Source organism: Rhodococcus sp. NPDC057135 (genome assembly GCF_042670865.1).
Classification (GTDB): domain Bacteria; phylum Actinomycetota; class Actinomycetes; order Mycobacteriales; family Mycobacteriaceae; genus Rhodococcus_F.
In genome coordinates this window covers 112,137-167,186 of the sequence record NZ_JBHUUU010000004.1, presented here as the reverse complement: position 1 = coordinate 167,186, position 55,050 = coordinate 112,137, and the positions used below count along the sequence as shown (strand labels likewise).

Here is a 55,050-nt window from a genome sequence, read left to right as displayed (position 1 = left end):
GCGACGTGATCAGCGTCGACAACGACCAAGGCGTGCGCATCACCCACCGCGTGGTCGAACTCGAACCGGCCGGCGCGGACACCGTGCTCGCCACGCTCAAGGGCGATGCCAACAATGTGGCTGATCGACTGCCCTACACCATTACCGAGGCAGACCGCGTGTTCATCAGCGTCGGTGGGCTCGGTTACGTCGTTGCTTGGCTTTCCAGCCCGCTCGCAACTTTCCTCGGCGGCGGATTGGTAGGCGCGGTGCTGGTCATCGCATTTGGACGAACTAAAGACCGGCGTCTGGAGAATGCCCGCGCCGCCACTACAAATGACGCCCGCGTCGATGCTGACGAAACCTGCGGGGAGCTTCAGGAGGCTCATAATGATTGAAATGCGACGGGCTAGCACCCGCATGAAGTCGCTGCGGTCGTTGATCGCCGTCGGCGGCGCTGCTGCAATGGCTTTCGGTCTGGCTCAGGCCACTGGGACGTTGGCCAATCCAACTGATGTGGTCAATTCGACTGGCGCACAGGTGGCGACGGGCAACTTCTATCCGACGCCGCTGACCGCAAGTATCGGGTGCTCGACCTCGGGTTCTGTCACGAGCCAACGTGGAAACCCTTATTGGAGCGCTGTACCCGGGGCAACGGGTTACAAGGTCGAACTGATGAACAGAAGTAACAACACCGTCAAGGACACAAGGACCTTCACCGCTACGCAACTTCAGTGGTCGAGCGTATCTGACTCGGATCGCTCGGGACTTTACATCAGGGTCTACACCATAAATGGCCCGATGACCTCGTCGGGATATACAACCGGCGCCGGCATGTCTTTCAAAGACTGGGTTAGTGGTCGCACCGCGTGCGAGGGTAGTTCGAGCACAAGCAAGCCAAACCAGGCTTGGGAGAACGTCTCCACCTGGGATCCGAGCACCCCGGCGCCGAATGGGGGGAACCCCCTGAGCAGGATGCAGGCCGAAGCGATGGTTGCGACCGAGCCGGATGCTGTCGAGTCGGAATCGACCACCTCACAAGCTCCGTCGACGAGCGAGACCGCCTCTCCGACAACGCCTACCGAGCCGACCAGCACAACCGAGGCCCCGACCACCACGACGACACCGAACACGACAACCCCGGCACCGACTACGCCGGGAACCACGTCGCCGGAGACTTCTCCGACGGAGGACCCGAAGCCGGTGTTTACTGACACAGTCGAGAATGGTGGTCTCACCGGAGGCTGGACCGCGGGTGGAAACAAGGTTGCGGTCGTCGACGCCGACGGCAACGAACTCGCAAGCGGCCGTGTCGAATCGGGTTCCACCCTGCACTGGTACAACGGCCAGTTGTGGATTGTGGGGGCAACCGAGGTCTTCCGCATCATGGAGTCGCCGCAGGACGGCACGTGGAAGTTCTACAAGGACAGCGGGCAGAACATGCCTGACTTCGGGTAGCGGCTAATCACTCGACCTCTCGACTGTGCCCCCGGGTCTCCGGACCCGGGGGCACGGCCAACAGTTTGTTGATCGGTGCGAGATCGAAATAGTCGCGCCAGGCCACAATTTTCGAGTCCGCGATCTCGAAGATTCCCATGACCGGCAGGACTACGTGTTTGTCGCCGAGGTCGAAACGATCGGTCCGTTCGTTGAGTACGGTCGCACCGTTGGCGGACTGGTGATGAATCGTGAATTCGATCCCACCGAAGGTCGAGATGAAGCCTTCCAGGAAAGTCAGGATTTCGGTGCGCCCGACGATCGGCGCCATCGGAATATTGTGGTAGACAGCATCTTCACTGAAGTACGACGCGATTGTCTCGGCACTACCGAGCTTCCACTCGGCGCAGAAGGCGGTGACCAGTTCTTCGGGGCTCATGGTGTGACCTCTCGACAGGGTGAGACGTTCAGGTGCAAACTTTGATGGCGGCGCACGAACATGCTCGGGACCCAACGTGGTGGGGATTCGGAATCGATTGTGACGTGCGAACTGTTTTCGAGAAGGACTGCGATCGAGGTCTTTGCTTCCAGACGAGCCAGCGCGGCCCCGACACAGAAATGTGCTCCTTTGCCGAAGGCGAAATGCGCTCGGGGATTGACCCTGTCGAGGTTCATGGCCTGTGGTTCGGTGAATGACTCAGGATCGCGGTTCGCCGAGCCCCACAGCAGTATGAGATGACTGCCGGCAGGTAGCGGCACGCCGCCGAGTGTTGTGTCCGCGTTGACATGTCGGTGATGTCCGCGAAAGGGGGACTCGAGCCTGAGCGTTTCTTCCAGGAACGCGCCCACGAGTAGAGGGTCCTCGCGTAGTTGCGCCTGTATCGCGGGGCGCTCGGCGAGTAACCGTGCAGAGTTGGCGATCAGCCCGGCGGTCGATTCGCCACCCGCGCCGACGAGTTGCACCAGCATCAGCACGGCCACGTCTTCGCTGAGTTCGCCTGCGTCACAGCAACGAACGAGATCGCCGAGTAGATCATCGACCGGGTGAGTCCGTGCCTCGCGAAACTTGCCGTAAAGATATCCGGTGAGTTCGGCAGCGGAGGTGACGACGTCTGTCAACCGCTCCGCCGTCACGACACCACTGAGAAGTTCGGTGCTGTCGTACGACCACGTCAGCAATTGGGGGACGTCGAGTGCCGGCAGGCCGATCAGTGTGGCAACCATCTGTAGCGGCAGCGTGTCCGCTACCGACGCGACCCATTCGATACGTCGACCGTCGAAGCCGTTGTCCCACAACTGCTGCGTGTACTCGAGCATCGTCGGCTCGAGTGCTCGGATACGTTTGGCGACCAGCGTCGGTAAGACAAGTTTGCGCTGGTGCTGATGGTCGGGTTCATCGGCAGTGGCGAGAACGTGAACAGCTTGCCCGCCTCCGTTCATGTCGAATGTCACGGCCGAACCGCCTGGTGTACGAACCAGTACTCCCGTGAGGTTGGAGGAGAAGTCCTCGGTACGGGAGACGGCTTCGGTGACCAATTCCCACGTCGACACCAGATAGAAGTCGGTATCGGGTATTCGGTACACGGGGTGCTCGCGCCGGAGTACCTCGTAGAGCGGGTAAGGGTCGTCGATGTTCGACGGGAGGAAGGGGTTGATGTCGAGCGTCGATGGTGTCACGAAGGGAAGATTTCACGGCTAGGAAGGAGAAGTCAACAGGTGGAAAGTGCTTCTGAACTGGCATTTTGAGAAAATCTCACGCCCTTTGAGCCGTCCGTTCTTCTCCCAGGTCAGAGGCTCACTGCCTTCCCCATCGCAGAGATTTCTGATTGAATCTGTCTCAACGTGAGACGAGGTGACGGAGAGTGACCGGTGCGAACGAGCGGCGTACCGCCGACTGGTTGGCCGGCGGTGACCGCAGTGAACTCGCTACCGAGCGCATCTTCGCGGCTGCGGCAGAGCTGATTCGAGAACAGGGATTCGATCGGTTCAATGCCGACGACGTCGCTGCCCGCGCAGGCTGTTCGAGGGCAACGCTCTACCGCTACGTGGGTGGCAAGTCCGCGATCCGCGAGGGGTTGTTGTCACGAGGCGCGGCATCCGTGGCGAGCCAGGTTGCGACTGCCGTCGCATCGCTGCGCGGCGACGAGCGGATCGTAGAGTCGATCCTCGTCGCCGTCGACGCGATCAGATCCGACGCCGCCATGAGCCACGGGCTTGCGGCGGCGCGGGCCAACGGAATTGACGAGTATCTCGTGTCCTCGCCGTTGCTGCCGCGTACTGCGCTGGAACTTGCAGGATTGGATCCTGAAGGTCAAGAGTCGCAGTGGGTGGTTCGGATCGTGTTGATGTTGTTGGCATGGCCTCTCGCAGACGGGGCCGCCGAACGACGGATGGTCGAGTCGTTCGTCAGCTCCTGAGGCTCCCGCGTCAGCGAGTGCCCACGGGCCTGTCGCCGACGATCGAGATTCGATCCATCACTCTGCGAGCGGGAAAGTAGTCGCTGGCGGCGTAGTGCTGACAAGTTCGGTTGTCCCAGAACGCAATCGTATTTTTGCGCCACTTGAGTCGTACTTGGAATTCGGGGCGATGCACGTGCCGGTAGAGCAGGGTGAGTAGCTCGTTGGACTCGGCTTCGGACACCCCGACGATTCTCTGGGTGAAGCTGAGATTGACGAAGAGCACCTTCCTTCCGGTCTCGGGGATCACCCGCACCACGGGATGTCGAACCGCAGGGAACTGTGGGCGCAACTTCGCCACTGTCGACGGATCCATGTGCTTGCCGAACGAATTGATCCAATCGTGCTCGGCAACAAGGTGATCGATGCGTTCTTTGATGCGCTCCGGGAGTAGTTCGTATGCCGCTCCGGTATCGGCCCACAAGGTATCGCCGCCGACTGGCGGAACCTCGACTGCACGCAAGACCGCTGCGAACGAGGGGAATTCGTGCCAGCTGACGTCGTTGTGCCAGTTGTTCTCCACACCGCCGGTCATCGCATCTTTGGCGAGAGTGACGATGTCGGCCTCGCTCTGGCCTGGTTGGGTGTACTTGAAAAACGGGTGCTGCTCCAGTGAGCCCCATCGGCTCGCGAAATCTCGGTGTTCGCTGCGGTCGATGGTTTGATCGCGGAAGAAGAGTACTTTCCATTCGAGTAGTGCTCGGCGAAGTTCCGACATCGTCTCGTCCGAGAGTTGGCCGCTCAGGCTGATTCCCGAGATTTCCGCACCGATGGTAGGCGTCGTCGGAGTGAGTGTGAAACGCGTGTACGGCAATACGTCGAATCCCTCGGCGGTGCGTGAGGCCACGAGTGGCCCGTAAGCAGCGAGTGGATCGGTTGCTACCGGGTAGATCTGTCCGCTCACGAATGCCGTCATGTCCGTCGTCCTTACTCGTTCGGGTGGGGGTCTTCCGCTACGGTAAGGCTCAATCCTTAACTGTGTCAAGGGTCAGCAAGACGCTTGGTTGCGTTATTGCAAATTAACTTTATGATCTGAATCAGATGGTCTACGGAAGATTCACGTGATCTGAGTACTGATCGACTGAACACTAAACCTGAGGAGTGGGCGAGCATGGAAGCATGTGTCGAGTACACGGAACTATTCATCGGCGGAGAATGGGTGACACCGTCCGGTAGCGGCGTCATCGAGGTGATATCCCCGCATACGGAGAGCGTGATCGGTTCGGTCCCAGCCGCGTCGACGGCAGATGTCGACCGCGCAGTGGAGATCGCGAGGGCGGCATTCGATTCCGGGGTGTGGGCGCAGACGCCCCTCGCTGACCGCATTGCGGTGGTCACTCGCATCAAGGACGCGATCCTCGCCAGGAGTGAGGAATTCGCAACGCTGATCTCGCGGCAGAACGGTGCTCCGGCCAGTTCGGCGATGCGCACGCAGGTGTTGGGAGCCGTTGCAGCATACGGCACGGCGTGCGCCGTTGCGGCGCAGTTTCCGTTCGAAGAGTCGCGTGCGGGCGTCGGTGGCCCGATGTTGATCCGTCACGAACCGGTGGGTGTCGTGGCAGCAATCGTTCCGTGGAACGTGCCGCAGTTGGTGATCGCTGCGAAACTTGCTCCGGCACTTCTGAGCGGATGTGCGGTGATCTTGAAACCGGCTCCGGAGACGCCGCTCGATTCGAACTTGCTGGCCGAAATCTGTTCACAGGCAGGACTTCCGAAGGGAGTGCTCAGTGTCTTGCCTGCCGACCGGGACGTGAGCGCACATTTGGTGTCCCACCCCGGAATCGACAAGGTGGCCTTCACCGGGTCGGTGGCAGCAGGTAAGGCGATCATGGCTGCTGCAGCCGCGAATCTCACACGAGTGACCCTCGAACTCGGTGGCAAGTCGGCTGCGATAGTTCTCGAAGACGCAGATATCGATCAGGCGCTGCCCAACATCCTGGCGGGATCCTTTGCCAACAGTGGTCAAGCTTGCGTCGCGTTGACGCGTATTCTGTTGCCGGTCAGTAGGTATGACGAGATTGCGGAGAAGTTTGCGGCTGCGGTCGCGGTGATGAAAGTTGGCGATCCGACCGATCCGGCGACTGTGATCGGTCCGATGACCAGTGCGGCCCAGCAGCGACGAGTGCTCGACTACGTCGGAATCGGTGAGGCAGAAGGCGCGAAGATCTTGACGGGAGGGTCTGTTCCGGAGGGGCTTTCGACGGGTTGGTACGTCGAACCCACGGTCTTCGGTCACGTCGACAACTCCATGCGGATTGCTCGTGAGGAAATCTTCGGACCGGTCGTCTGCCTGATTCCGTTCGAAGACGAAGCCCATGCCGTCGCGATTGCCAACGATTCCGATCTCGGGCTCTCCGGAGCGGTCTGGACCGCGGACACTGCACACGGCGTCGAGGTGGCACGGCAGATCCGGACGGGGACCTTCTCGGTGAACTGCCAACGATTCGACGTCGTTGGTCCCTTCGGCGGTTACAAGAATTCCGGGCTTGGGCGCGAATTCGGTCCTGAAGGTCTGGCGGCGTACCTCGAAGCCAAGAGCATCTTCCTTCCCGCCTGACCCGGCGAAAGTCAGAAAAGGTTCAGCCCCACTTCGATATTCGAGGTGGGGCCGAATCAGCTTGTGTCAAATGCCAATGTCCTTGGCTTGTGTCAAATGCCAATGTCCTTGGCGATAATCGTCTTCATCACTTCACTCGAACCCGCATAGATTCGGTTGACCCGTGTGTCCGCATACAGACGAGAGATCGGGTACTCACGCATGTAGCCGTATCCGCCGTGTAGTTGCAGGCACTTGTCGATGACGCGGCCGGCCATCTCAGTGCAGAAGAGCTTGATCCTCGCGGCGTCCGCGACGGTCAGCTCACGGATCTCGTCCAGATCGAGTGCTCGGTCGACCGCAGCTTGCGCGGCCGCGACTTCTGCCGAGCATTCTGCCAAGACGAATTTCGTGTTCTGGAACTGAGCCACGGGGGTGCCGAAGACCTCGCGCTCCTTGACGTATTCGGTCGTGAACTCGATTGCTGCGCTGGCATTCGCGTAAGACCCCACGGCGGCGCCGAGCCGTTCCCGGACGAGATTTCGGGTGAGGTAGCCGAAAGCGGCACCCTCCTCACCGAGGAGGTTCTCGATCGGCACGCGGACGTCGGTGAACGAGAGTTCTGCGGTGTCCTGCGCTCGCAACCCCAACTTCTCGAGCTTGCGACCGACGCTGAAGCCTTCCGACGTGGTGTCGACGCAGAGAATCGACAGACCGGCGCGGCGATTCACTTCGCTCGGCGGACTGGTGCGGGCGACCACGAGAATCAAGTCGGCTTGTACTCCGCCGGTGATGAACGTCTTGGATCCGTTGACGACGTAGTGGCTGCCGTCGGCGGACAGGCGGGCCGTTGTTTTGATCCCGGCAAGGTCGGAGCCGGCGCCAGGCTCGGTCATCGCGATGGCGGTCATCAGTTCGCCGGAGAGGAAACCGGGAAGCCATCGCGCTTTCTGTTCGTCGTTGCCGTACTCCACCAGATAAGGCAGGACCAGGCACGTATGGACGACGTCGGCGCCGAACGTGACCCCTGCCCGTGCGGTCTCCTCGCGGATCACGGCCTGATACTTGAAGCTCGTCTCGCCGCCGCCGCCATACTCCTCGGGCAGTTCGATTCCGAATATTCCGAGGTCACCCAACTGTCGATACAGTGATCGAGGAACCATGCCGGCTTCCTCCCATTCTGGAAAGTGTGGGACGACCTCACGGGCGATGAACGTCCGAATCATGTGACGGAACGTATCGTGATCGCTGTTGTAGACGGTTCGTTGCACGCGATTCTCCTTGGGGTCGGTACCCTGAAGTCAGGTGTCCGGTTCTGCGGCGAGGTAAGGTTCTCTAACCAGATGTTGAGAGAAAATTGCGGAATGAGCTGTTGTTTTCCAGCAATAAGTGAATAATAACTCATAGATGTGTGTTTGACGATGCAGCCGAGGTTGTTCGAATTTTGGTTGTCGCGAAGGAGAGAGTCACGATGGTCGTACGTCGGCCCCACGACCGTAAGCAGCAGATTCTTGCTGCTGCAGGCGAGCTTTTTCGTGAGCACGGGTATCACAACGTGTCCGTTGCGCAGGTGGCTGCGGCAGTCGGAATCACGGCGCCGGCCCTCTATCGGCACTTCAAGAACAAGCCGGATCTGCTTTACGCCGCGGTCAACGCAGGCATCGAATCGCTCTACGATCGAGTCGCCGGGTCCGAGGATCTGAAATCGCTGATCGCCGAGCTTGCGGCGTCGGTATCTCGTCGTCGAGGGCTCTCGCTCCTGTGGCAACGCGAAGCTCGCTACCTACCTGACGAGCAACGGGAGGAAATGCGCGCGACGCTCAAGAGCGCTGCCGCACGCGATGCTGCGCTGATCCGAACGGAACGTCCCGAGCTCGACGAGGAAGACAGCTATCTGCTCGCCTGGGCTCTCATTGCCGTCTTCAACAGCGTGTCCTCGCATCGGGTGTCCCTGCCGAGACGTCAGATGGAACTGCTGCTGGCAGAGTTGGCGGAGCGGGCGGTGCATACGGAACTCGGCCACTCCGAGGTGAAGGTGGAGACGCCGACCGGTCACGTTCCGGTGGCGATGCCGAGGCGTGAACTCTTGTTGACCGAAGCCATTCGTTTGTTCGACGAGCGTGGGTATCAGGCGGTCAACACCGAGGATATCGGTGAGGCTGCCGGAACCACGGGCCCCAATGTGTACAACCACTTCGATGCCAAGATCGATCTTCTGATCGCGGCGGTCTCGAGAGGCGGCGAGAGGCGACGGATCGGTGTCGCGCAGGCGCTCGCCGCGGCAACCGGGCCGGAGGACGCGTTGTCCGGATTGCTTGCGGCACATATTGATTTCGCAATCAACGAGCGTCACCTGATCGGGTTGTTGATCAGTGAACTCGACCAATTGCCGGACAAGTTCCGCCGCACGTGTGAACAGAATCAGCGTGAGTACATCGCGTTGTGGGTCAAGATGCTCGACGACGTTCGTCCGGGACTCGAACCCGCGACGGCCAGAATCACCGTCAACGCCGCTCTGACGGTCGTGGAGAACGCCGTGCGTATCGGTCGACTACGTCGTCGTGACGACCTGCCTGAGCGCCTGTTCGAGATCGGCTCCGCCGTCCTGCTGGGCAGTTAGCCGCGCAATCAGCCGGGTGCTGTTGGCGGACAGTCACATTCAAGATGGTATACATTTTTGTATACGTTCTTCTCGAACCTAGTCGATGAATTCAACTGATCGGAGACGTCCATGCGTTTCGACGCAACAGAACTGACGATCGAGGAACTCGATCTTCAGGCAGAAGTACGGGAGTACCTGGACCAGCGGCTCACCCCCGGTAGCTATCCACTCGGACTCGGGATGTCCGGGGCGGTGGATCCGGTGTTCTCGCGAGATCTCGGTAGCCGTGGGTGGCTCGGCATGTCGCTGCCGAAGGAATACGGCGGGGGCGGACGGTCAGCAGTGGATCGATTGGTCGTCGTGGAAGAACTTCTCGCGCGGGGAGCGCCGGTCGGTTATCACTGGATCGGAGACAGACAGTCGGGTCCGAGCATCGCCGCCAACGGCACGGAAGAACAGAAGCGGTACTTCCTTCCCGGCATCGCGAGCGGTGAGTTCTCGTTCTCGATCGGGATGAGTGAGCCCGACTCTGGTTCGGACCTGGCATCGGTACGCACTCGCGCCGAACGTGTCGATGGTGGCTGGAAAGTCAACGGCACCAAGATCTGGACCACCGGCGCCTTCCACGCCACACACATACTCGCCCTGCTTCGAACCTCGGCAGACAAACACAACGGACTCACTCAGCTGATCGTCGATCGCGACAGCGAGGGCCTGACCGTCTCACCCATTCCGTTCATCGACGGAAGCGAGGACTTCTGCGAGGTGTCGTTCCAGGACGTTTTTGTGTCGGACTCGCGTCGCCTCGGAGACGTCGGAGCGGGCTGGGGACAAAACACCGGTGAACTCGCACTCGAGCGAGGTGGCGTCGACCGTTGGATGTCACTGATGCCGGTCCTCGAGAACTGGGCAGCCAACCAAGCGGTGCGGGGCGGTCCCGCTGCCCTCGCCGATCTGGGCTCGATTGCCGCACGCTGCTGGGCTTTTCGCGGGATGTCGCTGTCCATTGCGCGGATGGTCGACGCCGGTCGCTCGCCGGTCACGGAGGCCGCGCTGATCAAGGAGATGGCAACACGCTTCGAACAGGACTGTGTTGCGACCGTCGCGCGGCACCTCGGCCGGGCGCCAGACCTTGCGTCCGACGATCCGTACGAATCACTGCTCGCCCGGGCCGTGCTGGTGGCGCCGTCGTGGTCGATTCGCGGCGGCACCAACGAAATTCTCCGCACCGTGATCGTGAAAGGGTTGAACCGATGAATTCGGGGTCAGAGATCAACGCTCACACATTCGACGCCGATCTCGAAGCGATGGTCGAGCAATTTTTCGCCGAGAAGTCCGGCACCGAGGTGGTAGCGCAGGCCGAGATCGACGGTCTGCCCACCGGTTTATGGGACGCGGCAGTGGAACTGGGGTTGCCGCTGGTCGGTCTTCCCGAATCTGCAGGTGGTTCCGGTGGCTCGCTCCTCGACGCCGTGACTGTGCAGCGCGCTGCCGCGAGGCACGCTGCGCCGTTGCCCCTCGCCGAGACGTACCTTGCCGGCAGACTGGCAGCAGCGGCCGGGCTACCGGTGCCCTCCGGAATCGCAACCGTCGCCCCGAGATCGCAGCGCGACGATGCGCGTCGGACCAGCGACGGCCTGGTATCGGGAACCTTTCACGATGTGCCGTGGGGGAGCGCCGCGTCAGTGCTGGCGGCAGTTCTCGGTGATCGAGTTGTCCTCCTCAACATCTCTGACGCCGAGATCGGTTCCGGGACGGACTTTGCGGGGCAACCGCGTCAGAGCCTGACGTTCTCCGAAGCGCGGACCGTCGAGGGTGACAACCCGGTCGATCCCCGGATACTCGGTAGACTCGGCGCCTTCCTGCGTTCGGCGCAGATGGCGGGAGCCATGGAGGCGGTGTCGACGCTGACCCGGCGCTACGTGTCGGAGCGGGTGCAGTTCGGCAGGCCCATCGCGCAATTCCAAGCCGTCCAGCAGCACATCGTCACCCTCGCTCAGATGGCATCGATGTCCACGCTGGCAGTGGATCGCACTGCGTATGCGCTCACCAGTCGCAACGCCGACTTCGAAGTGTGTGCAACCAAATTGGTGGTTTCGCAAAATGCGCTCGCGAGCGTGCGCGCCGCCCACCAGGCGCACGGTGCAATCGGGATGACTCGCGAATACCGCTTGCAACAACTCACCCGTCGACTGCATGCCTGGCGATCGGAGTTCGGCGACGAAATCGCGCTTGCGACGCAGCTCGGAACGGCCATCGCGGCAACGCCCTCCCTGCCCCGCTTGATCACCGACCCGCAACCGACCTTGGAGCTGAAATCATGACCGACGCCGTGCACGTGGAAATCGACGGACACGTAGGAACCATCGAGTTCTCACGCCCACCCGCCAACTATTTCGATCAGGCACTGTTGCGGCAAATCGCCGATGCGGCAGCCGATCTCGTGAACGGCGGAGATGTTCGAGCGATCGTTCTCGCATCGGCAGGCAAACACTTCTGCGCCGGCGCGAACTTCGGTGAAGGGGGACTGGGGCCCGATCGTGCCGACACGGTACGAGCGATCTACACCGAGGCGTTGCGGTTGTTCGAGATTCCGGTTCCCGTGATTGCGGCAGTGCAGGGATCCGCGGTGGGCGGTGGGCTCGGCCTTGCCTGCGCCGCGGACTTTCGCGTTGCCGGGCCGTCGACACGGTTGCACGCGAACTTCGCTGCGTTGGGGTTCCATCAGGGATTCGGGCTCAGCGTCACCTTGCCCCGAATCGTCTCGGCACAGTCTGCCGCCGATCTGCTGTATACGGCGCGGCGGCTGACCGGCACACAGGCACACGAACTCGGCTTGGTGGACCGTCTGGTTGAGGATGCGAACATTCGGCAGGAGGCGCTCGCGTACGCACACGAAATTGCTTCGAGTGCACCGTTGGCCGTCCGCTCCATGAAGGCGACGTTGCGCGCAGGGCTGCGGGACGAGGTCGCCACTGTGCTCGAGCGGGAGTTGGCGGAGCAGGTTGTTCTGTGGGGGACCGAAGACTGCGTCGCCGGCATCGAGGCCAACCTCGCACGAGTGCAACCGCAGTTCAACGCGAGGTGAGGTCGACGCGACCACTATCGTGTCCACCGTGAAGGAACCAACCGGTGCACAACGCTGCCTGCAACAGATCCGGCAGATGATCGTCTCGGGTGAGCTGCTGCCTGGACAGAAAGTCCACCAAAGCGAGCTTGCCGAGCGATTGAACGTCAGCAGAATTCCGGTCCGCGAGGCACTTTCGACCTTGCAGGCAGAGGGCGTCCTCGAACACAAGTCGAACACCGGGTACACCGTCGCCAGATTCAGTAGTGAAGACCTTTCCGAGCTCTACCTGATGCGGCGTCTGCTCGAAACGGAGATCCTGGCGTCCATAGACCTCGGTAGCGTCGACGTCGCCGAATTGGAACGAATGCAGGAGCGGGTGGACCAGGCCGAACCGAGCGAGGAGGGGCCAGAGTTTCAGGAAGCCAACCGTCAGTTCCACTTTCGCCTGTTCTCCTACTCGCCCCTGCAGCGCGTGCTGCAGGAAGTGGATCGGCTCTGGTACATGTCGGACTTCTACCGTGCCCTGTACATCCACGAACCGTCGTCGCGTCGGCAGGTTTCCGAGGACCACGGCAGGATTCTCCAGGCCGTCCGGGATCTGGATCCCGCCGAACTGATCCGCGCCAGCGACGAACACCGATCTGCTACCGAAGCTCTGGTCGTGAGACGGCTCGGCCGTGGACAACCTCACTGAACGCTGACGAGAGAGCGAACAGCTGCGCGGTATCCGTAGAGCTCTCGGATACCGCGCAGGTGTAGTCGTGGGAAGGACGAACGCTCAGGGCGCCAGACTGTCACGAAGCTCGTTCTTACGGATCTTCCCGGTCTGGGTCGACGGCAACTCGTCGAGTACGTAAACCTCACGTATCTTCTGGTACGGAGCAACCTGCGTGGCAACGTGATCCACGATCTCGGTGGCAATCTGCTCGACGCGATCGACCGACTCCGGGTTGATCACGACGAAGGCCACCGGAATCTCACCTGCCAGTTGGTCGGGGGCACCGACCACAGCCGCCTGCAGTACGTCGGGGTGCGAGCACACCAACTCTTCGAGCGGCTGCGGATAGACGTTGTACCCCTTGTAGATGATCAAGTCCTTGGAGCGCCCACCGATGAACAGGTTGCCCTGCTCGTCACGCCAACCCATGTCCCCGGTATGAAGCCAACCGTCGATGAACTGACCGGCGCTGAGTTCTGGTTCGTCGTGATATCCGCCGGCGATCTGCGGACCCCGGGCCCAGATCTGTCCGGTCTCACCCGTCGCCAGTACAGCTTCGGTGACTTCGTCGCGGATCTGAATCTCGGTGTCGGGGAAGGGGAGGCCGACGCTCCCCAACGGGGTGGGGCGTTCTTCGCACGGTGAACCCATCGTCAGACCCATTGTTGCTTCGCTGAGCCCGTAGCCTTCGGTGACGAGTGCGTTCGGAAAGACCTCTCGCAGTGTACGGATCGCCGTCGTGTCGAGTGGGGCTGCTCCGGATCCGAGAATCCGAACAGAACCCAGATCGTGCCCACGCAGGGTTCGTGCGCGTAGCAACGCGTAGTACATGGTGGGAGACCCGCCGATGTACGTCACCTGATATTTGTCGACGTCGGCGAGAAATCGATCCGGATCGAAGCGCGTCCCGAGTACCACCGTGCCACCGAGCAAGGTGGTGAAGTTGTGACTGACCAGACCGAGGCCGTGGAACAGCGGCGCGATCGAGATCGACGCGCCCTCACCCGGAACGATGGAGTAACGCGTCACTGCGCCGTCGATCGGCCGAACGAGAAGTGCCCCGTCGACGAGTTCGGTTCGATGCCCGGAGCGCCAACAGGCGGATTGGAGCACGTTGGCCACGAGATTCCGGTGCAGTACTCGTACGGCCTTGGACTTTCCGGTTGTGCCGCCGGTCAATTGCAGGTGAGCAACAAGTTCGGGATCCACCCGGTAATCGGCCAGTGGTTTCGACGAGGCGAGGTCCGTGATGGAGGAGAGACCTTCGCAATGGCCGGACTGCGCGCCGGCTCCCGGAACCAGTACCAGGATGCGAGGCGGAGCGGACAGTGCGTTGACCTCGATTGCCGTTGCAGCACAAGATGGATGGGTGAATACGACCTTGGCGTCGACGTCGTCGAGTTGGCGCTTCAATTCGGCCACGGGCTGCGCCGGATTTATCGGAGCCACTGCTGCTCCGGCGCACAGTGCGCCGTAGTACGCGACGATGAACCAGATCGAGTTCGGCATGTGCAGTCCCACGGCGTCACCCGGCTGGACACCGCGCTCCCGCAGACCCTGCGCTACGCGCAGCGCTCGATCATGCAATTGCGAGTAGGTCAGTGACGTGTCGCCGTCGACGAGCGCGAGGCGGTCCGGGTACGAGCGGGCCGCACCCGCCAGGATCGCATCGGCACCACAGTCGGGATATTCCAAGCTTCGGGGTACTCCGAGTGGCCAACTCGAACTCATGTCAGGGCTCTGGATCGCTGTAGCTGTCATCTCAGATCAGCTCGAGAATCGTGGCATTGGCCATTCCGCCGCCTTCGCACATGGACTGCAACCCGTAGCGGATGCCGTTCTCTCGCATGTGATGTACCAGAGTGGTCATCAGACGTGCGCCGGAACCGCCGATCGGATGACCCAGTGCCATCGCGCCACCGTTTGGGTTCATGCGTTCGTAGTCGGCGCCGGTCTCACGGAGCCACGCGAGCGACACCGAGGCAAAAGCCTCGTTGATCTCGAACGCGCCGATGTCACCGATCGAGAGACCGGACTTTGCAAGAGCTTTCGCCGTAGCCGGAATCGGACCCTCGAGCATGGTGACCGGATCCGTACCGGTGACCACCGCGGTGTGAATACGCGCGATGGGTGTCCAACCTTGGGACTTCGCGAACTCGCTGGTGGTCACGAGCAGCGCGCCCGAACCGTCGGAGATCTGCGACGAATTACCGGCGGTGATCGAACCATTTTCGGAGAAAGCAGGTTTGAGCGATCCAAGCTTTTCGAGGGTGCCACCGCGGCGCACACCCTCGTCCTTCTCGAAGACACTGCTGCGGCCGTCGGCATCGGTCACTGTCACAGCAGTGATCTGATCCTTGAAGCGACCTTCGTCGACGGCCGCGGCAGCGCGCTCGTGCGAATCCAGCGCATGCTGATCCAGTTCAGCTCGCGAGATGCCGTACTTTTCGGCAATCATCTGGGCGCCCATGCCCTGGTTGAATCGAATACCGTTGTAGCGCTCCCAGACTAGCGGCCCGTGCGGCTCACCGAAACGTGCGTCCGCACGCGCGGAGCCCATCGGGACAGCGCTCATCATCTCGACGCCGCCCGCGATTGCGACGTCGTACTGGCCGGAGATCACGCCGGCGGCCGCCTGGTGAACTGCCTGCTGAGACGACCCGCACTGGCGATCGACGGTAACCCCGGGCACATTTTCGGGCCAACCGGCCGCCAGGACCGAAGACCGGGCGATGCAACCGGACTGCATCCCGAGCGTGCCGACGCAGCCCCAGATCACGTCGTCCACGAGCGCCGGATCGAGATCTACTCGATCGGCCAAGGCCTCGAGAACATGTGCAGACAGCGAGACTGCATGCATTCGGGAAAGTGCACCGTTTCGTTTACCGACTGCGGTCCGGACGGCGTCGACGATGACTGCGTCACGCATGGGAACTCCTTCGATCGTTCGTGTGACTGGGAAGATCTGGCTCTGGTCTCTACAGACCCATGTCCTTGGCGATGATCGTCTTCATGACTTCGCTTGTACCGCCGTAGATACGGCTCACACGAGTGTCCGCGTACAGGCGTGCGATCGGGTACTCGAGCATGTAGCCGTAGCCGCCGTGCAATTGCAGGCACTTGTCGATGACACGCGCGGCGACCTCGGTACCGAACAGCTTGATGCGCGCCGCGTCGGCGGCAGTGAGTTCGCCTGAATCGTCGAGTTCGATGCCGCGATCGGCGAGTGCCTGCGCGGCCTCGACCTCGGCAGAGCACTCTGCGAGAACGAACTTGGTGTTCTGGAACGCTGCGACGGGCTTGCCGAACACCTGGCGTTCCTGGACGTAAGCCTTCGCGAACTCGATTGCAGCACGGGCAGATGCCACGCCACGACTACCGATCGAGAGGCGCTCACGCGGCAGGTTCTGCCCCAGGTACGAGAATCCCTTGTCCTGCTCGCCGAGGAGATCGGCAACCGGAACCTTGACGTCGGTGAATGAAAGCTCGCTGGTGTCACTGGCGCGTAGGCCGAGTTTCTCGAGTTTGCGACCGTACTCGAAGCCGGGTGCGTCGGTGGGAACCACCATCAGGCTCAGCCCGAAGCGGCGGTCGTCCTCTGCAGGCGCGGACGTGCGTGCAACCACCACGCACAGTTCGGAATTGACCGCGCCCGTGATGAAAGTCTTCGCTCCGTTGAGGACGTAGTGCGTGCCGTCTGCGGAGAGCTTGGCGGTGGTACGGATGCCGGCCAGATCGGAACCGGTACCGGGTTCGGTCATGGCGATGCACAGCGTCTTCTCACCGGTGGCGATCGACGGGAGCCAACGCTGCTTCTGTTCCTCGTTCGCCAGACGCAAGAGGTACGGCAGGACGATTCCGGTACTGACCGTGTAGTGGCCGAAGCTCACCGCCGCGCGCGAGGTTTCCTCGTCCATGACCGCCTGGAACTTGTAGCTGATCGTGCCGGTTCCGCCGTACTCCTCGGGGATGTCGAAACCCATGACACCGAGATCGCCGAGCTTGTCGAACAACTCACGTGGCACACGGTTGTCACGCTCCCAGTCTGCGTAGAACGGCGTGACCTCCTTCGCGATGAACGTACGGATCGTTTCACGGAAATCCTCGTGCTCTTGGGTGAAGAGGTTGCGCTTCATCTCGTCCTGCTTTCTCGTGGAGGGTTAGTTGACCGCGACGACTGCGGAACCGCGCAAAGTCACGGTGCCGTCGGGCAGCGTCATGGTGAGATCGAGGTGACCGAGGCCGTCTTCGACCTTGACGACCGTGCCGGTGCACTGCGGCGTCGAGTTCACCGGAGTGATCGCGGAGAACCGGACGGAGAAGGAATGGATGCGCTCCTGCTCGTAGTGATCGGTGAGAAGTCGTCCGAGGTATGCCATGGACAACATGCCGTGGGCGAAGACGTCGGGAATGCCAACTGCCGCACAGGCATCCATGTCGATGTGGACAGGGTTGTGGTCGCCCGAAGCCCCGGCGTACAGAGCAAGTGTGGTGCGAGTGATCTTCGGGACGGTCAGGTCGAGGGAGTCTCCGGTATTCATCTCAGCTCACCTTTTCGTAGAGCGTGACGACTCCGGCACCGCCGAGGCCGAGGTTGTGCTGCAGAGCGAGGGTTGCACCGTCCACCTGACGTGGACCGGCGTCGCCACGAAGCTGCCAAACCAACTCCGTGCATTGGGCGAGGCCGGTGGCACCGAGTGGGTGACCCTTGGACAGAAGGCCGCCGGACGGGTTGACCACCACTCGTCCGCCGTAGGTGTTGTCGCCGCTCAGGATGAACTGCTCGGCGCCGCCCTCTTCGACGAGCCCGAGGGCCTCGTAGCAGAGCACCTCGTTCACCGTGAAGCAGTCGTGAAGCTCGACGACACTGATATCGCGGGGGTCGACGCCCGAGGCCTCGTAGACGTTGCGAGCGGCCGAGGCGGTGACGTCGTAGCCGACTGCCTTGATCATGCTTCCTTCGTCGAAGGTGCTGGGCAGATCGGACGTCATCGACTGCGCCTTGATCGCGACGTCTGTGCGAAGTCCGTTGGCGCGGGCGAAATCTTCGGTGCAGATGATCGCTGCCGCGGCGCCACAGGTTGGTGGGCACGCCTGGTATCGGGTGACCGGGCCGAAGAGTGTCGGCGCAGCCATCACTTCTTCTTCGGTCAGTTGTGTGCGGAACACCGCGTACGGGTTGTCGGCCGAGTGCTTGCGTGCCTTGACCTGAACCTTGGCGAACGTTTCGGCCTTCATGCCGAACTTCTCCATGTATTCGATACCCGCCACACCGAAGTACTGCGCAGCCCGCGGAACTGATGTGTCGATCCCGGCGGCAGCCTCGAGTACCTCGTCGAAGCGACCGAGCGGACGCGGACGATCAGTCCAGGCGCCTTTGAGGGCTCCGGGCTGCATCTGCTCGAAGCCAAGCGCCAGAGCACATTCCACTGCGCCACTCTCGACTGCCTGACGGGCCAGCCAGAGTGCAGTCGAACCGGTGGCGCAGTTGTTGTTGACATTGATCACCGGGATGCCGGTCTCGCCGAGGTTGTACAACGCTCGCTGACCACTCGTGGAATCGCCGTACACATATCCGACATAGGCCTGCTGAACCTTCGAGTACTCGAGGCCCGCGTCCTTCAACGCCGCGGTGGCCGCTCTTGCGCCCATGACGTCGTAGTCGTCACTCTTACCTGGTTTGGTGAACGGGATCATGCCGACCCCGGCTACAAATGCTCTGCGGCTCATAGTTTCTCCGAATGATCGAGGGGTCGGTGTCAGACTCGTCCGCCGTCGACAACCAGGCACTGGCTGTTGACGTAGTCGGATTCCGGTGTGCAGAGCAGGTATACGGCGCCCGCGGCTTCCGCCGGGGTTGCTCCACGGCCGAAGGGGATAGTGGTTGCCATGGCTGCCATGCGGTCGGGATTGACTCCGACACGGATGTCGCGGCCGTCGATCGTGATCTTGGTGTCGGAATCGGCAGTCACCTCGGTCATTCGGGTGACAACGAAGCCGAAGGCGACAGCGTTGACGTTGACCTTGTAACGGCCCCACTCCTTGGCCAGGGTTTTGGTGAGACCGACGACGGCGGCTTTTGCGCTGCCGTAATTGGATTGTCCTGCATTGCCGAAGACACCCGAGGTGGACGAGATGTTGACGACCTTGCGGTGGTAGTCGGTGGGATTGGCTTTGACGAACGGCTGAGCGGCGCGAAGGATTCGGAACGGTGCCTTCAGATTGACGTCGAGGATGGTGTCCCACTGCTCGTCGGTCATCTTCTGGATCACACTGTCCCAGGTGTATCCCGCGTTGTTGACGATGATGTCGAGTCCACCGAACGATTCGACGGCAGTGTCCACGAAGCGTTCGGCAAATCCGTCCTCGGCAACGGAGCCGATGCACGAGACGGCCTGTCCGCCTGCGGCCTTGATGTCATGTTCAGTCTGAGAGGCGGGCTCGGGATCGAGGTCGTTGACCACTACCGAGGCGCCTTCGGAGGCGAGCTTGAGAGCGATTTCGCGGCCGATACCGCGGCCCGAGCCCGAGACGATGGCAACCTTGCCGTCGAGTGTTCCCATGATGCGATCCTTTTCGGTTTCAGCGTGTGGCGGTGACTACGCCGATTTCGGCGAGCACTTCGTCGGTGTGTTGACCGATGACGGGTGCGGGACGCGGGTCATCGGCCGGTGTATCGGAGTAACGCGGAGCTGGATTCGGTTGGATGTGCCCGTCGCCGAACGTGCCGAACGTGGCGCGGAAGGCGTTGTGCGGGTGTGCCACTGCTTCGTCGAAATTCAACACCGGGGAGACGCAGGCGCCCTGCATGTCGAATGCAGAGTCCCATTCGTCGCGGGTACGGGTCGCGAACAATTCGGCAAGTCGGTCAGCCATCGCCGGCCACACATCTCTGTTGTGCTGCTGTGCGAACAGTGGATCCTCGGTCAGGCCGAGCACTCTCATGGTTGCGGCGTAGAACTGTGGCTCAACGCAACCCACAGCCATGAATCCGCCGTCGGCGCAACGATAGTTCCGGTAGAAGGGAGCGCCCCCGTCGAACATGTTGGATGCCCGCTCGTCCACCCAGCGATCACGCGCGAGTAGTCCGTGGATCAAGGCCAACTGGACGGCGGTGCCGTCGGTCATCGCCGCGTCGACCACTTGTCCGCGGCCGTCGATTCGTGCTCGCAGCATGGCGGTCGTGATGCCGAGTGCGAGCAGCATTCCGCCACCGCCCATGTCTCCGACCAGATTGAGCGGAACCGGAGGGACATCCCCGGGGGCTCCCATGGCTCCGAGTGCGCCGGTAAGGGCGATGTAGTTGAGATCGTGGCCGGGTTCTGACGCCAGCGGCCCATCCTGGCCCCACCCGGTCATGCGGCCGTACACGAGCTTCGGGTTCCTGGCCAGGCAGGTGTCCGGGCCGAGCCCCAGACGCTCGGTGACTCCCGGCCGGAAGCCCTCGATGACCGCGTCGGCGGTGTCGATGATCTTCAAGACGGTGTCGACGTCGTGCGGATCCTTGAGGTCCAGGGCTACCGAACGCCGGTTGCGATGCAGCACAGGATGTCCGGACTGGTTTCCGGCCTCGGTGCTACGGTCGATCCGGATCACGTCGGCGCCTTGATCGGCAAGTAGCATTCCGCAGAACGGGCCGGGACCGATACCGCCGAGTTCGACGATGCGAAGGCCCGCGAGCGGACCGCTTGGACTGGCGTCAGTCGTCATGGAAATAGGCATCTTTCGCTGGTAGGGAGACTAGCGCGAGCCGGCATCGACGGTCAGGCACTGTCCGCTGACGTAGTCGGTGTCCTGCGTGCAGAGCACGTACACAGCGCCGGCAGCTTCTGTGGGAGTACCTGGACGACCGAGCGGGTTGGACGTCTTGACTCGTTCCATGACAGCGGCGCTGACACCGGCCTTGATCTTGCGGCCACCGATCTCGACGAACGAATCGTCGCCGGCAACCGCTTCGGTCATGCGAGTCAGGATGAACCCGTAGGCAACCGCGTTGACGTTGACCTTGTAGCGACCCCACTCTTTGGCGAGAGTCTTTGTCAGTCCGACGATTCCGGCCTTTGCAGCTGCGTAGTTGGACTGTCCGGGGTTTCCGTAGAGACCGGCCACCGAGGAGATGTTGACGACCTTGCGGTGGTAGTCGGTGGGGTTGGCCTTGATGTACGGCTGGGCGGCTCGAAGGATGCGGAAAGGCGCCTTCAAATGGACGTCGAGAATGGTGTCCCACTGCTCGTCGGTCATCTTCTGGATGACGGTGTCCCAGGTGTATCCGGCGTTGTTGACGATGATGTCGAGTCCGTCGAACGCATCGATCGCGGTGCCGACAAATCGTTCGGCGAAATCGTCGTCCGTCACGGATCCGACGCAAGCGATTGCGTGTCCGCCGGCGGCCTTGATGTCTTCGACCGTTTCGTGGGCTGGTTCGGGATCGAGGTCGTTGACCACTACGGATGCGCCTTCGGAAGCAAGGCGGAGTGCGATGTCGCGGCCGATTCCGCGGCCGGAACCGGAGACGATGGCGACCTTGCCGTCGAGAGTGCCCATGTTCAATGTCCTTGCAGTCTAGGTTGAATGAGTGTTTTCAAGCTCGGGGATCACGGATGACCGTGGTGGAGCGAAGGGTTGCTATCGCTTCTCCCTCACGTGTCACCTCGGTGGTGCGAACCAGGAACTGCAGTGCACCAGCCTTTTTCGCGTAGCAATCCGTGACCGCAGTGGAGAAATGGAGGGTGTCGCCTGCATAAGCGGTTTGGAGATAGGTGAACTCCTGCTCGCCGTGCAGGATCGTCCGTATGTCGATTCCGAGATCTGCGTAGAACGTGGACGGATTCGGCCGCTCCATGTCGAGGCAGAACAAGAACGTCGGCGGGACGGGAATGTCGCGGTGTCCGGCCTGCTCGGCGGCGTTCCGGTCGGTGTAGATCGGGTCGTCCTGACCGGTGGCGCGCGCGAAGAAGGCGAGCCGTCCGCGCTCGACCTCCACCGAGTGTTCGGGAATTCGGGTGCCGATGACTCCGGCGTCGAGGCTGGTCATGACAAACTCCTCGGAATCTGGGCGAAAGTGTCCGCCAGCTGATGAATGAGTTTCGAATCGCGGTTAGCGCATATTCACTTTGACCGAGATAGGTGCAGTTGTCAAGGAATTTGAAAACTCCCTGCAAGTGATGGTCGGTTCCGCGCCTGGCTCGGAGATTGGCTACTCCGGCGCTGCGACCGATGCACGCAGATCGCGTTTGAGTACCTTGCCGGCACCGTTGACCGGCAACGCGTCGACAAACTGGAAGGTGCGAGGAACTTTGTACCCGGCGATGAGGGTCTTCACATGCGCGCGCAGTGCGTCGGCGTCGACGGTCGATTCCGCTCGAAGAACTACTACGGCATGCACGCGTTCGCCCCACCGGGAATCGGGTAGTCCGATCACAGAGCACGCTGCCACGGATTCGTGTCGAGCCAAGGCGTTTTCGACCTCGGTGGAGTAGACGTTCTCGCCGCCGGTGACGATCATGTCCTTGATGCGATCGACGATGAACAGGTAACCACGCTCGTCGAGGTATCCCGCATCGCCCGTGTGCATCCATCCGTCGCGTAGTACCTCGGCGGTCTCGGTCGGTTTGTTCCAGTATCCGAGCATGATGTGACTGCCGAACGTGGCGATTTCGCCAATCTCTCCCGGAGGCAGTTCCGTTCCGGCCGGATCTACGATCCGGACTTCGCAGTGCGGAAGAATGCGACCGGCGCTCCGGAGCAACTCGCCGCCTTCCAGGTGGTCGGCGGGGCTGAGAACACTGATGTGGGCGGTTTCCGTCATCCCGTAGCCCTGCGCGAAGGCACTGTTGGGGAACATGTGCATGACTTGACCCAGGAGCGTCGGAGAAATGGGGGATGCACCGTATCTCAGGACCCGCACACTGGTCAGATCGTAGGAAGTCTTGTCCTCGTGCGAGATCAACATCTGAAGCATCGTCGGGACCAGGCCGACAGTCGTCGGCCGATGGCGGTCGACTGCTTCGAGAAATACGCCCGGACTGAATCTCGACAGGAAGACCTGAGTCCCGCCCATCAACGACTGCGCCAACCATCCGACTATCCCCGCGATGTGGAACAGAGGGTTGACCGCGAGGTTCACTCCGCCGCTGACGGCGACATTTCCCGCGGCGAGCGTGCCCAAAGCCGAAGTGATCAGAGATTGATGGCTGACCATCACACCCTTCGGCACGCCCGTCGTGCCGCCGGTGTAGAGAAGAAGCGCCAAGGTCTCGCCACCGACGCGTAGATCGGCAACGGGAGTCGATTCCGAGATCACCAGTTCGTAGTCGAGCATTCCTTCGGGAACCTGTCCTTCGCCGCAGTAGATCACGGTTGCCAGACTTGGGCACGATTCGCGAAGTGCGATCGCGATGGAAGCGAAGTTGTCGTCTACCAGTAGGAAGGTCGAGCCGGAATCCTCGAGCGCGTACGTGATTTCCGCTGGGCTCCAACGAGTATTGACGGGACTGGCCACTGCTCCCGACCACCAACAGGCGATCAGCGCCTCGTGGTACCAGTCCGAATTCAATGCCAGAATCGCGACGCGATCGCCGGGTTGCAAACCCATCGCCTGCATTCCACCCGCCAGCTTCGTGATTCGCTCGACCGATTCCCGGCAGCTTCGGACCCGATCTCCGAACACCGTCATCGGGGTTTCCGGGGCCTGCCGCAATGATCGGTGAACGAATTGAGTCAGTTGCATGTGCTTCCTCCAAGGGTCCGGGCGCGTGGCCTGATTCAGATCAGTTCCAGGATCATGGCATTGGCCTGACCGCCAGCCTCGCACATCGCCTGCAATCCGTACCGAATACCGTTGTCGCGCATGTGGTGTACGAGAGTCGTCGTCAAGCGTGCGCCGGAACCGCCGAGGGGATGGCCAAGTGCCATCGCTCCGCCGAGGGGATTGAGCTTGGTGTAGTCGGCTCCGGTCGATTGCAACCAAGCCAGAGTGACCGATGCGAATGCCTCGTTGATCTCGAATGCCCCGATGTCGGACAGTGACAGTCCCGAACGCTCGAGCGCCTTGGCGGTGGCCGGAATGGGGCCGGTAGCCATGGTTATCGGGTCGACGCCTGCCAACGCCACGGTGTGGACTCGGGCGATCGGCTTCCACCCTCTGCGTGCCGCCAACGCGCTACTGGTGACCAGCAGCGCAGCGGCGCCGTCGGAGATCTGTGACGAGTTTGCAGCGGTGATACGTCCGTCGTCCTTGAACGGGGTCGGGAGCGCGCCCAATCGCTCGAGAGTCGACCCGCGCCGGACGCCCTCGTCGGTGTCGACGACGGACACGGTGCCGTCCTCGGACGTCGTCTTGACCGGGCTGATCTGATTCTCGAAGGCGCCCGAGTCGATGGCCGCGGCGGCTCGCTCGTGAGAGTCGAGTGCATGCTGATCCAGTTGGGTTCGGGTCAGCCCGAAGTTCGCGGCGATCATTTCTGCGCCCACACCCTGGTTGAACTCCACTCCGTTGTATCGCTGGCGGACCAGCGGGCCGAACGGCTTGCCGAATTGGGTGGCGCTGCGTGCGGAGCCGATGGGGACGCGGCTCATGCTTTCGACGCCACCGGCGACGGCGATGTCGTAGTGGCCACTGATGATTCCGGCCGCGGCGAAATGCAAGGACTGCTGCGAGGATCCGCATGCTCGGTCCACGGTCACACCGGTGACCGATTCTGGCCAGCCCGCGGCGAGCACGGCGTATCGGCCGACGCCGCCGGCTTGCTCACCGACCTGGCTGACGCAGCCCCACAAGACGTCGTCGACTGTGCTCGGGTCGAGATCGTTGCGTTCGCTCAGGGCGCGAAGGACATGCGCGGACAGGTCGACCGGGTGGACCCCGGACAGCCCTCCGTTCCGCTTTCCGATCGGTGTGCGAACTGCGTCGACGATGACAGCGTCGTTCATGGCGTGCTCCTTCGTTACTGACTTTGAGGTTGGCGTCTTCGTGTGCAATGGGAGTAAGTGAATATGCGCTAACTATTGAATCGATAGTGGCCAGATTCGATACTTGGTGTTCCCTCAAGTTATGACAAATTCACATTATCTGCCGAATTGCTTGCTGGGAAGCTATTTTAGTGGTTGAATTCTGCTCAGTTCACGATGTGATGCCCATCACCGTCTCGGTCATGTCGGGCGTCGATGGCGAAGCCGTGGCGAATCTTCCCTTACCAGTTCAAGGAGATTTAGTGGTACTCGAACAGCAGGTGAACCGGCCTCGGGCCAAGTTCGGAGAAGCAGGCGAATCCAGGACAGTGGCCTGGGGGATGACCAGCGTGCTGGTCGCCATGTACGTCATCAACTTTGCCGACAAAGCAGTTCTCGGCATCATCGCTCAGCCCTTGGCCAAGGAGTTGGGACTCTCCGCTTCCGACATCGGTCTGACCGGTAGTGCCTTTTTTCTGATGCTCTCGCTCGGTGGCTTGTTCTCGGGCGCCCTCGACAAGTGGCTCGGACTGCGCTGGGCGCTCGTCCTGCTGGTGGTCCTGTGGTCCGTGGCGATGTTGCCCCTCATTCTCTCGGCCAGCTTCGTGACCCTGCTGGTGAGTCGGATGATTCTCGGCTTCGCCGAAGGGCCGAACTCGCCCCTGCTGTTCTCCGCCGCGTACTCCTGGCATGCGCCGGCGCGGCGCGGACTACCAGGAGCCGTCCTGACCTGCTCGGCGTCGATCGCGAAGATTGCGATCGCGCCCATCCTCGCCTACGTCGCCGTCACCTGGGGCTGGCGTTCTGCACTGGTCGCATTGGCGATCGCGGGTCTGTTGTGGGCTGTGCTGTGGCTGGCAGTGTGGAAGGAAGGCCCGTACGGCCGCAGTGGCGGCTCGGGTAAGGCCGATGTTGCCGACTCGGGCCAAGACTCGGATCCGGCAACGGCAACGGCATCGTCGCCCGCGACTGACTCTGAGCCGGCTGTGCCCTGGCTGCACATCTTCCGTACCCGCACCTTCATCGGCGGAGTTCTGCTCATTGCCGCTGCCTATGCACTGGCAGCTGTGGTCCTCACCTGGTTGCCGTCGTACTTCGAACTGGGCCTTGGTTATTCGCGACTACAGGCCGGTTCGATGTTCTCCATCCCCAGTCTCATCGGCCTTGCGATCATGTTGAGTAGTACTTGGTTCAGTGACAGGCTCATCACCAAAGGCGTCAGCATGCGGGCTGCTCGGGTGGTCTTTCCTGCGGTCGGCATGCTGATCGGCGGCACGATGTTGGTCTTCCTGCCGTTCGTCAGTACGCCTGTCATGGCTGTGTTCATGGTGTCCTTGGGCTATGCGATATGCACTCCGGTGCTGCCGCTTCTCAATGCCTGTGTGAGCGAATTGTGCCCGCCCAAACAAATTTCCGGGGTACTCGGGGTGTTCTTGTCGCTCATGGCGTTCGGTGGTTTCATCGCGCCGTACATGATGGGACGCATCGTCGACGCGGCCGGCGACGGTGGCGACGGCTACGCGACCGCCTTCCAGATCCTCGGTGGGGTTGCGCTCATCGTGGCCGTTGTCGGCATCGTCATCATCGACCCTGCCCGTGACAAGAACTTGGTGCGCCCCAACGCTCCCGTTGTTGCTGCCCGATAGGCCGATCGCGATGACCTTCGTACTCGATCATCATGTTTCGCCTGACTTCGAGAGCCTACTCACTTTGGAGAAGCTGAGCAGCAACGAGTTTCGCGGCTACTGCCATGCTGGGCATCCGATGAGGGCGTTCGGCGGGCAGGTGGCGGCTCAGGCTCTGACCGCCGCGGGCAGTACCGTTCCAGCAGAAAATCTTGCGCACTCGCTGCACGGTTATTTCCTCAGTGCGGGCGATCCCACGAAACCGATCGTCTACGAGGTGGAACGACTCCGAGACGGGCGGTCGTATCGCTCCCGCCGAGTCACTGCGAGACAAGATGGCGAACCGATATTCACGTTGTCGGCCTCCTTCAAACTGCCCGAAGGTGGCGCGGACCGGCAGTTGGAGATGCCCGAAGTGCCGCCACCCGAGGAACTTCCGGATCCGTACGAGCACTGGGCGAAAGAACGGCCGGAGGAGTACCAGGCCGCGACAACAGTCCGAGTGATGTCCCTGCGCTTCGTTCCGCAGGATCGGGTATCGGACCACCGTGCAGTACCGGGACTTTCAGAGCAGACGGTGTGGCTCAAACCCGCTCAGGCCTTGCCTGACAATCCGTTGCTTCACGTCTGTGCCCTCACGTACGGCTCCGACATGACATTGGCGTCGACAGCGTCACTGGACATCCAACCGCATCGCTCGATGCTCAAGGGTCAATCCAGGGCGATCGTGACTTCCCTCGATCACGCTGTGTGGTTCCATCGACCCTTTCGTGCTGACGACTGGATGCTCTTCTCGCAGAGCAGCCCATCGTCCTGTGACGGTCGGGGTCTGTCGAGTGGGCACTTCTGGAGTAGGCGAGGAGATTTGGTAGCCACTGTCGTTCAAGAGTCGCTGGTCCGCCGGATCGACTAGAAGATTCATTCCATCCATACCGAACAGCTGGAGGTTCTACTCATGACGCTCGCCTGGCCGACCGATATGCCTCGATGCCTCGACTATCCGACGGCGGGAATCGACGTAGTTCTGACAGGAGCTGCTCGCGCCTACCCTGACCGAATTGCGCTGCAAGACGGCGATCTTGCACTCACCTTCGCCGAGTTGCACGCCCATGCACGACGAGCGGCCGGGGGATTGCGTGCACTGGGAGTACAACCGGGAGACGTCGTGGCGCTCCATATGCCGAACAACCTGTGGTACGTCGTGGCGTACTACGGGGCACTGTGCGCGGGTGCTGCTGTGGCGCCGGTCAATCCGACTCTCCCGCCCGCCGGTCTCCACGATCAGCTGGACGATGTGAAGGCGCGGGTGGTCATCTCGCATCCCGAATCCGTCGGCATCGTTCTGGAGGCGGATGCACAATGTGTCGATGAAGTGGTGTGTGTATCCACGACACCCTCATCGCCGGCGACTGAAACGGCTCTGCCGGAGCGAGTCCGTGCATTCGACGATTTACTGCAAGCGCAACCGTTGGCGTCGTATCGCATTGATCCGGAACTCGTTGCTCATCTGCAGCTGACCGGCGGTACGACCGGACGCTCCAAAGCTGTTCGCGTACTACATCGTAACCTCGTTTCGAACGTGATCCAGATGGCGTCCTGGCGATCCGGGCTACTCACCGAACTCGACGAACTCGGGGGGCTTCGAATGCGGTCGGCCGCGGATCGCGGTCCGCATGCGCTGGTCCCGGGCGAAGGCGTCAACATCGCAGTGGCGCCACTCTTTCACGGTCTGGGCTTGGTCGGACAGAACGTCAGCACACTGCTCGGTTCGACCGTTGTCTTCACCGGGCGCTTCGATCCGGACCGGATGTTGGCAGACATCGAGCGCCTCGGCGTCACGCACATCACCGGCTCGCCCGCGATGTACTACGCGTTGTTGGCGAGCAGCAAGATCGGAGCGCACGATTTGTCCTCCGTGCGTGCGATCAATTCCGGTGCAGCCCCGTTCGACACGACTTCGCTGCGGAGCCTGCAATCGTTTTTCGGCAACGCCTGGGTCACAGAGGGATACGGCTTGAGCGAAGCGACGATGGGCCTGACCGGTGCGCCTTTGAACAGTCGTGTCGCGACGCCGCCGGACAGCGTCGGCGTCGCGATCTTCGACACCGAACTCGAGATCCGAGACGAGAATTCGGCAATCCTCGAGCCCGGCGAGGTCGGTGAGGTCTGGGCTCGCGGGCCGCAGATCACCGACGGGTACCAGAATCAGCCGGAACTGACTGCGGTTCAGTTCCGCGGTGGTTGGCTCGCGACCGGCGACATGGGGCGACTGGACGAAGCGGGGCACCTTTTCCTGGTGGGGCGGTCGAAGGACATGATCATCTACAAGGGCTACAACGTCTATCCGCAGCCGCTCGAAGAGATTCTGTGTTCGCACCCTGCTGTTGCGCAGGCGGCCGTCGTCGGTGAGAAGGCGCCAATGGTCGGTGAGCGTGTGACGGCCTTCGTTCAGTTGAACCACGACTTTGCGTCCAAGTCTGCGTCGGACCCGCAATTGCTCGAACGGGAGTTGACGGACTACGTGGCCGCAAAGGTGGCTCCGTATCAGAAGGTGCGTTCGATCAGGTTCGTAGAGCGGCTACCCGTCACCGCAACGGGAAAGATACAGAAGAACGAACTGCGCAACAGTCTCGCCGCAGACGCGGTCTAGGACGATCGTCCAGTTAACTCTGGCGATTCCGTCCTGCCGCGGCGAACTTTCTGCGAGAGTGTCGAACATGCGTGGAATCCTGGCAGTCGGCCTGAGTGCGTTCGCGGTGATTGTCTCGGCGCCCTCTGCCGGCGCCGAGACGACCGAGAACCAAGCTCGCTCGTTCTCCGAGACGACGTCCGTCGGGGTCCACAATTCCTACGAGAAGGCGACGTTTCCGTACTTCGCCGATGCTTTGGATTCCGGGGCGTCGTTGCTCGAGCTGGACCTGTGGACTAACGGCGGCGGTTCGGACTGGCGTGTGTCGCACATGAATCCGGTGGTGAGCGAGAGTAACTGCGTCGGAGCGTCGAACGCCTCCGAGTTGCGAAGTGGCCCGCGAGATCAGGGACTCCGCGGATGTCTGGCAGATATGCGGGCGTGGCACGAAGCCAATCCCGAGCATCCGCCGGTGATGATCAAGTTGGAACTCAAGGACGGTTTCACCGCCGGGTACGGACGTGGGCCCGCGGATCTCGACGCCCTGATTCTCGGGACACTCGGAGACGCGGTTTTCACGCCGGCCGATCTGATGGGTGAGTCTTACTCGACCCCGGATGCCGCCGTCACCGAGCGTGGATGGCCGAGCACCTCCGAAATGACCGGGAAATTTCTGTTCGAGCTGATACCGGGAACGATCGAGGAGGGAAACCCTCTCGATACGGAGTGGACGGACCGGCAGTATGCGACGCACCTGCGAGATCTGTCCTCCGCCGGGCTCGTCGAACTCGGCGCCGCCTTTCCCGCTGTTCACCGGGCATCACCGGGAGACCCACGTCTCGACCGCTACGCCGACCCGGGGATCCGTCCGTGGTTCGTGATTTTCGACGGTGACGCCCTCGAGTACACCGCGGGAGTTGTGGATCCGAGTTGGTACCACGAACGGGGTTACCTCCTCGTCATGACCGACGCGCACAAGGTCGCCCCGCAGATCGACGGAACCCATGCCTCGGAAGCCGAGGCGAGCGAGCGACTCGAGCTGTTGGCCGGTGAGCATGCAAGTTACATCACCGCGGACTGGTCGAGGTTGCCGAACGTACTGTCCGCGGTCTTGCCGCGTCGGTGATTTTCGAATGGCAGGAACGTGAAGAGCGAGATCTGACGGGCGGCAAATCTCAGGAACAGGGTGCAGGATGGGTTCATGCGCACTGTCACGTGGAATCCCGAAGTCTACGGCCGCTATTCGGGGGAGCGGTCACGCCCGTTCGTCGACCTGGTGTCCCGGGTGGCCACCGAAGACCCGACTCGCGTAGCCGACCTGGGCTGCGGATCAGGCATTCTGACCGCGATGCTGGGGGAAAGATGGCCGGACGCGTCGGTATCCGGATTCGACTCGTCGCCCGAAATGGTGGCGCAGGCCCCGACAGACCTACCGGGAAACGTCACCGTCGAGTTGGGGGACATCATGTCGTTCGACGCCACAGGCTACGACGTCGTTGTCAGTAACGCTGCACTGCAGTGGGTTCCGAGCCATCGTGAGCTGATCGATCAGTGGGCGGACACCCTGGCATCCGGGTCGTGGTTGGCGTGGCAGGTGCCGGGGAACTTCGATGCACCGTCACACTCGCTTATGCGGAACCTCGCGGAGTCCGCGGAGTGGAGTGAGCGACTGGGCGGCGTCCTACGCGGTCCGGAAGGCGTCGACAGTCCGGTTGCGTACGCGCAGCGTCTCCAGGAACACGGATTCGACGTCGACGCTTGGGAAACAACGTACGTACACGTGCTGGCAGGTGCCGACCCGGTGCTCGGGTGGGTACGGGGGACAGGATTACGGCCGGTACTCGACGTTCTCGGCGAAGCCGACGCGCCGGAGTTCGAGCGCCAGTATTCCGATCTGCTGCGTGAGGCGTATCCCGCAACAGCCGCCGGAACGCTGTTTCCGTTCCGGCGGGTGTTCTGCGTGGGACGCAAGCGGTAGATACTCGGCCGGCTTGCGGTCAGCCGATCACTGCGCGGTGACAAACCCTTCCGAGACCAGCCAGTCGCGAGCCACGTCTGCCGGCTCCTTGCCGTCGACGTCGACCTGGCGATTGAGTTCGGTCATCACTTCGTTGGTCAGTCGCTCCGAGATCGGTGCCATGACTTCTGCTACCTGCGGATGTGCTTCCGCGAAGTCCTTCTTCATCACCAGTGCCGGATTGTATTTCGGGAAGAACTGGAGATCGTCGTCGAGCAGAACCAGGTCGAGAGCGATGATGCGGCCGTCGGTAGTGAACACTTCACCGAACTTGCACTGGTCGCTGTCGGCTGTCGCTTGGTAGATGATGCCCGTCTGCAGAATCTGTCGCTGGGCGCGCGACGCATCGAAGCCGTACTTGGCTGCCAGACCGGGATATCCGTCCTGACGGACGTTGAACTCGGTCTCGACGCACGTCACCGCAGCGCCGGGATCGGACTCGACCAACTTCGCGTAGTCGGAAACCGTCTTGACGCCGGTCTTCTCGGCTGTCTCCTTGCTCATCGCCAATGCATACGTATTGTTCATCGGCGCCGGATCCGTCCACACCATGTCGTTCGCGGCCAGATCAGCGTCACGGACCGCCTCGAACTGCGCCTGCGAGTCCGGGAGAGGAGTCTCGTTTCCGAGATAGTTGATCCACCCGGTTCCGGTGTATTCGTACGCAAGATCGATCTGCCCGTTCAACTGTGCGTCTCGGGTGCTGTTGGAGCCCTGGATGTTCGTGAGATCGCGAACATCCGCGCCTGCAGCGGACATCGCGAATTCGATGACGTATCCGAGCACGATCTGCTCGGTGAAGTCCTTGGAGCCGACGGTCATCTTCACGCCCTCGAGCTCGGGAACGGGCTCGATGCTGCCGGGGCCGACGGCCAGGGGCAGTGCGCCACCGGATTCCAAACCACAGGAAGCGACAAGTGTGAGGCCGAGCGTGGCAACGGCGAGTTTCCAGCCCCGCGTTCTGGTGATCGAAGTCTTGGTCATCGTAATCCCTTGGGCCCGAGATAAGTTTCGGCGAGCGCGCCGAGCCAGTCGATCAGTAGGGCCAGCGACACTGCCAGTACGGCACCGACCACGAGCGTGACGTTGTCGCGGAGCTTGTATCCGGTGTCGATCAGAATGCCCAGACCGCCGGCACTGACCAGGAAGCACAGCGTCGCCGTGCCGACCGCCAGAACGAGCGAAGTGCGAAGGCCCGCAAGAATGTACGGGACAGCCATCGGGAATTCGAGCTGACGTAGCACGGTCAGAGAAGACATTCCCTGACCACGCCCGGCGTCGATGAGGGTCTTGTCAACCTGCTGATAGCCCAGAATCGTGTTGCGCAGCACGGGAAGCAGCGAATAGAACGCGATCGGAAATACGCCGATCCAGAAACCCGTTGTTCTGGTCGCGAGATAGAACAGCACGAGGAGGCCGATGGCCGGCGCCGCGGCTCCGATGTTGGCGATGCCGACGAAGAACGGTGCCAAGCGGGTGAATCTAGGCCTGGTCAACAAGGTTCCGAGCGGAACAGCGATAGCGACGACGATGATGACCACTGCTGCGGTGATCAGCACGTGTTGCCACGTCAGCGTGACGATGTTGTCGAGATTGATGCTGGCCTTCTGTGTCGCGTTGAGATCGCGAGTGAACGCCCAGATCAGCACGCCCGCAACCAGGATCAGAACGATGACCGGCTGAACGTACAGGCGCATCCGTTCCGCTCGGCGGGTGGCCGCATTCTCGGCGGCACCGAGATCGGGAGCATCAGGTTCCATCTCGGGAGCGGCGACGCGGTCTTCGGTCGGGGCACTCATATTCGACCCTCGACGTTCTCGGCGTCGGACTCCTCGTCGTGATCGTGGGCATGCTCCTCGCGCATCTCGGAGAGATGGCTGACGAGAGTATCGATCGTGATGAGGCCGACGTACTCGCCGCGCAGTCCGGTGACCACAGTGGACGCATTGCTCTCGGCGAGAAGAGCTTCCAACGCATCCTGAAGGGTGGACTGGATGGACACGGCCTCACCGATCTCGTTGCCGACACCTCGGAGGGTCGACGCATGAGCGAGGTGGCCGGGTGAGACCCAGCGAAGCGGTCGCCCACGCTGATCGAGAATCAAGGCCCACTTCCACTTGCGCGCTGCGAGTGCGGTTCTCAAATCGTCGACCGAATCTGTTTCGCGCGCGGTGAGGCATTGCTTGAGCTTGATCTGCCGCACCCGGGTCAATGTCAACTGTTTGAGCGATGCGTCGGCGCCGACGAAACCCGCGACCATGTCGTTGGCGGGATTGGCGAGAATCGCTTCGGGGGTGTCGTACTGCATGATGCTGGACTGGTTGCCCAGCACGGCAATTCGATCCCCGAGCTTGACTGCCTCGTTGAAATCGTGGGTGACGAAGACGATGGTCTTACCCAACTCCGACTGCAGACGCATCAGTTCGTCCTGGAGCAGGCCACGGGTGATGGGGTCGACGGCGCCGAAGGGCTCGTCCATCAACAGAACCGGGGGATCGGCAGCGAGTGCTCGCGCTACGCCTACACGCTGTTGCTGGCCACCCGAAAGTTGGCGCGGATACCGGTCGCGATAGGTGTCCGGATCGAGGCCGACGAGGTCGAGCATCTCGTCGGTCCGTGCCGCGATGCGTTTCTTGTCCCAACCGATGAGGCCGGGCACCGTCGCGACGTTCTTCGCAATGGTGAAGTGCGGGAACAAACCTGCCTGCTGAATCGAGTATCCGATGCCGCGGCGAAGCTTGTCCGGGTCGATGGACAGCGCGTCCTTGCCGTCGATGGTGATCTTGCCCGAGGTGGGTTCGATCAGACGGTTGATCATGCGCATCGTCGTCGTCTTGCCGCAACCCGAAGGTCCGACGAACACCACGATCTCACCGGCCGGAACAGTCAGTGAAACATTGTCCACCGCTGCAGCTTTCTGCCCGGGGTAACGCTTGGTCACGGATTCGAGAACGATCTCGACTCCGGATACCTTTTGGTCTGCGGATACGTCGGACGGAATGGTTTCGGTCATTGCAGCCCCTTCGAAGTAGTGAGACGGCCGATGACGACGTAGATTCCGTCGAGGATCAGGGCCAGAATGACGATGAGTACAGTGCCGACCAGCGCTTGCGGAACAGCATTGGGGCTACCGACCCGCGAGAGCCCGGAGAAGATCAGGTTTCCCAGACCTGGGCCCTTGGCGTACGCCGCGATGGCGAGGATGCCCATGAGCATCTGCGTACTGACCCGCATACCGGTGAGGATCGACGGCCACGCAATCGGCAGTTCGATTCGACTGAGCACGTGTAGGCGATTCATCCCCACACCGCGTGCTGCGTCCGTGATCGCCGGATTGACCGCGTCCAGGCCGATGATCGTGTTCCGAATGATCGGGAGCAGGGCATACAAGATCAATGCGGTGATCGTGGGGGCGACGCCGAGACCGAGAATCGGAATGAGCAGTCCGAGAAGGGCGAACGAGGGAACTGTCAAGATCGTGCTGGCCAAAGCTGTTGCCACGGACGAACCGACCGGGCTTCTGTAGACGAGAATTCCGATGATCACGGCGGCAATCGTCGCGATGATCACGGACTGGATAACTGCTGAAACATGAAGGTACGAGTCGGTCATCAATTGTTGTCGTCGTGCAACGACAAAATCCCATAGCGCGCCCATATTTCCGAACCCACTTTCTTCGGACTTCTGCTCGCAAGAACGTCTTCCCTCGACACCGACCGGCGCACAAGGGCTTTCCCCGCAGCCGTCGTCGGCCGAGGGGTTTGTCTCGACTGTCGTCCAAAAACTCGGATACTGCAACTAATTACGATTGCAGCGTGTCGGATGTTGTTCTGGACGTGCGATTTTGCGAGACGCGGGTATGTACCCGCTGCGTGAGACGTTGAAACGTCCTGGAGACGACAAAACGGGAGAGCTCCGAAGGACTCTCCCGCATTGCTTCATTTGTCCGAATTGGCCTCAGGCCCAGGTGAGCGCATCCTCATTGGAGAGCCGCGGCAGACGATCGAACCACGGGTTCTCGCCGGGATGGCCGATGTTGACTACCAGGATGGTCTTGAAGCGTCCGTCCGCGAAGAACTCGCCGTCGATGGCGTCGGCGTCGAACCCGGCCATCGGGCCGGCGACCAAGCCCTGGGCCCGTATCGCGAGGATGAGGTAACCGGCCTGCAGTGCGGCGTTGAACCTACTGCTCGATGTGGCGGCGGCGTCGTCGGACTCGAAGTAGTCCTTCATCTCCGGACGGATGGGGAACAGCGCGGGGATGTGCTCGTAGAACTTGGTGTCAACAGCAAGAACGGCGACGGCGGGAGCGGCCTCGGTCTTGGCCTTGTTTCCGTCTGCCATGTGCTCGACGAGGCGCGCTTTGCCTTCCTCGGTACGGACGAACAGCACTCGCAGTGGGTTGGTGTTGGCCGCGGTGGGTGCCCACTTCGCGAGCTCCCAGATCGCGGTGAGCTCGTCGTCGGTCACAGGTTCGTTCGAGAAGGAGTTGGCGGTGCGTGCCGCGGTGAAGAGGAGCTCGCGACCGGCTTGATCGAGTTGCTGGTCGGTGAATGGGGTGGCTGCGTCGAGAGACATCGGGGGCTTCCGTTCGGTGATAGCTCCACCGAACAATGCCCGGTAAAGCTAGTTGCTAGTAAAAAAATAGTGCCTACGGATACGTTAGCACTATGACTAGGATGGTGGGGTGGCAAGCAAGAGCGAAGCGGAGCACGAGCCCCGCGCATGTGACGGGGCGTTGGCCCGTGCGTTCGGCTTTCTGGGCAAACGATGGAACGGCGTCATTCTCGCCACGCTGCTGAACGGACCGGCGGGATTCTCCGAACTCAAGCGAGCGGTTGGCGGGATCAGTGATTCGGTGCTCTCGGACCGATTGACCGAACTGGCTGGTGCGGGCCTGGTCACGCGGACCGTCGACGCCGGCCCGCCCATCGCTGTGGAGTACGAACTCACGGCGTCGGGGCAGGCGCTGCTCCCCGCTCTCAGCGAACTGACTACATGGGCCGCCGAAAACCTGCCACCCGAGAGTTGCCCGAACTGACCTATTGCGTGTGAACAGTCTTGTGAGATTCGTACCAGGTGTCACCTGCCGGTTCTCCCGCCAAGTTCCAACTCCACGAGACTGTCGGCGTGATGCGTGAATAGATTCCGGGGCCGACCAGGCCCACTCGCTCGATCGGCCGTTCGGCGATTCCGTAAATTCTGATCCCGCGCGCGACGAACGGCTCGAAAGACGGCATGTCGTCGATGACGAGGGCGACTTCGAGTTGCCCCGAACCGATATTGCGGAACTTCTTGGTGTTCAGGACGGCTTCGCCGACCCCGCCGATCCACAAATGGACCCCGTCGTACTCGAAAGCCAACGGCACGACGTCGGGTTGCCCGTCCGGTGAGATGGTGGCCACGCGTGCCAGTGGCTGCGACTGCAGGTAGGCGATCTCTTCGTCCGTGAATGACATCTATTTCTCCTTCGGCGCGACGAAACATGGACGCAACGTAGATGCAACGTATCCAAAACTAGTGTTCTGGATCACACAGCATTTGTGGGGTCGAGAGGTATTCGGTCACGAATCTGTGGGCAGAACGGGTCCTGTTCGCTACCGGTGGTGGATGAGGACAAGGTTCCGCGGGTTGAGCACACAGCCCGCGGAACCGCCCCCATCAGGGCACCGGCTGACAGGAGTCCAGGTGTCCGTAGTTGCGGAAGTCTCTGCGATCGATTTCGCGGAAACTGAATTCGAATGGGCGCAGCGATCGACGCTGATTCGTGAAGTCGGCCCACTCGTTCCAGGCCCCCCTTCCTTGGCGATGTGTCTGAGCGAGCCGACGCGCGGACTGGTCGACATTGCTTCACTGCTTCTCGCGGCTCCTTGGTTACTCCGATCACCGCGTGGAGACGGGCATCCAGTCCTCGTTCTCCCCGGGTTGCTGACATCGGACGTGTCGACTCTTGCCTTGAGGGCGTACCTGAGTTTCCTCGGATACCGCGTCCATGGCTGGAATCTGGGCGTCAACACCGGCCCGACAGCGATGGTGGTCGACGGATTGCCCGCCGCATTGGCCCAGGTGGCGGATCGATACGAGCAGAAGGTGTCGGTCATCGGCTGGAGCTTGGGCGGTATCTACGCTCGTAAGTTGGCGAGGGACCTGCCGGATTCGGTGCGACAGGTTGTGACACTCGGAAGTCCTTTCGCTCTCGCCAGTTTGGAGCAGACGAGAGTCGGATCGCTCTACGCTCGTTTGTCCGGTAACCACGCCGTACTGCCTCCGGTCGACGGCATCGAATCCGAACAGGGACCACCCATTTCGGTTCCTGCCACGTCGGTCTACTCCAGGCACGACGGTATCGTTCCATGGCAAGCGTGCTGTGAAACCACGTCCGGACTATCGGAAAGCGTTGCGGTGCAGGGCAGTCACATGGGGTTGACCCACAACCCGTCGGCGTTGTGGACCGTTGCCGATCGTCTGGCGCAGGACATCGACAACTGGCAACCTTTTGCGGCACCGAAACGACTTGGGCGACTGTTCCCCGCTGAGGTGTGACTGTGGTGTGGGGCCGAGGTGTGGGGGAGAACCCTGAGTCCGACGCGGGGACAGACTGGTACCTGGGTATGTACTGCGGCCGGAAAAGATGGGTCCGTGGCCTGATGCGCGTGAGTGACCCGGCGGCGGATAGTGGAAGTCGACGCGGACAGTCCGCGAGATCCGACGCGGGTAGTCCGCGAGATCTACTGAAGGGACACGAAACATGACTTCGCCGATGAAGACCCGCAAACTCACTCGAGCTCGCTCCGGCGCGATGTTCGGCGGGGTCTGCGCCGGGATCGCACGATACTTCGGTTGGAAGTCGTCGACTGTCCGCTTGCTGTTCGTGCTCTCGTGCCTGCTGCCCGGCCCGCAGTTTCTGATCTACATCGTGATGTGGATTTTCATTCCTCGTGAGCAGATCTGACCGAACCGCTCAACGGCGGCGGTCTTTCAGGCATTGCTTGGCCTCGTGCAATTCTTCCGAACTCAGTGGAGGAAGGGGCAGTGCGTCACGGTGCAAGCCCTCCGTGCGTAGACCGTCGAGCATCACCGAGAGGTATCGACGCCACACGGTCGGGTTGACGGGCTGAGCAAATTCGGTGACTGCGCCCACCATGAAGATGAGGCCGAACAGGTCCGTCGGTACGGCGTCGGGGCGCAGCATCCCGGCCTCCTGGGCCCGGTAGAAGATCCTCTCGACCGACGGTTCGATGATGGATCGTTGGCATGCGACTTGCTCGCATCCCTCGTCGGTTCCGTTCAGGACGTCTTTGAGCCCGCGGTTGACCGACATACGGCTGCAGGCGAATTCGGCAAAGGTGACAAGGCCGTCCCACGGATCCGGATTGGCGAGTGACGCGTCCGCGGCCGCCGCCATGTCGGCGAAGTTCTGTTGGAAGACTCCGTCGATCAATTCTTCCTTGCTGGCGAACCGCCGATAAACCGTTCCGACGCCGACACCCGCGCGCCGGGCGACGTCGTCGAGTGTGACGTCGATCCCTTCTTCGGCGAACAATTCACGTGCGGCGTCGATGATCAACTGCCGATTACGTGCAGCATCGGCGCGAAGGGGGCGCTCCATTGCGGTACTCATGTCCCCACTCTACCCGCCAAGTGGAGACAGCCTCTCCGTTTTGGTGTAGCGTTTTTGCTAACCGGAGAAGCCATCTCCGCATAGGTGGGGCGAGGGACTATGTCAGACATTGCTGAACGGACTGAATTCGAGCAGTCCTCAGCGCCTTCAGGGGACAACCACGCAAAGCGGTGGCTGGTTCTCGCGGTTCTGGGAATTGCGCAGCTGATGGTGGTCTTGGATGCCACCATCGTCAACATCGCGCTGCCGGCTGCGCAGCGCTCACTGGAGTTCGGTGATTCCGACCGCCAGTGGATCATCACGGCATACGCATTGGCGTTCGGCAGCTTGCTGCTGTTGGGTGGTCGATTGAGCGACTTGTTCGGGCGCAGGCGAACTTTCATCGTCGGCCTGATCGGCTTCGCAGTCGCCTCCGCCATCGGCGGCGCAGCCGTCAACTTCGAAATGCTCGTTGCCGCTCGTGCGGGCCAGGGCGTCTTCGGTGCACTCCTTGCTCCGGCAGCGCTGTCTCTGCTGTCCGTGACATTCACGGATCCGGGTGAGCGCGCAAAGGCTTTCGGTATCTTCGGTGCCGTTGCCGGCGGTGGCGGCGCTATCGGACTGTTGCTCGGCGGAGCGCTCACCGAGTGGGTCGACTGGCGCTGGTGCCTCTTCGTGAACCTCTTCTTTGCGGCAATCGCCCTGGTCGGAGCGGTCCTGTTGCTCGCTCCGCACACCAGTGACTCGCGACCCAAACTCGACATCCCCGGAACGATCCTGGTGTCGATCAGCTTGTTCAGCATCGTCTTCGGATTCTCGAAGGCTGAATCGGACGGCTGGAGTGCAACTCCTACCATCTCGTGGCTCGTTGCCGGCGTTGTATTCATGGCGGCATTCATCTACTGGCAGACCAAGTCCGAGCATCCGCTCCTGCCGTTGCGGGTGGTCCTCGACCGGATTCGTGCGGGCTCGTACCTGGCGATCTTCCTTTCCGGCGCAGGCATGTTCGCAGTCTTCCTGTTCCTGACGTACTACATGCAGCTGATCCTCGGGTACAGCCCGATCATGACCGGTCTCGCATTCATGCCGATGGTGTTCGGAATCGTGACAGCGGCAACGCTTTCGACAGCGGTTTTGCTACCGCGCGTCGGTCCACGAGTGCTGATCGTGAGCGGAATGGTCATCGCGGCGATCGGAATGACGCTGCTGGCCCAGATTTCCGTGGACAGCACCTATGCAGTCCACATTCTGCCGGGGCTCGTCGTCACCGGACTCGGCATGGGCAGCATTTTCGCCCCGTCGATGCAGGGAGCAACTTCAGGCGTGCATCACGAGGATGCCGGCGTCGCATCTGCCACCGTCAACACCATGCAGCAGGTGGGCGGCTCGATCGGTACCGCACTGCTCAGCACGATTGCGGCTTCGGCGTCCACCAACTACCTGGTGGGCCGCGAGATGAATCCGCTCACGCAGGCACAGGCTGCCGTCGAGAGTTACACCACGACATTCTATTGGGCCGCAGGCATATTCGCGGTCGGTGCGGTCTTGACCGGACTGGTTCTTCGAAGCGGACTGCTTCCGGATTCGCCGGAAGGTGAACCGGTAATCGCGCACTGACAGCAAATTTCGGGGTCGACGCCATTGCGGCGTCGACCCCGAAACTGAGTCAGCAGTTCTTATCGGGCGATGCCTGAAACCGATGAAGGACGTGATCGAGTTGTTCGGAGGACAGCGCCGGGACGGGGAGTTCTCGATGGCCACTGCGGGAAGCGCAAAGGCCGTCGATCATGAACCCGAGGGCGCGGCGGTATGCCTGAGGGGCCTCGTCGCCGCCGAACTTCTGGGCCATCTTGACGACCTGCATGAGAAGCGGAATGTCGTTGACTTCGAAGTCACTCCGCAGGGTGCCCTGTTCCTTGGCGTGATTGACCAGCGCTGCGGTGTGCTGAGCGATCCCGGCGCGCGCGCGAGCGAAAGTGTCGGACGCGAAGCGCCCGTCCATCAGGAGATCGCCGAATCCGCGGTTGTCCGCCATGCGCAGGGAGATCACGTCGAGAAAGTAGACAAGACCTTCCCAGGCGTCGGGCATCTCGCGAGCGGTGGCCGCGATCGTTTCGATCTCGGAGCATCGTGTGTCGAACAGGGCCTGGATCAGCTCGTCCTTGCTGGCGAACCGCCGATAGACAGTGCCGACGCCGACGCCCGCGTGCTTCGCGACGTCGGCCAGAGTGGCGTTCAGTCCTTGGGCCGCGAACACCTCGCGGGCGGAGTTGAGAATCCGTTCGAGGTTGGCCTTGGCGTCGGACCGAAGGCGCGGCTGTGAGCAGTCGGCCGAGGTCCCCGCACGAGAAGCGTCGGGGTGGGTTGTCGGCATCCTCACAGTCTACGGCACTAAGCGGAATGATTGATTCCGTTAGTGCTATATTTCTAAGCGGAACGTGTGGTTCCGATTGTCCGTATGAGAGAAGCCGATATGAGCACGTCTGACATCTGGGTCGGGAGCAATCCGATCTCGATGGAGGGTACGCGGAGTGCAGGTTTCGCGACAACGAGGCTTCGCGCTCTTGCCGGCGACGGCGCCTTTGCTCAGCTCGTTCGTTTTGCCCTCGTCGGAGGCGCCAGCAACATCTTGTACTTCGCCGCTTTCCTGGCGCTGCGCGGTGACGGAGCGCTGGTCGCCAACGCTGTCGGTGCAGTCTTGAGCACCATCCTCGCGAACGAACTGCATCGCCGACTCACCTTCCACGCTGCGGATCGCGTCAACTGGTTCACTGCACAGTGGGAAGGTGGTGGGCTCGCACTGGTCGGTTTGATCGCCAGCTCGGCTGCCATCAGTGCGCTCGGCTTCCTGTTGCCCGGCGCCGACGGACTTCTTCAAGCTGGCCTTGTGATCGCAGTGAGCGGAATTGTCGGCGGTCTGCGGTTTGTCGCACTTCGCGGTTGGGTTTTCTGAGCGGTTCGCGGGTTCGGATCGAATCGGTTCGTAGGGAACACTGTGACCCATGAGCCTTTCGATAGCCGACTCCGGCATCCGTCTGGCTGTGCTCTGTATTGTCATGGCGCTCGTGGCCGCACTCGTCTACCGATTCGCTCACCTCGGTAGCATTCGGATAGTTCCCGGCGCGCTGGCGCGCGGCGCCCTTCAGTTGGCTGCTATTTCGCTGATCCTCGCCGCGGCATTGGCTCACATCTGGTCAGCACTCCTCGTGCTCGTCGGCATGTTCGCTGCGGCGTCGTACACCGCTGCACGACGCTCCGGCGCAGGAACTTCCGGCGGGTGGCTGACCGTCGCGCTGGCATCGGGAATCGGTGTGGTGTTGCCACTCATGCTGCTGTCCGGAGTGGTTCCGGTCGAAGGCGTCGCTCTGGTACCGATCGGCGGAATTGTTTTGGGCGGCGCTATGACAGCGACGTCGATGGCAGCGAAACGCGGACTCGACGCCGTCGACGATCGGTTCGGGGAAGTGGAAGCCGCACTGAGCCTGGGTTTCTCGCAACGCGATGCGCGGTGGGAAGTCGCCCGTACCGCCGCGTCCGACGCCCTGTTGCCCGGAGTCGACCAGACCAGCACCGTCGGCCTCGTGACTTTGCCCGGCGCTTTTGTCGGCGTTCTGCTTGCGACGGGGTCGGCCGTTCAAGCCGGTGCAGTACAGATTCTTGTCCTGGCAGGGCTGTTGTTGGCGCAAACCTGCGCTGTAGCTGTGGCTTTGGAACTCGTTGCCCGTGGTTTCGTATTTCGGGGAAAGGCTGTCAGGGCTGCGCGAGTTCGTTGATCTTGTCGCTGCGCAGGACGCGGTCGGGAAGATCCGGCGTGTTCGCCGCGAGGGTGATCATCGCCTTGCCGATGTACTCACTGGTGGTCACGCCGCTGGGCCACACCTTGCGCAGGAGTGGGTAGAGCGGCACGGACACCTGATAGAAGAGCTTGTACCACCACGTCTTCGACGGCGAGCCCGGGCGCGGACGGATGAACCCCGGCCTGAGGATGTAGGTCGTGAGGGGGAGTGTGAGTAACGCATTCTCGGTTGCGCCACGTACTCGCTTCCACATGGTCTTGCTGGTTTCGGTGGAGTCGGCGCTTTCACCGGACACGTAGACGAACACCATCTGCGGGTTCAAGCGGGACAGCGTCGTGGCGGCGGCAAGCGTGATGTCACGCGTGATGTGGGTGTAGTCGGCTTCGTTCATTCCGGCAGAGGACACGCCGAGGCAGAAGAAGCAGGCGTCGGCGCCGATCAGATCTGCTTCGATTGCCGAGAAGTCCAGTAGGTCGCGGTGAACGATGTCGACGATCTTCGGGGCAGTTGAACCGCACGAATTGCGGCCGACGGTTACGACGGTGTCGATTCGTGGATCGTCCAGGCATTCGCGCAAGACGCTGTTGCCGACCATCCCCGTTGCCCCGAAAACGATGACCTTCATTGTGTCCCCCGGTGTTGGTTCTGCTTTCTGTGATGCGCACACTACGGAACAGTCTGAGAACCGCCCGACAGATATCGCCAACTGAACGATTGACCTGCAATTATGAGTCCATTTTGACCCGACTTGTGACTAAAGTCCCTACAAACCGGCTGGACGGTTGGCTGAAAATAGTTTTATGGACGAAGGAGTTGATGAAATACACGTTCTCGGATCGGAGTCCGCCGGTCGGATGATCGAGGCGTCGACGATCATCGTCCTGGGTGCGCTCTGTGCCGTCGTCGCAGGTTCGGGCGTGTTTTTCATTCTCGGATCGATTGGTGGATTTGCCCGACTGCTGTACCTGGTCGTGCGGGCGCCGATCAACTCTTGCTCGGTACCAGGTTCGAATTTCGAACTGGCGCCTTCGAGAACGTCATGTGGTCGTTGATGCTCCCGAACGTCGAGTGAAGACGATCGAGGATGTAGTTCTGACGCATGTTCCAGGGTGACTTCGATCCCTGCTTCGGGAACTGTTCAACCGCGCGCATGACGTACCCCGACGCCAGGTCCAGGATCGGCCGCTGGTCCATGTCTTCGGTCGCGTGCGGCACACACTTGGAGTAGCCGCGCTTGTTCATCTCGGTCAGTAGTCGGCACACGTACATCGACGTGAGATCGGCTCGCAGAGTCCATGAGGCATTGGTGTATCCGACGCACATCGCGAAGTTCGGCACGTCGCTGATCATCATGCCCTTGTAGACGTAACGATCACCGAGGACGACGGGTTCGCCGTCCACTTCGATCGACATTCCGCCGCACGCTTCCATCTTCAATCCTGTTGCAGTGACGATGATGTCGGCTTCGAGTTCGCGTCCTGACGCGAGTCGAATCCCGGTCTCGGTGAAGGTGTCGATGTGATCGGTCTCGATCGAAGCCTTGCCGGATCGGAGGGCTTTGAACAAATCGCCGTCCGGTACGACGCACAAGCGCTGGTCCCAGGGATCGTAGGCGGGCGTGAAGTGGGGATCGAGTGGGATCTCGTCCGGGAGTTGACGACTGATCGCGAGGTTCAGCAGCCTCTTTGCACGCGCCGGACTGCGTCGGCACAGTTGGTAGAAACTGAGGTTCACTCCGACGCTCTTCCATCGAGCGATGCTGTGCGCGAGTTGATTCGGCAATATCGCACGGATGGTGTCCGACACCTTGTCGCTGGACGGCAGCGCCAGAATGTATGTCGGTGATCGCTGAAGCATCGTGACGTGGCTTGCATCCCGCGACATCGTGGGGACCAAAGTGACTGCGGTGGCGCCGCTTCCGATCACAACGACCTTCTTGTCGGAGTAATCGAGTTCTTCGGGCCAGAACTGCGGGTGCACCACCTCGCCGGCAAACGATTCGCGTCCGGGGAAGTCGGGGGTGTATCCGCCGTCGTAACTGTAGTAACCGCTGCAGAGATACAGGAAGTTGCAGGTAAGTGTTTCGTCTTCGCCGTCGGTCGTGACGGTGACTGTCCACGTCGAGTCCGCTGACGACCAGGACGCTGCCGTCACCTTCTGGTTGTACCGAATATTCTTGTCGATCCCGTTTTCGCGAGCGGTATCGCGCACGTACCGGAGGATCGAATCACCGTCGGCAATTGCTTTGGCATCTGTCCACGGGCGAAACGGGTAGCCGAGCGTGAACATGTCGGAATCCGAGCGGATACCGGGGTATCTGAAGAGGTCCCAGGTTCCGCCACTGTTCGCACGGGCCTCGAGGATTGCGTACGACTTACCGGGCAGTTCGGTCTGGAGTCGATACGCAGCACCGATGCCGGACAAGCCGGCGCCGACGATCAGGACATCGAGGTGTTCGGTGCTCATCAGTTCGGACTCCGTATCGATCGCGTGGTCACCCGCAGAGTAAGTGTTCGTCCACCACACTACTGAACGATGCTCAGTAAGGCGAGGATGTCCACGTGATGGTCGGCGGCCGGATCGCCGCGCACAGTGGTTTACCTGCGGCGTCGGTAAGTCCGAGATATCCGTGGAGCACGCCGGAACTGTCGGCCTCGTCAATGACGTGCTCGGGGATCGCATCGAGCATCAGCTTTGCGCGTCGGAACATCTCGAACGTCTGGTCCTCGGATGCCGTCACCCAGGACAGGTAGATGAAGCGTCCGCGCGGTGGGCCCTGGATGTATGGTCCGAGAATGTCCCAGGCACCTGGCGTTCTGTTGAGGTTCGCTGCCAGTTCCCACCGTGCTGTCTCGGTGTCTCCCGGTACGAGGTCGAGGATTTCGTGTGGCTTGCCTCGGCGCTGGACGCCGACGTGGATGTTGCTCCGTCCTTCGAAGGTTGCGGTTTCGGAACAATCCCGTCCGGGCAGGCTGTGACCGGTGATGATGATCTGCATATCGACATCATGCTCTGCACGGGTCGGGAGGGGTTGGCGTGGTGAGGCGTTCGGGTAAGAGCGTTGTTGCGGCCGTGGTGGCGAGCATTGTGTTGTCGAGCCTGCTGTTGTCCAGTCTTGTGGTGGTGTCAGGTGTTGCCGTGGCGACTGCGGACGAACCGGAAGTTGCGGGTGCGTTGGAATCGCACGAACTGCTCTCGGCCGCAGCCCTTCCGATCGGTGCCGGTGCAGCGGAGCGAGTTGTCTATCGGACTCTGCGAACTGCCGACAGGTGGGGAGAGTCGTCAGGGTCGGTGTTTCTACCGGAAGGTGCGCCACCGATCGGCGGCTGGCCCGTGATCTCGTACGCCCACGGAACTCTGGGCAGTGCGGATCAGTGTGCGCCTTCGTCAACAGGATTCGGTCCGGGTGAGATCGAACCGATCGAACGCTGGTTGGACCAGGGGTATGCGGTTGTCGCTACCGACTACTCGGGTCTGGGCACCGACGGGGTATTGGCGTATCTCGACGGGCATGCCGCCGGCGCGAATGCCGTCGACATCGTGCGAGCCGCGCACCAGTTGTACGGAAACGTGCTGAGCTCGCGGTGGATGGTCGCAGGTCTGTCCGAGGGTGGTCACGCGACGTACTTCGCGGGACACGAGGCCACCTCTCGTGCACCGGAATTGGACTTCCGCGGCTCTATTGTTTTTGCGGGCCCCACACATATGGAAGGTCTGTTTCCGTTGGGTGGACCGCTGTTTCCCGACATCGGCATCACTGGATTAGTGGGGTACGCGCTGTATGTCCTGGCTGGAATCGACGATCAACGACCCGAAGAGAACATTCGTGAGGTTCTCTCGCCCCAGGGAATCGAGTGGATGGAAAAGGCGCGATCTCTGTGCGCCGGGGATCTCGGCCGACAAATTCGAGCCGAGCGAATCCAGTTGGGCTCGTTGTTCTCTAGGTCGGTATGGACGCCGCGCATGTACGACCTGTTCCGCGAGATGATGCAGGTGCCGGTCGACGGATACGACCGACCGCTACGTGTGGTGCAGAGTCTTTCGGACACAACGGTTCCCGTCGCGCTCACCTGGGCGCAGCTGTTCGATATGCGTACGCGAGGAACACAATTCGAGTATCAGGAGCTCAACGGGATCAGTCACGGCCAAACGACGGTCGCTTCGATGGACCAGACAATGGAGTTCATCGATCGATTGATGAGGTGATGTTTTGGTGGTGTGGTTTTTGGGTGTGGTTTCTCAGTGTGATTGTTCAGCGCATCCGCCGCGGGGTGATTGTTCAGCGCATCCGCCGCGGGCCGTAGTCGTGGCCGCCGTTGGCGAACCACACGATTGCCGCAATCGCGTACAGGATGCAGACGAGGAGTAGCAGCCCGCCCGCGATCCACAGTGAGATCTGACCGAGTCGCTTCACTCGATCGGACGCGTACCGCGATCCGGCGACATCGCCGTCGGCCCACAAGGGATACACGTTGAAGGCGTGCGTGAAGGCGGCGAAGGAGAGCGGCCAGAAGAACAGCAGCGAGACCACTGCCCAACCGGCATTGACAGGTGGTCGAATTGGGTGCTGAGGAACGGATTGCTGGACGGTGGGTTGATCCGGGGTCGTCATGGGGGCTCCTGACATGAGGTGGCCCTTACGACGCTACTGCGATGGAGCTGAAGAATCACTGAGTGTGCGTGATCAGCCGTAGTGCCAGTCGCGATCCATTCTCCGGAAGTACGGGAAGTGTGCGCTCACGTCAGCACTGTTCGGTTCCGCTCCGCGAGCATCCGAGCTACGGGGAGAACATCGTTTGCTGCCATCTCGATTCGCTCGAAGACCTCAGGGTTGAGGATCGTGGTTCCGTCGAAATCACCTGAGCTGAGATAGATCCCGACAGGAGCGGTGAGCGCTTGAAAGAAGGCAAACAAGGGACGCAGGGCATGATCCAACACGAGAGCATGGCGGTCGCTGCCCCCTGTCGCAGCAAGTACGACCGGGGTGTTGGCGAGTGCGTACTGATCGACGAGATCGAAGAAGTGCTTGAACAGTCCCGTATACGAGCCGCGGAAAACCGGTGACGCGGCGATGACGATATCCGCGGACTCGACTGCAGCCAGCGCTTCGGCGGTGACAGGGTCGACCTGATCGCGATCCAGAGCTGTCGCGAGCCCGGGAATCAGATCCACGATCTCGATGACCTGTGTGTCGATCTGCTCGAAGTCACTGAAGGTTTCGACGATCAGATCGACGAGTGCGCGAGTCTTGGAAGGCTTCTGGAGGTTGCCGACAACGGCGACAACTTTGAGTGGTGTGCTCACCGAAACTCCTATTTCTCAGATGACTTCAACGATTCGATTTCCTTGCGCACCACGGGGGCTACCTCGGTGCCGAGGATCTCGATCGAGCGGAGCATGTCCTTCTGCGGAACATTGCCGAAGCCCATCTGGATCATGATGCGGTCATGGTGGAACAGTTCGTACTGCGCCATCGTCTTGTCGATGATTTCTTGCGGGCCACCGAGGAAGAACGCGCCCGCGGTGGTTGCCTGCGCTTCGTATGCCCTGCGCGGCATGGGAACTCCGTTTCCGCGCTGATGATGGTTCTGCATCCAGCCGGCCTGGAAGTACGGGTAGGACGTATCGAGTGCTGTTTGCCTCGAGGTGTCGACAAACCCCGGCGAAGCAATAGAGACAGCGAGCTTCTTCGGATCATGTCCGAACTCCGCTGCAGCCCTGCGGTACAGATCGACGAACGGTTCGAACTGTTGGTAGCTCCCACCGATGATCGCAAGTGACAGGGGTAGACCGAGTTTCGCCGCACGGACCACCGAGGCCGGGGTACCTCCGACCGCGATCCACACGGGAATCTGGCGATCCGGACGAGGTGTCACGTCACCGTCGATCAGTGGTGCGCGAAGTTGGCCCTCCCAGTTGATCGGGTTCTCGTCACGCAGTTTCAGTAGTAGGTCGAGCTTTTCGGCGAAGAGTTCGTTGTACTGGGAAAGGTCGTACCCGAAAAGCGGAAACGACTCCGTGTAGGAGCCTCGGCCGGCAATGATCTCGGCGCGGCCTTCGGAAAGCAGATCGACCGTCGCGAACTGTTGAAACACGCGGACAGGATCGTCGGAACTCAGGACTGTCACTGCACTGGACAGCTTGATGTTGTCGGTGGCCTGAGCCATTGCTGCGAGTACGACTGCAGGGGCCGAGACTGCAAAGTCGGTGCGATGATGTTCGCCGACGCCGAAGACGTCGAGTCCCACCTGATCTGCGACGGTGGCCTGTTCGACCAAATGGCGAAGGTGTACACCGGGATTCATCATCTCGCCGGTAGTGGGGTCAGGTGTGAGTTCACCGAAATGGTAGACACCCAATTCGAAAGCCATGTTGTTTCTCTCTATCTGTTCGTGGGGGTGATGGAAAGTTGTTCGGCGTGCGCATCGCAAGCGCCGCTCTGATTCGTGTGGTGTGTGGCAAGTCGGGAAAAGAAGCGGTCGAGTACCGGAAGTTCTTCAGGTTCGATGAGATCGGAGAAGTAGTCGGCGATTCCTCGCGTGTGTATGGCGGAAGCAGTTCGAAGTGTCTGCTTGCCTGCAGACGTCATCGATACCGTCACGACGCGTCGATCGTTGTCCGGTCGAACGCGCTCCACCAATCCCGCCTCGACCAATCGATCGACGACGCGCGTCACGCCACTGGTGGTGACCAGGACAAGCTCGGCCAGATCGCCCATTCGGATGGTGTTTCCGGGAGCTTCATGCAGTCGGAGTAGAACGTCGTACTGGCCCAGGGTGAGCCCGGTGCTGGTTCGAAGGTCCGCCTCCATCTTGCCGAGGATGACGCTGTGGGAGACGACGAGGTCGCGCCATACGCGACCACGTACGTGTTCATCAGTTGTCATCGGTGACGCCCTTCATTTATTTGCGATCGCAAGTATTGCTTACTCAAGTAATACGCTCGCGACGGCTGAACTATTCCCTGCTCTGGTTTTTGCTGGTCGGAAGGTGCTGACTCGAACGTGTGTTCGAGTATTGTTGAGGGAGGGGATCGGGGGATTCTATGAGTGTCTTGTTGTCGGATGTGGTGTCTGGTTCTGCGGTGGGGTTGCGCGGGCGCCTGTGGCGGTTGTCTGCTGCCGAGTTGCGCGCTGCTGCTGTCGAGGCGAGTGCGGAGATTCTGCGTCTGGAAGCGGTGCGGGTGGCGGTGGTCGACGAACTCTCGATGCGTCCCGACGATCAGGTGATCGCCAGCCGCGGAGTCGGGTCATGGTTGGCGGCAAACACGATGCTGCAGGTTCGTGACGGGAAGAAGATCGCCGCCTTGGGCGCGGCACTGCGGCCGTTTCCGGCGGTGGCGGCTCGGTTCGATTGCGGGGATTGCTCGTTCGATCACGCCGTCTTGATCGTGGCGTTTTGTGAATCTCCGCCGAAGGGGATGCCGGAGGAGGCGCTCCCTCGCTGCATCGACCTGCTGCTCGCTGCAGCCTCGGGCGTGGAGGCGACGACGACGAAGGTGCGGCACGTCATCGCGACTTTGGAGCGGGTGTTCGAATCCGATGAGATTCCGCCGGCCGAAGATGTGGATCTCAATGAGTTGCGCATCGCGTCGACGCTCAATGGTCGGGTGGTGGTGCGCGGGGATTTCGACGCCCTCACCGGCGAAATGCTGCTGTCGGCGTTGTCGAATTTGACGATGCCCACCCCAGCGCCCGATGGAACTCCCGACGCTCGGTCGGCGGCGAAGCGGACGGCGGACGGGTTCACCGAACTGATCCGCCGCTACCTCGACTGCGCCAAGACCGGTAGCGATGGTGGTCAACGACCGCACGTGAACGTGCACATCAACGCGCGTGATCTCGCTGAGCATCGGGCTTGTGCCGCTGCGCCTTCTGATGGTGGAGAGCCTCGGTCGGATCTTGATGTCGGGCATATGCCATGGTTGGGGCCGCTGTCGGTGTCGCAGACGAGGCTTCTGGGGTGTGATTGTTTCCTGTCGACTGTTCTACTGGACGCTCACGGCGCGCCGTTGGATGCGAGACCCGGGAAACGTCTGGTCAACGCCGAACAGCGCGTGGCGCTGATTGCCCGAGACAAGGGCTGCGCCTTCCCCGGCTGCACATGCGTACCGGCCTGGACGGACGCGCACCATATTCGGCATTGGGCGAACGGTGGTCCGACGGTGATGAACAACCTTGTCCTGCTGTGCCGTTCACATCACCGGCTGATGCACCGGAAAGCCGGGTTCGTCGGTAAATGGGAAATCCGGATGGGTGTCGACAACAAACCGTGGTTCATCCCGCCTCCCTCGATCGACCCTGGGCAGCACCCCAGGCCGGCGAACACCACCTTCAAAACCTGAGGACGCGAACCTCAGGCACAACGGAACACGGCGAGGCTCCGCATCGGACATCAGCACCCGATTCGGAGCCCACAGGTCGTGGTGAATGGTCGGCGGTCTGAGACTGCCCGTTACAGTTCACTCATGGAGCTGGCGCGTGGGGCGAACACAGTCATTGACGGAACTTCATTGAAAGTGGCGGTGAGCGGTAGCGCCCCGGGCACGGTGGATCTGATGGTGTTCCAGCTCGATGATCGCAACAAAGTGCGCGATGATGCGGATTTCATCTTCTTCAATCAGCCGGTCTCACCTGAAGGTGCGGTGCGCTTGGAGTCCGGCGGCGTCATTGAAATCGACATCGCAAGGGTGCCCTCTGACATACACCAGCTGAGTGTTGCCGTGGCGTTGGATGCGGCGGCAAACGGAACCCTTTCTGCAGTCCGAGACATGGGCGTCGTGGTGGAACAGGCCGATTCCGTCGCGATTGTGGCTCCGGCTTTGGGTCTGACGACCGAGAGAGCGGCGGTCCTCGTCGAGATCTATCGCCGCGGCGCGGGGTGGAAGCTGCGGAACGTGTCAGCCGGCTGGGACAGCGGATTGGCAGATCTGGTAACAGCATTCGGTGTTTCTGTCGACGAGGAACCGCAGACCCAACCTGCCGGGCCCGCTGAATCGGCAGACGGAATTCGGAGCGTGCCTGACGAGGCGAAACTCTCGATGGTGAAGCGGGAGAAGCTGGACCTCCGAAAGCGTGAGGTGGCGAAGGTCCTGCTGACCAAGGGTGGCAACGGAATTCGTGCGCGAGTGGTTCTGGTGATCGACAAAACGGGAAGTATGGCCAAGCAGTACCGCACCAGGGTGGTTCACCGTGTTGTCGAACGCATGGTCCCCGTTGCGATCCAACTCGATGACGACGGCAAACTCGAGCCTTACTTGTACGCAGTCAGTTTCCTCAAGCTTCCCGAGATCTCCGTGCATGATGCGGAAGAGTGGTCTGACACCTACCTGCACCTGCGCGGTTCGCACGGAGGTTTCAACTACGACAAGATCGGCGCCGCGAATCGTGAAGTGCCGATCATGACAGAGATACTCTCCGGCCTGACCCGTGGTTCGGCCCCTACGCTTGTCCTGTTCTTCACCGACGGCGGCTTCAGCGAGCGCAAGGAAATCACGAAATTGATGCGCGAAGCGTCTGGGCTTCCGGCCTTTTGGCAGTTCGTCGGAATCGGCAAGGCCAACTACGGAGTGCTGGAGAAGCTCGACGACCTCGACGGCAGGGTGGTCGACAACGCCGGATTCTTCGCGCTGGACGACATCGACACCGTCGACGACGCTCAGCTGTACACCCGTTTGCTGAGTGAGTTCCCGGATTGGCACAAGGCGGCTGTGGCCGCAGGCATCACGAAGCCGTGATTCAGCTGGTCGAAACCAGCTGCGGTGCATTCTCTTTCAAGAACTCGTCGATGAAATTCCAGGTGGAAGCTCGCGCGGTGGGACCGGCAACGAGACCGAGGTGACTGCCCGGCGCCTTCTCGAATCGAACTGACGGCGCTCCGGTGAGGACCGAAGTGATCGCCTCTGCCGAAGCGATGGGTGCGATCACATCAGTGGTGCCGCCGATCGCGAGAACGGGGACCTTCAGTGCGGACAGTTTGATCTCACGTCCGGCAAGGCAGATGGAGTCGTTGTAGAGGTTGTTACCGAGCATGAGTTGTTCGCAGATCTGCTGAAATGCTTTGCCCGGGTACCCAGGCATTGCTGCCATGAACTTGTCGATCGATTCCATGCGAGCCAGAGTCTCGGTGTCGTGGAGATTACGCACGATGAACCATGGCTTGAGGACTTCACGCTGCAACGCCGTCACCTTGTAACTCGCCTGAACGAGTGGAGCAGGTAGTCCGCCGACGAGATTGGTCGCGGACGTGAGCGGCGTGTCACCGGTGTATTTGCCGATCAGCCTCAACGGGCTGATGGCGGGAATTTTCGTGTAGTCGATCGGTGTGCCGATCGCGGTGATCGACGCGATCGGCAGGTCGGGGTGAGCGGAGCTCGTGAGTAGAGACATGGTCCCGCCGAGACTCCACCCGATCACGGAAACGGCAGCGCCGTCATGCAGATCCGATATGGAGCGGATCGCTTCGGGGATGATGTCGTCGACCCAGGCCTCGAATCCCATTCCGCGGTCGGAGTACCGCATGGTTCCGTAGTCGAGAAGATAGGGAGTGTTGCCGCCGCCGAGTAGGTGGGCGGCGAGGCTCTGGCCTGGGCGAAGATCGTAGCAATCGGCGGAAACTGCGAGGGGCGGCACGAGAAGAACCGGGTTGCCCTTCGGTGTCCACAATGCACCGAAGCGATACAGATCGCGGTGTGGGCCTTCGCTGATCAGTACGGACGGGGTGCGTTCGGCCTTCTCGACGCCGTCGCCGAACGAGAGTCCCCACGCGTTGCGCGCTGCGGTGTCCAGCGTCGGGCGCCACGTCGCGATCAAGCCACTGATATCCAGCACTGGTTCCCCTCGGAGTCGAATCGGCTGACGGCCGAGTCGGCCGCGCTCGGTGTATGTTACCTGCCTTCACATACATCGACGTCTGGGGTGCAGAAACCCAGCTCGGCAACGGAGCCACCGTGCCGAGCTGGGTCGATCGGTAATAATCAAGCCGGGATGATCAAGCCCGTCGCGGCAGTGGCCGTTGCGTAGCGCTGTGCGACGTCTTCCCAGTTGATGACATTCCAGTAGGCCTTCACGTAGTCGGCCTTGACGTTCTTGTACTGCAGGTAGAACGCGTGCTCCCACATGTCGAGCATGAGCAGCGGAACGATGCCGATGCTGATGTTGCCTTGCTGATCGGTGAGCTGCTCGATGACCAGTCGCTTCCCGATCGTGTCATAGGCGAGCACCGCCCAGCCGGAACCCTGCAAAGTGGTTGCTACAGCGGAGAAGTGGTTCACGAATGCGTCGAAAGAGCCGAAGTGCTCGTCGATCGCGGCTGCCAACTCGCCTTCCGGCCGCTCACCACCGTTGGGGGAGAGGTTCTTCCAGAAGATGGAGTGATTGGTGTGGCCGCCGAGGTGAAAGGCGAGGTTCTTGCTGAGTAGCGGTGCCTTCGCGGTAATCGTGCCGTCTTCACGGGCAGCAGCCAACTGCTCGATTGCGCTGTTGGCGCCCGCCACGTAGGTGGCGTGGTGCTTGCTGTGGTGCAGTTCCATGATCTCGCCGGAGATATGGGGCTCGAGAGCGGCGTAGTCGTAATCCAGCTCGGGGAGAACGTATTCAGTCATGTGACGTGCCTTCCTTTGAGGAGATGTTGTGAGGGGACAGGTTTCTGTAGGTTCGATCGTGATAGACCAGTGGCGCCGAAACCTGCTGCGGATCGATGACGTCGACTACGCGTGCGGTGACAATCACTGCGGAGCCACACGTTGTGGCATTCAAGGGAACTGCGCGCAGGGCATGGCCCGTCCCATGCAGGAACGGTTCACCGGTCGGCAGTAACGACCAAGGCATGTCGTCCCCGAAGCGCACGGCGCCGCGGGTCGCGAACGTGGCAGCCAGTCGCTCGTTTGCCGAATTTGCCAGGTGAACAACAAAACTGCGGGCGCAAGCAATGACTCTGGCAGAACCTCGCAAGGACTGCAGAGAGAACGCCAGAACTGCCGGATCGGCGCTGATCGAGATCACCGACGACGACGTGATGCCGGCCGGGCCGTCGTCGCCCGTTGCCGTGATGATCGAGACACCGGCGGGATGGTTCCGGAACGCCTCGACGAAGGAGCTCCGGATGGACAGCTCCGAATCAACGGGGCCGTCCGAAACGGATTGGGTGCCAACCAGTTTTGTGGTCACTCCTCACCCCTCTTCTGCCTCGGTTTGCTGTCGTTGCACTGTCTTGTGCAATACCGACGTTAAAACCTCGAGTGCAGTTGAGGTCAAGGCGCTGTGGCGGACCTCACCGTCCGAGCTTGGTTGCCAGACGTTCCATGTATCCGACAACCTCTTCGGGGCTCTTGTCCGGAGTGCCGAACATTGCTTCGGTGACACCGATGTCTGCCCAGTGGGCGAGCTTCTCCGGGTCGGGTTTGCCTGCCAGGACTGTTATTTCAGGTTCGCCGACCCTACCTGCTTCGGCCCAGATCTTTCGAAGCAGTTCTACGTTTCCGTCGATCTCCTGCTCGATGGGTGTGGTGATCCAGCCGTCGGCGGACTTGGCGATCCACTTGAAGGTCTTCTCGTTGCCGCCACCTCCCAGGAGGATGGGCGGACGGGGTTTCTGAACAGGCTTGGGCCAGGCCCAACTTGGCCCGTACTTCACGAA

At 61.4% G+C, this 55,050-nt stretch carries 58 protein-coding genes (2 of these 58 running past the window's edge); 23 read left to right on the top strand and 35 right to left on the bottom strand.

Annotation, left to right across the window (positions count from 1 at the left end; translation table 11 throughout):
• A protein-coding gene (locus tag ACFT1A_RS08915; RefSeq protein ID WP_378446669.1) for a signal peptidase I crosses the window boundary here: on the top strand, positions 1-377 show its 3' portion. The gene continues 235 nt to the left of window position 1, outside the view; only the last 377 of its 612 coding nucleotides appear in the window; the start codon falls outside the window, past its left edge; the stop codon is at positions 375-377.
• Positions 378-761: 384 nt separating this feature from the next.
• On the opposite strand, the gene ACFT1A_RS08910 is transcribed toward ACFT1A_RS08915, so the two are convergent.
• Positions 762-1,196, bottom strand: coding sequence for a hypothetical protein (locus tag ACFT1A_RS08910; RefSeq protein ID WP_378446668.1), 435 nt, complete (start codon positions 1,194-1,196; stop codon positions 762-764).
• On the opposite strand from ACFT1A_RS08910, the gene ACFT1A_RS08905 reads away from it, so the two are divergent.
• Positions 1,183-1,437 carry a hypothetical protein gene (locus ACFT1A_RS08905; RefSeq protein ID WP_378446667.1) on the top strand — a complete coding sequence of 85 codons (255 nt, stop codon included), beginning with the start codon at positions 1,183-1,185 and terminating at the stop codon, positions 1,435-1,437. The two genes, ACFT1A_RS08910 and ACFT1A_RS08905, sit on opposite strands and share 14 nt — an antisense overlap.
• A 7-nt stretch (positions 1,438-1,444) precedes the next feature.
• Here ACFT1A_RS08905 and ACFT1A_RS08900 read toward each other — a convergent pair whose 3' ends face one another.
• Positions 1,445-1,855, bottom strand: a complete 411-nt coding sequence (locus ACFT1A_RS08900; protein WP_378446666.1) for a limonene-1,2-epoxide hydrolase family protein — start codon at positions 1,853-1,855, stop codon at positions 1,445-1,447.
• Entirely contained in the window at positions 1,852-3,093 is a 1,242-nt protein-coding gene (locus ACFT1A_RS08895) for a cytochrome P450 (protein ID WP_378446665.1), read from the bottom strand. The genes ACFT1A_RS08900 and ACFT1A_RS08895 overlap by 4 nt, the downstream gene beginning before the upstream one ends.
• 185 nt (positions 3,094-3,278) lie before the next feature.
• Here ACFT1A_RS08895 and ACFT1A_RS08890 point away from each other — a divergent pair, with 185 nt between their 5' ends.
• Positions 3,279-3,833, top strand: a complete 555-nt coding sequence (locus ACFT1A_RS08890) for a TetR/AcrR family transcriptional regulator (protein WP_378446664.1) — start codon at positions 3,279-3,281, stop codon at positions 3,831-3,833.
• Positions 3,834-3,843: 10 nt separating this feature from the next.
• On the opposite strand, the gene ACFT1A_RS08885 is transcribed toward ACFT1A_RS08890, so the two are convergent.
• Positions 3,844-4,788 (bottom strand): TauD/TfdA dioxygenase family protein, encoded by a 945-nt coding sequence (locus tag ACFT1A_RS08885; RefSeq protein ID WP_378446663.1) that lies wholly within the window; start codon positions 4,786-4,788, stop codon positions 3,844-3,846.
• A gap of 195 nt (positions 4,789-4,983) precedes the next feature.
• Between ACFT1A_RS08885 and ACFT1A_RS08880 the strand changes: the two genes are divergently transcribed.
• Positions 4,984-6,429, top strand: coding sequence for an aldehyde dehydrogenase (locus ACFT1A_RS08880; RefSeq protein ID WP_378446662.1), 1,446 nt, complete (start codon positions 4,984-4,986; stop codon positions 6,427-6,429).
• 92 nt (positions 6,430-6,521) lie between these two features.
• On the opposite strand, the gene ACFT1A_RS08875 is transcribed toward ACFT1A_RS08880, so the two are convergent.
• Complete coding sequence (locus ACFT1A_RS08875; protein ID WP_378446661.1) at positions 6,522-7,679, bottom strand: acyl-CoA dehydrogenase family protein; 1,158 nt, start codon at positions 7,677-7,679, stop codon at positions 6,522-6,524.
• Positions 7,680-7,879: 200 nt separating this feature from the next.
• Between ACFT1A_RS08875 and ACFT1A_RS08870 the strand changes: the two genes are divergently transcribed.
• The 5 genes from ACFT1A_RS08870 (at position 7,880) to ACFT1A_RS08850 (ending at position 12,774) form a co-directional block, all read left to right on the top strand.
• Positions 7,880-9,028, top strand: coding sequence for a TetR/AcrR family transcriptional regulator (locus tag ACFT1A_RS08870; protein ID WP_378446660.1), 1,149 nt, complete (start codon positions 7,880-7,882; stop codon positions 9,026-9,028).
• Between the two features lie 111 nt (positions 9,029-9,139).
• Complete coding sequence (locus ACFT1A_RS08865; RefSeq protein ID WP_378446659.1) at positions 9,140-10,267, top strand: acyl-CoA dehydrogenase family protein; 1,128 nt, start codon at positions 9,140-9,142, stop codon at positions 10,265-10,267.
• Positions 10,264-11,334 carry an acyl-CoA dehydrogenase family protein gene (locus ACFT1A_RS08860; protein ID WP_378446658.1) on the top strand — a complete coding sequence of 357 codons (1,071 nt, stop codon included), beginning with the start codon at positions 10,264-10,266 and terminating at the stop codon, positions 11,332-11,334. The genes ACFT1A_RS08865 and ACFT1A_RS08860 overlap by 4 nt, the downstream gene beginning before the upstream one ends.
• A complete protein-coding gene (locus ACFT1A_RS08855) occupies positions 11,331-12,098 on the top strand; it encodes an enoyl-CoA hydratase/isomerase family protein (protein WP_378446657.1) in 768 nt (255 codons plus the stop codon). Before ACFT1A_RS08860 ends, ACFT1A_RS08855 begins: the two co-directional genes overlap by 4 nt.
• 28 nt (positions 12,099-12,126) lie before the next feature.
• Positions 12,127-12,774: a GntR family transcriptional regulator gene (locus ACFT1A_RS08850; protein ID WP_378446656.1), complete on the top strand. Its 648-nt coding sequence runs from the start codon at positions 12,127-12,129 to the stop codon at positions 12,772-12,774.
• Positions 12,775-12,858: 84 nt separating this feature from the next.
• On the opposite strand, the gene ACFT1A_RS08845 is transcribed toward ACFT1A_RS08850, so the two are convergent.
• The 11 genes from ACFT1A_RS08845 to ACFT1A_RS08795 form a co-directional block, all read right to left on the bottom strand.
• Complete coding sequence (locus ACFT1A_RS08845) at positions 12,859-14,529, bottom strand: class I adenylate-forming enzyme family protein (protein ID WP_378446655.1); 1,671 nt, start codon at positions 14,527-14,529, stop codon at positions 12,859-12,861.
• 31 nt (positions 14,530-14,560) lie between these two features.
• The gene (locus tag ACFT1A_RS08840) at positions 14,561-15,727 is read right to left on the bottom strand and encodes a thiolase family protein (protein ID WP_378446654.1); all 1,167 of its coding nucleotides are present in this window, start codon (positions 15,725-15,727) and stop codon (positions 14,561-14,563) included.
• 49 nt (positions 15,728-15,776) lie between these two features.
• Positions 15,777-16,934 (bottom strand): acyl-CoA dehydrogenase family protein, encoded by a 1,158-nt coding sequence (locus ACFT1A_RS08835; protein ID WP_378446653.1) that lies wholly within the window; start codon positions 16,932-16,934, stop codon positions 15,777-15,779.
• Positions 16,935-16,958: 24 nt separating this feature from the next.
• Positions 16,959-17,339, bottom strand: coding sequence for a MaoC/PaaZ C-terminal domain-containing protein (locus ACFT1A_RS08830; protein ID WP_378446652.1), 381 nt, complete (start codon positions 17,337-17,339; stop codon positions 16,959-16,961).
• 1 nt (position 17,340) lies between these two features.
• On the bottom strand, positions 17,341-18,528 hold the full coding sequence (locus ACFT1A_RS08825; protein ID WP_378446651.1) for a lipid-transfer protein: 1,188 nt from the start codon (positions 18,526-18,528) through the stop codon (positions 17,341-17,343).
• 29 nt (positions 18,529-18,557) lie between these two features.
• Complete coding sequence (locus ACFT1A_RS08820; protein ID WP_378446650.1) at positions 18,558-19,361, bottom strand: SDR family NAD(P)-dependent oxidoreductase; 804 nt, start codon at positions 19,359-19,361, stop codon at positions 18,558-18,560.
• 19 nt (positions 19,362-19,380) lie between these two features.
• A complete protein-coding gene (locus ACFT1A_RS08815) occupies positions 19,381-20,508 on the bottom strand; it encodes a CaiB/BaiF CoA transferase family protein (RefSeq protein ID WP_378446649.1) in 1,128 nt (375 codons plus the stop codon).
• A gap of 30 nt (positions 20,509-20,538) precedes the next feature.
• Positions 20,539-21,342 (bottom strand): SDR family NAD(P)-dependent oxidoreductase, encoded by an 804-nt coding sequence (locus tag ACFT1A_RS08810; protein WP_003939967.1) that lies wholly within the window; start codon positions 21,340-21,342, stop codon positions 20,539-20,541.
• A gap of 37 nt (positions 21,343-21,379) precedes the next feature.
• Positions 21,380-21,832, bottom strand: a complete 453-nt coding sequence (locus ACFT1A_RS08805) for a MaoC family dehydratase N-terminal domain-containing protein (RefSeq protein WP_378446648.1) — start codon at positions 21,830-21,832, stop codon at positions 21,380-21,382.
• A 162-nt stretch (positions 21,833-21,994) separates the two neighbouring features.
• Positions 21,995-23,527 (bottom strand): long-chain fatty acid--CoA ligase, encoded by a 1,533-nt coding sequence (locus ACFT1A_RS08800; RefSeq protein WP_378446647.1) that lies wholly within the window; start codon positions 23,525-23,527, stop codon positions 21,995-21,997.
• Between the two features lie 35 nt (positions 23,528-23,562).
• Entirely contained in the window at positions 23,563-24,729 is a 1,167-nt protein-coding gene (locus tag ACFT1A_RS08795; protein WP_378446646.1) for a thiolase family protein, read from the bottom strand.
• A gap of 281 nt (positions 24,730-25,010) precedes the next feature.
• Here ACFT1A_RS08795 and ACFT1A_RS08790 point away from each other — a divergent pair, with 281 nt between their 5' ends.
• The 5 genes from ACFT1A_RS08790 (at position 25,011) to ACFT1A_RS08770 (ending at position 30,979) form a co-directional block, all read left to right on the top strand.
• Positions 25,011-26,393: an MFS transporter gene (locus ACFT1A_RS08790; protein WP_378446645.1), complete on the top strand. Its 1,383-nt coding sequence runs from the start codon at positions 25,011-25,013 to the stop codon at positions 26,391-26,393.
• A gap of 10 nt (positions 26,394-26,403) precedes the next feature.
• Positions 26,404-27,285: an acyl-CoA thioesterase gene (locus ACFT1A_RS08785; protein ID WP_378446644.1), complete on the top strand. Its 882-nt coding sequence runs from the start codon at positions 26,404-26,406 to the stop codon at positions 27,283-27,285.
• Between the two features lie 42 nt (positions 27,286-27,327).
• Positions 27,328-29,022, top strand: a complete 1,695-nt coding sequence (locus ACFT1A_RS08780; RefSeq protein WP_378446643.1) for a class I adenylate-forming enzyme family protein — start codon at positions 27,328-27,330, stop codon at positions 29,020-29,022.
• A 67-nt stretch (positions 29,023-29,089) separates the two neighbouring features.
• Positions 29,090-30,127 (top strand): phosphatidylinositol-specific phospholipase C domain-containing protein, encoded by a 1,038-nt coding sequence (locus ACFT1A_RS08775; RefSeq protein ID WP_378446642.1) that lies wholly within the window; start codon positions 29,090-29,092, stop codon positions 30,125-30,127.
• A gap of 75 nt (positions 30,128-30,202) precedes the next feature.
• Positions 30,203-30,979 carry a trans-aconitate 2-methyltransferase gene (locus tag ACFT1A_RS08770; protein ID WP_378446641.1) on the top strand — a complete coding sequence of 259 codons (777 nt, stop codon included), beginning with the start codon at positions 30,203-30,205 and terminating at the stop codon, positions 30,977-30,979.
• Between the two features lie 27 nt (positions 30,980-31,006).
• Here ACFT1A_RS08770 and ACFT1A_RS08765 read toward each other — a convergent pair whose 3' ends face one another.
• The 5 genes from ACFT1A_RS08765 to ACFT1A_RS08745 form a co-directional block, all read right to left on the bottom strand.
• The gene (locus ACFT1A_RS08765) at positions 31,007-32,002 is read right to left on the bottom strand and encodes a glycine betaine ABC transporter substrate-binding protein (protein ID WP_378446640.1); all 996 of its coding nucleotides are present in this window, start codon (positions 32,000-32,002) and stop codon (positions 31,007-31,009) included.
• Positions 31,999-32,778 (bottom strand): ABC transporter permease, encoded by a 780-nt coding sequence (locus ACFT1A_RS08760; RefSeq protein ID WP_378446962.1) that lies wholly within the window; start codon positions 32,776-32,778, stop codon positions 31,999-32,001. The genes ACFT1A_RS08765 and ACFT1A_RS08760 overlap by 4 nt, the downstream gene beginning before the upstream one ends.
• Positions 32,779-32,813: 35 nt before the next feature.
• Positions 32,814-34,031 (bottom strand): ABC transporter ATP-binding protein, encoded by a 1,218-nt coding sequence (locus ACFT1A_RS08755; RefSeq protein WP_378446639.1) that lies wholly within the window; start codon positions 34,029-34,031, stop codon positions 32,814-32,816.
• Positions 34,028-34,675 carry an ABC transporter permease gene (locus tag ACFT1A_RS08750; RefSeq protein ID WP_283302663.1) on the bottom strand — a complete coding sequence of 216 codons (648 nt, stop codon included), beginning with the start codon at positions 34,673-34,675 and terminating at the stop codon, positions 34,028-34,030. Before ACFT1A_RS08750 ends, ACFT1A_RS08755 begins: the two co-directional genes overlap by 4 nt.
• A gap of 300 nt (positions 34,676-34,975) precedes the next feature.
• Positions 34,976-35,596, bottom strand: coding sequence for a malonic semialdehyde reductase (locus tag ACFT1A_RS08745; RefSeq protein WP_378446638.1), 621 nt, complete (start codon positions 35,594-35,596; stop codon positions 34,976-34,978).
• Between the two features lie 109 nt (positions 35,597-35,705).
• Between ACFT1A_RS08745 and ACFT1A_RS08740 the strand changes: the two genes are divergently transcribed.
• Positions 35,706-36,059, top strand: coding sequence for a winged helix-turn-helix transcriptional regulator (locus ACFT1A_RS08740; RefSeq protein ID WP_378446637.1), 354 nt, complete (start codon positions 35,706-35,708; stop codon positions 36,057-36,059).
• A 1-nt stretch (position 36,060) separates the two neighbouring features.
• Here ACFT1A_RS08740 and ACFT1A_RS08735 read toward each other — a convergent pair whose 3' ends face one another.
• Positions 36,061-36,477, bottom strand: coding sequence for a PPOX class F420-dependent oxidoreductase (locus ACFT1A_RS08735; RefSeq protein WP_378446636.1), 417 nt, complete (start codon positions 36,475-36,477; stop codon positions 36,061-36,063).
• 229 nt (positions 36,478-36,706) lie between these two features.
• Between ACFT1A_RS08735 and ACFT1A_RS08730 the strand changes: the two genes are divergently transcribed.
• Both ACFT1A_RS08730 and ACFT1A_RS08725 read left to right on the top strand, forming a co-directional pair.
• Complete coding sequence (locus tag ACFT1A_RS08730) at positions 36,707-37,561, top strand: esterase/lipase family protein (RefSeq protein WP_378446635.1); 855 nt, start codon at positions 36,707-36,709, stop codon at positions 37,559-37,561.
• Positions 37,562-37,766: 205 nt separating this feature from the next.
• Entirely contained in the window at positions 37,767-37,970 is a 204-nt protein-coding gene (locus ACFT1A_RS08725; RefSeq protein WP_019745155.1) for a PspC domain-containing protein, read from the top strand.
• Positions 37,971-37,979: 9 nt separating this feature from the next.
• Here the strand turns inward: ACFT1A_RS08725 and ACFT1A_RS08720 are convergent, their stop codons facing one another.
• Positions 37,980-38,639, bottom strand: a complete 660-nt coding sequence (locus tag ACFT1A_RS08720) for a TetR/AcrR family transcriptional regulator (RefSeq protein ID WP_019745154.1) — start codon at positions 38,637-38,639, stop codon at positions 37,980-37,982.
• A gap of 99 nt (positions 38,640-38,738) precedes the next feature.
• Between ACFT1A_RS08720 and ACFT1A_RS08715 the strand changes: the two genes are divergently transcribed.
• A complete protein-coding gene (locus tag ACFT1A_RS08715) occupies positions 38,739-40,235 on the top strand; it encodes an MFS transporter (protein ID WP_003940566.1) in 1,497 nt (498 codons plus the stop codon).
• A 49-nt stretch (positions 40,236-40,284) separates the two neighbouring features.
• Here ACFT1A_RS08715 and ACFT1A_RS08710 read toward each other — a convergent pair whose 3' ends face one another.
• Positions 40,285-40,992, bottom strand: a complete 708-nt coding sequence (locus tag ACFT1A_RS08710; RefSeq protein WP_378446634.1) for a TetR/AcrR family transcriptional regulator — start codon at positions 40,990-40,992, stop codon at positions 40,285-40,287.
• A gap of 141 nt (positions 40,993-41,133) precedes the next feature.
• On the opposite strand from ACFT1A_RS08710, the gene ACFT1A_RS08705 reads away from it, so the two are divergent.
• Both ACFT1A_RS08705 and ACFT1A_RS08700 read left to right on the top strand, forming a co-directional pair.
• Entirely contained in the window at positions 41,134-41,571 is a 438-nt protein-coding gene (locus ACFT1A_RS08705) for a GtrA family protein (RefSeq protein ID WP_378446961.1), read from the top strand.
• A 49-nt stretch (positions 41,572-41,620) separates the two neighbouring features.
• Positions 41,621-42,391, top strand: a complete 771-nt coding sequence (locus tag ACFT1A_RS08700; protein WP_378446633.1) for an ABC transporter permease — start codon at positions 41,621-41,623, stop codon at positions 42,389-42,391.
• Here the strand turns inward: ACFT1A_RS08700 and ACFT1A_RS08695 are convergent.
• The 3 genes from ACFT1A_RS08695 to ACFT1A_RS08685 form a co-directional block, all read right to left on the bottom strand.
• Positions 42,369-43,040, bottom strand: a complete 672-nt coding sequence (locus tag ACFT1A_RS08695) for an NAD(P)H-binding protein (RefSeq protein WP_378446632.1) — start codon at positions 43,038-43,040, stop codon at positions 42,369-42,371. The genes ACFT1A_RS08700 and ACFT1A_RS08695 overlap by 23 nt on opposite strands.
• A 359-nt stretch (positions 43,041-43,399) precedes the next feature.
• Positions 43,400-44,881: a flavin-containing monooxygenase gene (locus ACFT1A_RS08690; RefSeq protein ID WP_378446631.1), complete on the bottom strand. Its 1,482-nt coding sequence runs from the start codon at positions 44,879-44,881 to the stop codon at positions 43,400-43,402.
• Between the two features lie 73 nt (positions 44,882-44,954).
• Complete coding sequence (locus tag ACFT1A_RS08685; RefSeq protein WP_378446630.1) at positions 44,955-45,413, bottom strand: DUF5990 family protein; 459 nt, start codon at positions 45,411-45,413, stop codon at positions 44,955-44,957.
• 38 nt (positions 45,414-45,451) lie between these two features.
• On the opposite strand from ACFT1A_RS08685, the gene ACFT1A_RS08680 reads away from it, so the two are divergent.
• Positions 45,452-46,621, top strand: coding sequence for an alpha/beta hydrolase family protein (locus ACFT1A_RS08680; RefSeq protein ID WP_378446629.1), 1,170 nt, complete (start codon positions 45,452-45,454; stop codon positions 46,619-46,621).
• Positions 46,622-46,694: 73 nt separating this feature from the next.
• Here the strand turns inward: ACFT1A_RS08680 and ACFT1A_RS08675 are convergent, their stop codons facing one another.
• From ACFT1A_RS08675 to ACFT1A_RS08660, 4 genes are all read right to left on the bottom strand, one after another.
• Complete coding sequence (locus ACFT1A_RS08675) at positions 46,695-47,027, bottom strand: CD225/dispanin family protein (RefSeq protein ID WP_095968630.1); 333 nt, start codon at positions 47,025-47,027, stop codon at positions 46,695-46,697.
• Positions 47,028-47,152: 125 nt separating this feature from the next.
• Entirely contained in the window at positions 47,153-47,719 is a 567-nt protein-coding gene (gene msuE, locus ACFT1A_RS08670; protein WP_378446628.1) for an FMN reductase, read from the bottom strand.
• An 8-nt stretch (positions 47,720-47,727) separates the two neighbouring features.
• Positions 47,728-48,786 carry an LLM class flavin-dependent oxidoreductase gene (locus tag ACFT1A_RS08665; protein WP_378446627.1) on the bottom strand — a complete coding sequence of 353 codons (1,059 nt, stop codon included), beginning with the start codon at positions 48,784-48,786 and terminating at the stop codon, positions 47,728-47,730.
• A gap of 11 nt (positions 48,787-48,797) precedes the next feature.
• Positions 48,798-49,301, bottom strand: coding sequence for a MarR family winged helix-turn-helix transcriptional regulator (locus ACFT1A_RS08660; RefSeq protein ID WP_378446626.1), 504 nt, complete (start codon positions 49,299-49,301; stop codon positions 48,798-48,800).
• A 158-nt stretch (positions 49,302-49,459) separates the two neighbouring features.
• Between ACFT1A_RS08660 and ACFT1A_RS08655 the strand changes: the two genes are divergently transcribed.
• Positions 49,460-50,758: a DUF222 domain-containing protein gene (locus ACFT1A_RS08655; RefSeq protein ID WP_378446625.1), complete on the top strand. Its 1,299-nt coding sequence runs from the start codon at positions 49,460-49,462 to the stop codon at positions 50,756-50,758.
• Positions 50,759-50,881: 123 nt separating this feature from the next.
• Complete coding sequence (locus tag ACFT1A_RS08650; protein WP_378446624.1) at positions 50,882-52,150, top strand: VWA domain-containing protein; 1,269 nt, start codon at positions 50,882-50,884, stop codon at positions 52,148-52,150.
• A gap of 1 nt (position 52,151) precedes the next feature.
• Here the strand turns inward: ACFT1A_RS08650 and ACFT1A_RS08645 are convergent, their stop codons facing one another.
• The 4 genes from ACFT1A_RS08645 to ACFT1A_RS08630 all read right to left on the bottom strand — a co-directional run.
• Positions 52,152-53,243 (bottom strand): alpha/beta fold hydrolase, encoded by a 1,092-nt coding sequence (locus ACFT1A_RS08645; protein ID WP_378446623.1) that lies wholly within the window; start codon positions 53,241-53,243, stop codon positions 52,152-52,154.
• A 146-nt stretch (positions 53,244-53,389) separates the two neighbouring features.
• Entirely contained in the window at positions 53,390-54,016 is a 627-nt protein-coding gene (locus ACFT1A_RS08640; RefSeq protein ID WP_378446622.1) for a superoxide dismutase, read from the bottom strand.
• Positions 54,009-54,581 carry a flavin reductase family protein gene (locus ACFT1A_RS08635; RefSeq protein ID WP_378446621.1) on the bottom strand — a complete coding sequence of 191 codons (573 nt, stop codon included), beginning with the start codon at positions 54,579-54,581 and terminating at the stop codon, positions 54,009-54,011. Before ACFT1A_RS08635 ends, ACFT1A_RS08640 begins: the two co-directional genes overlap by 8 nt.
• A gap of 103 nt (positions 54,582-54,684) precedes the next feature.
• Positions 54,685-55,050 carry the final stretch of an LLM class F420-dependent oxidoreductase gene (locus tag ACFT1A_RS08630; protein WP_378446620.1) on the bottom strand. It continues 480 nt past the right edge of the window, so only the last 366 of its 846 coding nucleotides appear in the window; its start codon lies off the right edge, out of view; the stop codon is at positions 54,685-54,687.

What these genes read in the sequence shown, in the direction of transcription:
- ACFT1A_RS08900 (WP_378446666.1), bottom strand. Translation starts at nt 1,855, where the DNA reads ATGAGCCCCGAAGAACTGGTCACCGCCTTCTGCGCCGAGTGGAAGCTC.
- ACFT1A_RS08885 (WP_378446663.1), bottom strand. Translation starts at nt 4,788, where the DNA reads ATGACGGCATTCGTGAGCGGACAGATCTACCCGGTAGCAACCGATCCA.
- ACFT1A_RS08880 (WP_378446662.1), top strand. Translation starts at nt 4,984, where the DNA reads ATGGAAGCATGTGTCGAGTACACGGAACTATTCATCGGCGGAGAATGG.
- ACFT1A_RS08870 (WP_378446660.1), top strand. Translation starts at nt 7,880, where the DNA reads ATGGTCGTACGTCGGCCCCACGACCGTAAGCAGCAGATTCTTGCTGCT.
- ACFT1A_RS08865 (WP_378446659.1), top strand. Translation starts at nt 9,140, where the DNA reads ATGCGTTTCGACGCAACAGAACTGACGATCGAGGAACTCGATCTTCAG.
- ACFT1A_RS08860 (WP_378446658.1), top strand. Translation starts at nt 10,264, where the DNA reads ATGAATTCGGGGTCAGAGATCAACGCTCACACATTCGACGCCGATCTC.
- ACFT1A_RS08855 (WP_378446657.1), top strand. Translation starts at nt 11,331, where the DNA reads ATGACCGACGCCGTGCACGTGGAAATCGACGGACACGTAGGAACCATC.
- ACFT1A_RS08845 (WP_378446655.1), bottom strand. Translation starts at nt 14,529, where the DNA reads ATGAGTTCGAGTTGGCCACTCGGAGTACCCCGAAGCTTGGAATATCCC.
- ACFT1A_RS08840 (WP_378446654.1), bottom strand. Translation starts at nt 15,727, where the DNA reads ATGCGTGACGCAGTCATCGTCGACGCCGTCCGGACCGCAGTCGGTAAA.
- ACFT1A_RS08835 (WP_378446653.1), bottom strand. Translation starts at nt 16,934, where the DNA reads ATGAAGCGCAACCTCTTCACCCAAGAGCACGAGGATTTCCGTGAAACG.
- ACFT1A_RS08830 (WP_378446652.1), bottom strand. Translation starts at nt 17,339, where the DNA reads ATGAATACCGGAGACTCCCTCGACCTGACCGTCCCGAAGATCACTCGC.
- ACFT1A_RS08825 (WP_378446651.1), bottom strand. Translation starts at nt 18,528, where the DNA reads ATGAGCCGCAGAGCATTTGTAGCCGGGGTCGGCATGATCCCGTTCACC.
- ACFT1A_RS08820 (WP_378446650.1), bottom strand. Translation starts at nt 19,361, where the DNA reads ATGGGAACACTCGACGGCAAGGTTGCCATCGTCTCGGGCTCGGGCCGC.
- ACFT1A_RS08815 (WP_378446649.1), bottom strand. Translation starts at nt 20,508, where the DNA reads ATGACGACTGACGCCAGTCCAAGCGGTCCGCTCGCGGGCCTTCGCATC.
- ACFT1A_RS08810 (WP_003939967.1), bottom strand. Translation starts at nt 21,342, where the DNA reads ATGGGCACTCTCGACGGCAAGGTCGCCATCGTCTCCGGTTCCGGCCGC.
- ACFT1A_RS08805 (WP_378446648.1), bottom strand. Translation starts at nt 21,832, where the DNA reads ATGACCAGCCTCGACGCCGGAGTCATCGGCACCCGAATTCCCGAACAC.
- ACFT1A_RS08800 (WP_378446647.1), bottom strand. Translation starts at nt 23,527, where the DNA reads ATGCAACTGACTCAATTCGTTCACCGATCATTGCGGCAGGCCCCGGAA.
- ACFT1A_RS08795 (WP_378446646.1), bottom strand. Translation starts at nt 24,729, where the DNA reads ATGAACGACGCTGTCATCGTCGACGCAGTTCGCACACCGATCGGAAAG.
- ACFT1A_RS08785 (WP_378446644.1), top strand. Translation starts at nt 26,404, where the DNA reads ATGACCTTCGTACTCGATCATCATGTTTCGCCTGACTTCGAGAGCCTA.
- ACFT1A_RS08780 (WP_378446643.1), top strand. Translation starts at nt 27,328, where the DNA reads ATGACGCTCGCCTGGCCGACCGATATGCCTCGATGCCTCGACTATCCG.
- ACFT1A_RS08775 (WP_378446642.1), top strand. Translation starts at nt 29,090, where the DNA reads ATGCGTGGAATCCTGGCAGTCGGCCTGAGTGCGTTCGCGGTGATTGTC.
- ACFT1A_RS08770 (WP_378446641.1), top strand. Translation starts at nt 30,203, where the DNA reads ATGCGCACTGTCACGTGGAATCCCGAAGTCTACGGCCGCTATTCGGGG.
- ACFT1A_RS08765 (WP_378446640.1), bottom strand. Translation starts at nt 32,002, where the DNA reads ATGACCAAGACTTCGATCACCAGAACGCGGGGCTGGAAACTCGCCGTT.
- ACFT1A_RS08760 (WP_378446962.1), bottom strand. Translation starts at nt 32,778, where the DNA reads ATGGAACCTGATGCTCCCGATCTCGGTGCCGCCGAGAATGCGGCCACC.
- ACFT1A_RS08755 (WP_378446639.1), bottom strand. Translation starts at nt 34,031, where the DNA reads ATGACCGAAACCATTCCGTCCGACGTATCCGCAGACCAAAAGGTATCC.
- ACFT1A_RS08750 (WP_283302663.1), bottom strand. Translation starts at nt 34,675, where the DNA reads ATGGGCGCGCTATGGGATTTTGTCGTTGCACGACGACAACAATTGATG.
- ACFT1A_RS08745 (WP_378446638.1), bottom strand. Translation starts at nt 35,596, where the DNA reads ATGTCTCTCGACGCAGCCACCCCATTCACCGACCAGCAACTCGATCAA.
- ACFT1A_RS08735 (WP_378446636.1), bottom strand. Translation starts at nt 36,477, where the DNA reads ATGTCATTCACGGACGAAGAGATCGCCTACCTGCAGTCGCAGCCACTG.
- ACFT1A_RS08725 (WP_019745155.1), top strand. Translation starts at nt 37,767, where the DNA reads ATGACTTCGCCGATGAAGACCCGCAAACTCACTCGAGCTCGCTCCGGC.
- ACFT1A_RS08720 (WP_019745154.1), bottom strand. Translation starts at nt 38,639, where the DNA reads ATGAGTACCGCAATGGAGCGCCCCCTTCGCGCCGATGCTGCACGTAAT.
- ACFT1A_RS08715 (WP_003940566.1), top strand. Translation starts at nt 38,739, where the DNA reads ATGTCAGACATTGCTGAACGGACTGAATTCGAGCAGTCCTCAGCGCCT.
- ACFT1A_RS08710 (WP_378446634.1), bottom strand. Translation starts at nt 40,992, where the DNA reads ATGCCGACAACCCACCCCGACGCTTCTCGTGCGGGGACCTCGGCCGAC.
- ACFT1A_RS08705 (WP_378446961.1), top strand. Translation starts at nt 41,134, where the DNA reads ATGGAGGGTACGCGGAGTGCAGGTTTCGCGACAACGAGGCTTCGCGCT.
- ACFT1A_RS08700 (WP_378446633.1), top strand. Translation starts at nt 41,621, where the DNA reads ATGAGCCTTTCGATAGCCGACTCCGGCATCCGTCTGGCTGTGCTCTGT.
- ACFT1A_RS08695 (WP_378446632.1), bottom strand. Translation starts at nt 43,040, where the DNA reads ATGAAGGTCATCGTTTTCGGGGCAACGGGGATGGTCGGCAACAGCGTC.
- ACFT1A_RS08690 (WP_378446631.1), bottom strand. Translation starts at nt 44,881, where the DNA reads ATGAGCACCGAACACCTCGATGTCCTGATCGTCGGCGCCGGCTTGTCC.
- ACFT1A_RS08685 (WP_378446630.1), bottom strand. Translation starts at nt 45,413, where the DNA reads ATGCAGATCATCATCACCGGTCACAGCCTGCCCGGACGGGATTGTTCC.
- ACFT1A_RS08675 (WP_095968630.1), bottom strand. Translation starts at nt 47,027, where the DNA reads ATGACGACCCCGGATCAACCCACCGTCCAGCAATCCGTTCCTCAGCAC.
- ACFT1A_RS08665 (WP_378446627.1), bottom strand. Translation starts at nt 48,786, where the DNA reads ATGGCTTTCGAATTGGGTGTCTACCATTTCGGTGAACTCACACCTGAC.
- ACFT1A_RS08660 (WP_378446626.1), bottom strand. Translation starts at nt 49,301, where the DNA reads ATGACAACTGATGAACACGTACGTGGTCGCGTATGGCGCGACCTCGTC.
- ACFT1A_RS08655 (WP_378446625.1), top strand. Translation starts at nt 49,460, where the DNA reads ATGAGTGTCTTGTTGTCGGATGTGGTGTCTGGTTCTGCGGTGGGGTTG.
- ACFT1A_RS08650 (WP_378446624.1), top strand. Translation starts at nt 50,882, where the DNA reads ATGGAGCTGGCGCGTGGGGCGAACACAGTCATTGACGGAACTTCATTG.
- ACFT1A_RS08640 (WP_378446622.1), bottom strand. Translation starts at nt 54,016, where the DNA reads ATGACTGAATACGTTCTCCCCGAGCTGGATTACGACTACGCCGCTCTC.